The organism is Saprospiraceae bacterium (assembly GCA_016709995.1).
Classification (GTDB): domain Bacteria; phylum Bacteroidota; class Bacteroidia; order Chitinophagales; family Saprospiraceae; genus JADJLQ01.
In genome coordinates this window covers 1142744-1200414 of sequence record JADJLQ010000001.1, presented here as the reverse complement: position 1 = coordinate 1200414, position 57671 = coordinate 1142744, and the positions used below count along the sequence as shown (strand labels likewise).

The following is a 57671-nucleotide window of genomic DNA, read 5'->3' as shown; positions in this document are numbered from 1 at the left end:
TTAAATACAGAAGTCAAAGAGGTTCTAAAGCTATTTACTTTCCTGGCAGCACCAAATTAGAATTGATTTGGTCTATTGTGCCCTCTATTGTTTTGGTCATATTAGTAGCCAGAGGCTTGATTGCCTGGAATGATATCATGGCGGATACCAAAGCTGAAGATAATGCCATCGAGATTGAAGCTACTGCATTTCAGTTTGCTTGGAATATTCGGTATGCGGGAAATGATGGGGTTATAGGTACTAAAAATTATAAAAAAATAACTCCTCTAAATGCTTTAGGTCAGGATTTTAACGATATTAAAAATCTCGATGATTTCAATGCAGATGAAATAGTGTTGCCTGTAGGCAGGAAAGTCAGAGTGCGCATCATAGCGAAGGATGTATTGCATAATTTCTATTTGCCTCAATTTAGAGTAAAAATGGATGCGGTACCTGGATTGCCAACTTTTTTCGTTTTTACGCCTACAACTACGACGGAAGAATATCGTGAGCGTCTTAGAAAATATAAAGAGTATCTAGCTCCATCTGATCCATTGGATCCAACGAGTGAGCCACTTTGGAAGGCCTTTAATTATGAGTTGGCTTGTGCCGAATTGTGTGGTAAAGGACATTATTCGATGAGGCGTTTGGTAAAGATTGTTTCTGAACAAGAATATGAATCCTGGAAAGCCAATCAAAAATCAACTTACCTCACTAATATCAGAAACACTGATGAGGATCCATTCAAAGGGCAAGTATTGGACATTGAAGTTAAATCGCGCCGAGATGCTTTTTTTGGCCAGGTTGATAAAATATTGAAAACAGATAGTCTTGTTGGAAAGCAAACTATCAAGTTGGAGCATATCCAATTTGAGACTGGCAGTGATAAGTTAACACCAGATTCAAAATACGAATTGGATAATCTTATTGAGCTTATGGTCAATAACAGCGGTGTGACCTTAGAAGTAGCAGGACATACGGACAATACCGGTGACGCCGGATCTAACTTGGATCTATCCAACAAAAGAGCATTGGCTGTCAAAGATTATATGATAAACAGAGGAGTAGATGGTGCCAGATTAAAGGCAACCGGATACGGTCAATCTAAACCTATCGATTCGAATGACACCCCAGAAGGTAGACAAAATAATAGAAGGACAGAGTTTAAAATTTTAACGAAATAACTTAAAATAATCTTCAACCAACATGGCAGAAGTATTAGAACAAACCCCAAGCTTACCGGATGTAGATAAGCTGATCAAAGAAAATGGTTTTGATGATCATTTTCATGAGCATCATGAGGGAGATAAATACCAATCTGGATTTATCAGTAAGTACATATTCAGCATGGATCACAAGATCATCGCCAGGCAATTTTTGATCACTGGTATGGTGTGGGCTGTGATTGGAGGACTTATGTCATTGATATTCCGATTACAATTGGGATTTCCCGAAGAGAATTATGCATGGTTAAAACCTATTATTGGTAAATGGATTACCATCAACGATGCAGGATTTGGCAGTATCTCTCCACAGTTTTATTATGCCATGGTGACTATGCACGGAACTATTATCGTGTTCTTTGTATTGACAGCAGGTCTCAGTGGAACTTTTAGTAATCTGTTGATTCCATTACAGGTTGGGGCCAGAGATATGGCTTCGCCATTTTTAAATATGCTGTCTTATTGGTTTTTCTTTATGTCCAGTATCGTGATGTTATTATCACTTTTTTTAAGTACTGGGCCATTTTCAGGCGGTTGGACTGCTTATCCCCCTTTGAGTGCACTCCCGCAAGCATCGGACGGCTCAGGGACTGGTATGACGATGTGGCTGGTCAGTTTGACCTTGTTTGTGGTCTCGGTTTTGCTGGGAGGTATCAATTATATCACTACAGTATTAAACCTCAGGACTAAAGGAATGACTATGTGGAAGATGCCTATGACTATTTGGGCGTTTTTTACTACTGCCATACTAGGACTATTGTCATTTCCAGTACTAGTATCAGGATTTTTGTTGTTGTTTTTCGACAGAGGATTAGGTACAAGTTTTTATTTGAGTGAGATTTTTGTAGGAGGACAAGCTTTGGACTTTGCTGGGGGAAGCCCAATTTTATATCAGCATTTATTTTGGTTTTTAGGGCATCCTGAAGTGTACATCATCATACTTCCTGCAATGGGTATTGTATCAGAAGTGCTTTCTGTACACAGTCGCAGACCCATTTTTGGATATCGGTTTATGGTATATTCTATCCTGGCGATTGGATTTTTATCTTTTATAGTCTGGGCCCATCATATGTTTATGTCGGGAGTCAATCCTTTTATCTCTAATTTCTTTGTTGTATTTACTTTGATTATTGCTGTGCCATCTGCTGTGAAGGTTTTTAATTGGATGACCACTTTGTATGGGGGTAATATTCGACTTAATACACCGGCTTTATTTGGGATAGGATTTGTGAGTATGTTTATCTCTGGTGGATTGACAGGTATATTTCTTGGAAATTCGGCTATTGATGTTCAACAGCACGATACTTATTTTGTGGTGGCGCATTTTCACATCGTGATGGGTGTAGCAGCTATGTTTGGTATGTTTGCTGGTGTATATCATTGGTTCCCTAAGATGTACGGCAGATTTATGAATGAAACACTTGGCAAATTACATTTCTGGGGTACCATGATCGGAGCATATGCTATTTTTTGGCCAATGCACTATATTGGTATTGCTGGGGTGCCGAGACGGTATTATAGATTTGACACCTTTCAGGCATTCAATCAGTTTTCGGAGTTAAATAAATTTATGACCGTTGCAGCCATTGTAGTATTTGCTTGTCAATTAGTATTCATCGTAAACTTTTTTTATTCTATCTGGAAAGGTAAAAAGGCTACCTCGAGAAATCCATATCAGGCCAACACTTTAGAATGGACTACCGAGACTATCGTACCGGTGCATGGCAACTGGACTGGAAATATTCCAACTGTCCATAGATGGCCTTATGATTATAATAAAGACGAAAGAGAATATATACCGCAGTATGTACCAATGTCTCCTGATGAGAAAGATGAATCACATTAATAAACTTCGGAATTTTTGCTAAAGATGATCTCAGGCACTAATCAATATTCTTTTCAACAACACTTGAATGCCTTTTTGGCCAAGGTGGATGACTTGAAACAGTTGGTCAAGTTCAACCTGACATTATTTGTAGTGCTCAGCTCCGTAGTCGGATACTTACTTGCCTTAAAGGGGCCTTTCATTTGGTATCAGTTGGTCTTTCTTGTACTAGGAGGTTTTTTTATTACAGGGGCTGCAAATACATTGAATCAGATACTTGAGAGGGAATATGATGCCTTGATGGTTAGAACAGCACGCCGTCCTCTGCCAGCAGGAAGGATGGAGGTCACTGAGGCTATTTTATGGGCTGGAGTAATGGGAGTAAGTGGTATACTTCTGCTGGCCATGTTTAATCTATTTACTGCTTTATTAGGAGCAGCTTCCCTGATTATCTATGCCTTTATTTATACTCCATTAAAACGCATTACCCCATTGTCGGTTGCAGTAGGAGCTATCCCAGGCGCTTTGCCAGCGGTGATAGGTTGTATTGCTCTGGAAGGTAAGTTGACTCTTTTATCAATTACTTTGTTTGGCATTCAGTTTTTCTGGCAGTTTCCGCATTTTTGGTCTATTGGCTGGTTGGGTTTTGATGAGTACAAAAAGGCAGGTTTCAATATCATGCCGTTACCTTCTAAAGAACGTGATCCAAGTATAGGCATGTACAGCATGTTATATGCATTATTTTTGATCCCAATAAGCTTAATGTTTGTTTTGTCTCCTGATGTTAGTGTTTGGGCTATAGCTGGACTTTGTTTTGGAGCTTTAGGTTTTTCATATGCAGGATGGGGTTTGTTTAAATTTAATGACCAGGTACATGCCCGAAGACTGCTTTTTGCTTCATTGATATACTTGCCTTTTATTCAAATTATTTTATTGATTGACAAATGGCTATAGCACAGGTGAGTAATAATAATCGATTCGGAATTCATCCACAGAAATTTGCGTTGTGGGCTGCATTCGCCAGCATTGCGATGATGTTTGCGGCTTTGACCAGCGCTTATGTAGTGAGAAGGGGTGCGGGGAATTGGCTCGAATATCAAATTCCAAAAATATTTTTTGTCAGTACAATAGTCCTCTTAGGTTCAAGCCTTTCCTTACATAGATCGTATACTTCGTTTTTGGCTGGTAAAGAAAAGGAATATAAGCTACTTCTTGTGGCCACCTTTATATTGGGCTTGGTTTTTTGTAGTCTTCAATATGTGGGTTGGAGTACCCTACATGCACACGGCATCGAGGTGAGCGGTAACCCTTCCGGATCTTTTTTTTATGTAATCTCCGGTTTGCATGTTGCTCATGTACTGGGTGGCATAGTAGCATTGATCATGGCATTGATTCATGCATTTATGCTGCCATTTAAAGTGACTGAACTTCGCCGCCATCGATTTGAATTAGTATGTCACTATTGGCATTTTGTAGATATACTCTGGATATATTTATTATCATTTATGATCATTCAACAATAATTAAATAATATTTCATGTCAACCAATACAATGACCGAAAATATTCATACAGATCATGCGCAAGATGATCAGAATCTATGGGGTGGAGGCAAAGAGCCTTTTAAGGCGAGTTATGGAAAGCTGATGATGTGGTATTTTTTGATTTCAGATGCTTTTACTTTTTCTGGTTTTTTGATAGCCTATGGAGCTTTAAGATTTAGTATGCCTACCTGGCCGTTGCCAGATCATGTATTTGAATCGATACCCTTCTATGAGGGCAAAGCTCCCTTGATATTCGTGACTTTTATGACTTTTGTATTGATCATAAGCTCTGTTACCATGGTGCGTGCAGTGCAGGAAGGCCATCGGGAGAATCGTAATGGAGTGGTATTTTGGATGATTCTTACTATCATTGGGGGAGCAACTTTCCTTGGATGCCAGGCCTGGGAGTGGACGACACTGATCGTGAAAGAGAATGTCAAGCTCACTAAAAACCCATTCAGCCGACACATGGAAGATGGGGTCTATCTCAATGAAGATGGCACCGTAGCTATGCTGGACGGCAAAGAGGAGACGATTAAAAAGGGGGATTCCTATTTAATTCACAAACATGGAGAAGAATTTAGTTTACGTAAATATCGGGTTACAGATGGTCCGGACAAAGGAAAAGTAAAGCAGTTATCTTTTGGGCCTAAGGCATTTGGCGCCCTATTCTTTTTCATAACCGGTTTTCACGGTTTTCACGTTTTTTCTGGAGTATTATTTTTGGCTATTATCGCCATCAATGCTGCCAGTGGAGTATACGCAGCACGTAAAAATGGTTATGAAATGGTGGAAAAAATAGGATTGTACTGGCACTTTGTGGATTTAGTATGGGTATTTGTATTCCTTGTTTTCTATCTATTATAACCAACTTTTTAGATATTCATCTTCAATAAAAAAAACTTCAAAATATATCGATATGTCAGGTCATTTAACATATGAAGAAAGTAAACTCGTGGTATTTAAAGGATTGCGATTATTGGCCGTCATCACTTTGCTGGAGGTATTCATTGCCTTGATAGGCAACGGTCATATTATCAATGGGTTTCACCTTGCCAAATGGATTATGTATCCGCTGATGATTAGTCTGAGTTTGTATAAAGCATATTTTATCATTTATGAATTTATGCATATGAAGTATGAAGTGAAAACGCTGGCTATGGCTGTATTGCTCCCCATGACACTTTTAATCTGGGCCATGATCGCCTTCTTTAGTGAAGGAAATCACTGGTTCAATGATCGTAATTATGTGAGGACTGCTGATAAAATCGAAGTCAAAGAATCTATCACACCTCAAGGGGAACATAAAGAACCTGTCCTTGAGATTCAGGATGTACATTAATCAATTTAACCCTTAGAGTGAATAGGAAAGCAACGCCATCCATCATTATTACACTATTCATTCTGTTGGCGCTGCCGACGATTTCGTTGTATTATTCTTTCAAAGGAGCTTCGCTCAGAAAAATAGCGATGCAGGAGCTGGCTGTTAAAGGTGAGCTCCCAACTCAGTTGGCATCTTTTATTCATTCGGAAGCTTCTCTAAGATTGATTGGAAGTGTTTGCCCGGATACCTTCGCTGTTAAATCGCTTATAGAGCAGTTTTTACCTGAAAAAATGCTTTTTGTATTTGTCAACGATTCTGCTTTTTATTCAAGGTATGATCCTGCAACATCTGAAAAGTGGGTTGCTACCGGAAAGGTCAAACTTGTCAATTCAATTTCCAATTCTGACAGCTTCCTCTCAACGCCATGCAGTTTTATTTTGACGGATGACAAAAATCAGATCTTACATACTTATGATTTTCGTGAATCTTTGCAGCAGACCAGGCTGGTAGAACATGTTGCCTTGTTAGTCACTAAGAAGTAAGCTTAGGGCCTGCCGTATTTTTTTAAACTATGCAGATCAATTGGTCATTTAAGCAAAGCATTACCTCCATCATCCTAAAAATTGGATTGCTATATCTGTTTTATTCTGTGTGCAGATTGGTGTTCTATTTTATCAACCAGGGTATATTTGGTTCGATTTCGGCGGGAGAGTGGTTCAATATACTAAGAGGAGGTGTATATTTTGACACTTCAGCCATCGCCTACCTTAATGCGATTTTCATTCTTGGGTGGTTGCTACCATTTCGAAGCGTATTGCTAAATCCGATATACAAAGGTATTATGGATACCGGGTTTTTATTGGTCAACATTGTAGGCTTGTTACTCAACGTAGTTGATTTTTATTATTTCGAATTTAACCTCAAAAGGTTGACAGCCGACTTCGGTCATTGGGTGGGAGAGAGCAATGTATCCCTGATTTTGGGGAGTTTTGCATCAAGCCATTGGTATGTAGTATTTCTCTTGATTGCGCTGATAGGGGCTTTTATTTATCTGTACAGAAAAATTCCATACTTCGTCTGGGGCAATCCCTCCGTGACCAGGTTTGTTGCTGTGCAGTTGGTGACTTTGGCAGTGATGATAGGTTTGGTCATTGCAGGGATGCGCGGAGGTTTTAAACATTCTACCAGGCCTATCACTTTGAGCAATGCCGGAGCCTATGTCAAAAAACCGGAGTATATGCCGATCGTACTCAATACGCCATTTAGTATCATTCGGACCATAGACAAAAAAGCATACTCTGCAGAAACTTTTATGAATGAATCAGAAGCAAGAACGATTTTTGACCCTGTCAAAAATTATCACCATCCAGCTGATTCGTTTAGAGCATTGAATGTGGTGATTCTGATTTTAGAGAGTTATTCTAAAGAACATTCCGGGCTGCTCAACCCTGATCTTGATGGAGGCCAATACAAGGGCTATACGCCATTTTTGGATAGTTTGATGAAACAAAGTCTTGTATGCACCAATGCATTCGCCAATGGTCGTAAATCGATCGATGCGATGCCATCTGTCCTGGCCGGTCTTCCTTCGCTCATAGTGCCCTACGTGTTATCACACAACAGCCTGGATAAAATAAACTCTTTGGCTTCATTGCTGCAACCTAAAGGGTATCAATCCGTATTTGCCCATGGTGCACCTAACGGTTCTATGGGTTTTGAAGCTTTTTCAAAAATTGCTCATTTTGACCAATATTGGGGCAAAACAGAATACAACAATGATGACGATTATGATGGTATATGGGGTATCTGGGATGAGGAGTTTTTACAGTTTTTTGACAAATCTTTATCGACACTGAAATCTCCTTTTCTGGGAGTTTGCTTTACTTTGTCTTCTCACCATCCTTTTGAGGTACCTACCAGATACACCGGTAAATTTGATAAAGGAAAGTTGCCGGTACATCAGAATGTTGGATACACAGATTATGCTTTAAAACGATTTTTTGAATCCGCTTCACAAAAAGAATGGTACAAGAATACATTATTTGTCATCACAGCGGATCACAGCACGGTTGCCTGGTCACAGAAGTATAATTCTTCTGTAGGAGCTTTTTCGATACCTATACTATATTACCTCCCGGGAGGAAATTTAAAAGGAGAGTATGAGAAGGTGACTCAACAAACTGATATCATGCCAACGATCCTGGATATATTGAATTTTGATCAATCCTTCGTAGCTTTTGGCAATAGTATCCTGGACACTTCAGCAAATCACTTTGCGCTAAACTATATCAATGACCAGTACCAGTGTATTGTCGATGGAGAGGTTTTGACTAGCATAGATGGTAAAAAACTGACGGGTTTGAATCCAATAACTTCTTCCATGGAAATAGGTGAAAGCTTATTGGGTAAGAATTCTAATCTTGAAAAGACGAAGTTGACTTTCCTCCAAGCCATCATTCAACAATATAATCAACGGATATTGAAAGATAAATTGACAGAGACTCAATGAAAAATACTATGGATAATATAATACCTAAATATCAACCGCAACTGGCTAAAAGGCTCAACCGCATAGCCTTGATCGTATCTATCATCGTCATATTGGTAGTAGCATCTTTAAGGCGACTGCACGTGGATACTTCGATAGATTTTAGCTGGTTGGCAGCCTTCCATTCCACACTCAATGCGATCACAGCGATCGGTTTGCTGCTGGCATATTATTTTATAAAAAACAATAATATAATATGGCATAAGCGATTGATGATCGCCAATATGATTTTCTCCGGCCTGTTTTTGTTATCTTATATCGTTTATCACCTGACGACGCCAGAGACCAAATATTGTCATGAAGGAGGCATTCGGTATTTTTATTTAATCATGCTTGCCACGCATATTATTTTGGCAGCTGTCATTCTACCGGTGATATTATATACTTTTATCAGGGCCTATACCGGACAAATAGAATTACATAAGAAAATGGCCAAGTGGGCTTTCCCATTGTGGTTATATATTGCCATTACGGGGCCAGTGATCTATTTAATGTTAAGATCATGCATGTGATGCCAGATAATCCCTAAATTTGCAGCTATGAAAAACTGGCGTCGCTTATTTTTGCTGATTGGACTCTTATTGACGGTGGGTCTGATTTCTGCACAATGCCCAATGTGCAGGATGTCTGTCGAATCCAATTTGGAAAATGGAGGTACCATAGGTAGGACCATCAATGCAGGTATCATGTACATGTTGCTGATGCCATATATTCTTGTGGGTACATTGGCTTATGTATGGCATAAAAATAAAAAGAAACAGCAAGATTGGGATAATGCTTCCGATGCCTCCGGTGACCCTGGTGCAAGCTTAAATTGAAGCTGGAGCAACGGAGAATATCTGCTCTGATAATTCTTCACTGGTGATATCAAGGTGAGAGCTATCATAAAAACATTCCCCATTGCGTATCAATAATACTTGGGGGGATTCGTGATGTACCGAATAATGATGTGCTATATAATTACTGATATTTCGGTGGGCAAGTAGGTCTAAATAATATATCTCTAGACCTACCTGATTCAGATCTTCTTTTTCCGAAAAAATTAATAATCTTTTTCTGGCTATATGACTGATAGAACAACTGGTACTGTGCTTAAATATTAATGCAATCTTATTGCTTGGTAATCGATCAATGCCCTGAATCTGATCCAGGGAGGTAAGAGAAGTCCAATCCATATAAATACTTACGATGTTAGAAATCGCTGGGGCAACCAATACCTCGATTGCAAGCCTCAACGAATATCATCATAAGAACAATGAATGCCCAAAATAGTTTCTTAGAAAATACCTTTTTCATCTAATAATAATTTTTAAAGATATACATATAACACCTCAAACGATCAAATGATGGTGCAAAAGTATAGATTTTTTGTTAAGTATTAACAAATTAGTCATTATACCAATGTATAAACTATTGATTAGGTCATAAAAAAAATAATGTCAACTTGATTTAAAATACAAATAGTGCACTCTATAGTAAGTATTTATCAAATTGTTAATATTTTAGCACTTTCCCCCCTACAAACAGTATATTGGCTATGCGCATATGGGTATGGAACGCAGTGGTATTATTATTGCTTATGAGCATAATCTCCAGGGATTATGTGACTAAACAACGGGATCAAAGAGCCATCAAACTTAAACAGTCCTCCCTTCAAAATACCAATATTGCCCTTCCTGATGGATTGGTGTGTCAGAGTGGTGCAAGCACAGTTAATTATGATGGTCCTGATGAGATATGTTTGGGTCAGACAATCGGTGATTTTACCGCCAGCTTTGTTGATAGGGATCCTAACCTGGTCAAGCCACATTATGATAAGTTTTTTATAAATGAGATTGACCCGGATACCCAAGGTAATGATACTGCAGAATTTGTCGAGATTCTTGGACCCCCTAATACTTCGTTAAATGGATTTGTGCTTGTGTTTTTTAATGGAGATGCATCAAATGATGCATCCTACAGATCTTTAGATTTGGACCGATTTTCCACAGATAGTTGTGGCTTTTTTTTAGCACATGGACCGAAAGTGCCTGATCCTCACCCAGCAAATAGTTTGTATGATACATTGATAACTGTTGGGAATGGATTTATTCAAAACGGGCCTGATGCGATTGGATTGTATCAAGTAGCCTCATTTCCAAATACCGGTGGAGCTGCCACTGCGATTGGATTAGTTGATGCAGTAGTTTATAATAATGCCGCGCCAGTTGATGCGGTTTTACGGGATACACTTTTACAAACTACACAATTTCGTGATAATACTGCTGCTTCATTGGCCAGAATGCCTGATGGTAACGGCCTTTTTGTATTAGACTCAACGCCGACACCCGGTACTTTTAATGCAGGAATAACTGGATACAATTACGTGTGGCTACTCACTAAAAATGACACAATATTAGAATCGAAAGAAGGTTTAAATGCATCCGGGTTTCCTGTAAACTTTACACTCAATGACGAAGGTGATTATTGTGTATATGGACTTTCCTATTATGGTGAATTGGCTGATTTTCAAGCATGTGGATTTGTTTCAACAGCACAAATCAAAGATTCTATAGCAGCAGGATATTGCGGTACCTTGAGTGATAATTGTCAATCATTTAATGTAAGTGGTGGTTTTTCATTTTTATCAGCTTCGACTACAGCATGCTCTACATTTGATGCCAATGGTACATACCAGGTGATTTTAAAATGGCTTGGTACTGCGCAAGGACCTTTTCAAGGACCGGATTATATGGCGATGATTGCCGGGTCTGCTATGATTTCTGGTGATACCACCTGCTTTACCAGCGATCCGATACCCGGCGGAGATACTCTATATTATCGATTGTTAAATGATCTTTGTGAAGACACCGTGACTAACTCGATTACTCAGTTTTGTGATTATTGCAGTTTCATGATCCCTCCTGATCATTTGGAAGATATAGGGGTTTGTGATATTGGACCGGTGACTATCACGCCTGCTGGAGGAGGTATTCCACAGATCAAACCTGCTGCAGATTTGTTTTTTTCGGAATATGTGGAGGGCTCCTTGAACAATAAATGTTTGGAGATTTATAATGGTACTCCAGACACAGTTGACCTTGATGCGGAGCATTACCGAGTGTCTATCTATTTTAATGGGGATACGAATCTATTAACACAGGGCATCATCGATCTAACAGGAAAGATACCCCCGGACGGGACTTTTGTTTTGTGCCACAATCTGGTTAGCCTGCCCGCCTTTATTAATGCATCAAATCAATTATCACCCAATCTTGATTTTAATGGTGACGATTTTATCAAGCTCACCCATGATGGAATTTTGATAGATGCTATAGGGCAGATAGGATTTGACCCTGGTGCTCAATGGGGAAGTGGACTACAATCCACGCAGGACAATACCTTGCGAAGATATAGCCAGATCTGCCAAGGTGATACGGATTCCACGGATGTTTATTTGCCCGCTGCATCGTGGGCAGGATTTCCAATAAATGATTCTGCAGGCATTGGCACCCATACTTACACTGCCATGGAAAACATCGTTGATTATTACAAGTTTTATAGTGGCGATCCTTTGATTGGAGGGCAACTTTTAGATAGTGGGCTTGCCTACCAAACTACAGTCGCTGCAGGGAGCACAACTACGATATATTACACAGCCTACCATGCTGGATATCAATGTGAGTCAACGAGTGACTCTGTCAAACTCCTTTCTACCAAAAGCAATTTGATCTGCAATGACTTCGTCCATGTGAGCTTACCGGTCTCCAATTGTGAGAAAACGGTCTTTGCAGAGGATGTACTTCAAAATCCAGGCAATTGTTCATTTCCTGTACTGCTCAGTTATCCTCAGGGTACTACGATCTATAAAGAAGGTAATATTCTTGATCGCAGCCATATCGGTTACAAGATGGTCTTCAGTGTCAGAGATCTTTATGGTAATTCATGTTGGGGCTATCTGATGGCAGAAGACAAGTCAGCGGCTGAATACCAATGCAAGAAGGATACGGTCTCCTGCTTTGAACTTGGTGCCATATTATCCACCCTCGATTCGGTGGTGGATGGCTGTGCAGGTACTGTCAGGTATGTGCAGCAGATTTTATACTCTGACTCGGCATGTGATCATACCTTCCTGGGTAGGATGATTAGAATAGTGATCGCAACTGACCAATGGCAAAATTCGAATGTTTGCCAGGACACATTTTTAATTAAAAAGTCGACTTTTTCGGAAGTGAACGGGCCTGATAAACTGAATCTCAATTGTGATCTTTTTGCAGGATCTCCTGCTGAGTTTTTCATACCTGATTCATTGCTGAGTTATCAGAGGGACGGATTGATCTCTGAAGATTTTCAGGTAGTGCCTTTTTTAGATACTTTTGATATGTATCCTTCTCCGAAGGCACTTTGTAACCTTAAAACCACTTACCATGATGTTGTATTTCCACTTTGTGGTAATGGCATGGTCATCAGAAGAGAGTGGGATATACTGGATTGGTGTACACTCAGGGATACTTTTTTGATCCAATATATTCACATTGAGGACCTGGCAGCTCCGCGTGCCTCTGCCTTGTCCCCTGTATTGGAAGCCAATGCGAATGCTCATGATTGTTATGGCACTATCACCAGGTATCGAAGACAGAGTTTTAGTGATTGTTCAGATCATACAGATGCCATGCACTATGATTATCCTGATCCTGCTCAAAATGGAAAGATCGTGCGAGTGGAGGGCGAGATTCTGGACCCAATCCGGCTACCGGTGGGTGTGCATCAAGTCATATTTACTTCGGTAGATGCCTGCGGACATTTTACCGAAAAAGCTGTGCCTGCTATTATTACAGATATCACTCCGCCCACTCCGGTGTGTGACTCGCATCTCGTGACTACAGTAGATCCACAAACATGCTGGTCCAGGATATATGCTACCGATCTGGATCAGGGCAGCAGGGACAATTGTCAGTCGACGCTTCATTTTGCAGCAGCTTCCATGGATAGTATAGTGTATTGGCAAAATTACTGGTATGGCTATCTTGAGCAAAAATGTGGCAAAACAGCATACTGGGCACATATCAACACTTACCAAAATTTAATAGATCATTGGATCAATTGTTATGTTTTTGGCGATTATGTAGAGCTGGCCAGTTGTGTAGACAAGCAGGTGGTACTTAGGGCATATGAGGCAGATTACATTCCTTTGTATGATCCGCATGGCACTATCTTGACTAATCATGAATGGTACTGTTTGCATGCTACATCTTTTGGCAGAACTGAACTTAATTACAGTTATTTTAAAAGCGGATTTAAATCTGTCACCAGGCCTAAACTAGATTGTATAGATACGCTGAGGCTCCGGTATTATGATGCTCCTGTGTTTGACCCGGAGGAATCTTATCTCCCTACTCAGCGTAAAAAAGCGTATTGTACCCTTAGTTTATTAGACTCCAGCAGATTATTGACTAATGGCTGTAATGGAATACGGTACAATGATTGTATGACCACAGTCACTGTAGTAGACAAGACTCCACCAGTGGCTAGCACTCCTGATGACATTGAAGTATTCTGTGATGGTGCTCAATATGGTAGGGCAGAGGACATCTGCAGCAGTTCGCCGGATAAAGAAAAAAATCTCAGCGACTTTGATTGCCTGGATCTCAAGGGCCAACCTTATTTCGAAGTCGAATGCAAAAAGGAAAACGATCTGGACCTGCAAGATGCAGTGGATGCCAATGGATTGGCATTTGGGTACTACAGCTGCTATAATGGAAGTCTCCAGGCTCATGATCAAGATAATCACAGTAGCTGCGATCCAGGCTCCTGGAGTCCTGTCTACTGCCATAGGTGGTTATGTCAAGACCAATATGATCAATCGCTTTCTAAAGTCACCGATTTGTTTTCAAAGCCTTACTATGGAGTTGCTTACGACGAATCTCATGGGGATTTGATCGTTTCGGACAACTGTGGTCTGGATACTGCCCATACCATTGTATCCGATGAACAGGCTATCCAACCTTGCGGTACCGGTTGGTATCGTCGTACCTGGAAGTTTAAAGACTTTTGTGGCAATAGTACGAGCGTGAGTCAAAAAATCATCGTGCTCCATCGATCTGATTTTGAGGTTATTTTCCCTGAAGATGTTGCCCTGGCCTGCACTGATCTACCATCGCTCGGGCTAGCCCTTACAGCCAAACCCATCATCTCCGACGATGAATGTGAGCTGGTTAGTATCACCCATACAGATCTCAGATATGATATTGTATCAGAATCCTGTTTTAAAATACTCAGGACCTGGACTGTATTGGATGAATGTATATGGTCAGCTTTACCGCACGATCTGCATGCTCCTGAAGTAATAGTCAATGATACCCTGGTGGCAGATCAGCTCAATAGATCATGCGTCTACCGAAACCTTAAAGATGGCGGCGATGGGTATATGCAGTATGTACAGATCATTAAAGTCATCGATACGGTGGCTCCTGTTATTGAATTGGATGACAAAGTCGTATGTGTGGGTGATGCAGCTTGTTTAGCTCAATTGATAAGACTGGACATCAAACTATCCGACGACTGCGATCCGCAGGGAAATGGAGTCAAGATTCAATCATATATCGACTTCGACGCACACGCTTACGATCAGAAAATCACCTCTGAAGCGGATGCTGATCAGTCCTTGGCTGTAGTCAATAAGATACTTACACTCACTAAAGTACCTCCTGGGAAACATCTGATTTTGCTAAAGGCCCAAGACCTGTGTGGGAATACTACTGAACTAGTAACGCGATTGGAGGTCAAAGACTGCAAATTGCCGACACCATATTGTTTTGATCAATTAAGTACAGTGATCATGCCTTCCAGTGGTAACCTTCGTATATGGGCCAAAGATTTTGATGCAGGCAGCTATGACAACTGTACTGCCAAATCACATTTAAAATTTTCTTTCGGAGCGGATCCTTCTGATAGCAGCAAACTCATAACCTGCCAGGATTTTAAAAACGGATTATCACAGACTTTTACATTGAACATTTGGGTCATAGATGAAACTGGGAATAAAGACTATTGTAGTACTTCAATATATATTACCAGAACACTTGGTCAAAATTGTGATTCGACCATGGGGATCACCAGACCGGTCATCAAGCCCAATCAAAATGTGGTGGTACTTCCTGCGAATACAACACCTCAACCTGCAATATTGGAAAGTCTCGGGGTGTCCAAAAAGTCCAGCATAAGCCTTAGTTTCTATCCTAATCCATTCTCGCAATCTACTACGATCAATATTGAAAGTGTTTCATCAGAGATTATTCAGTATGCAATCGTCAATATTCAGGGAAGGGTAGTGCATCAAAGAAAAACATTGGGTCAGGGAGTACATCAAATTAAGATTGGTAAAGAAGACTTGCCCGGACCAGGTATTTATTTCTGCCAGATGACGATTGGCCCAAACCTGACCGTGGTAAAATTGGTGCTTTTGGATTAACAGGTAACTTGAAAATTAACCTAATGTTTTGACCTTAATCAGAGGAGTTAATTAATTTACAAATCCTTATACGTTAAAGATTGATCATCCTTTGATTCTTATCTACATTCTTTAAAAAATGAATCTTCCAATTTAAAACCTTGCTCCCAAGATTCGGAAATGAAGTGTTACGCCATCACGGGGTAATATACTCGCATTTTCCTTTCTTGGCTATTTCGGGAGTATTAGACAATTGCCATTACCTAATGGAAAGTATACCTGATTTGAAATTTAACTTCAGACCGTTTGTGCCCATTGATTAAATCTAATCCACTACCTAACGAAATTGCATCCGGTTGGTATGTAACTGCATAACGGCCTTCGAGAGTCAGACTTCTAATGCCATCATACCTAAGATTAAAATAATTTCTCCACCCTCTGCCACTATACACCGGCACATAAAAATTGTACAACAAATCGTTTTCATATGCATAGATGCCTGCATCAAAATTTTCTACATCATAATAAGCCAGGCGGGTGGATAAAGTCACCGGGTGATCAATAGGGTGATATAATAAATCCTGGTAAATCATCCAGCCATGGTATTTAGTGTTACTGCTGGTTTTGAAATGAGATGCCTCAATCCTATTTCGAGTCTCCAGTGACTTTGACCATTGGTAGTTAAAATTGAATCGATACGATTTTTTTGAATTATGATTTAAAGATCGCAATGGATCGTTGCTGGATACATTTTCTTCTTTTGATTTATTTCTATATTGGATATAAGCTTCCATTTTTCGTTTGATGGTATAGGTAAGCCGCATCATTTGTTCATTGCCATCAGAAGGGCCCTGTACACCAAATTTTAACCAGGGATGGTTCCAGTTGTCCCAATAAGCCGCGATTTTCCACCGGGTTGCGGGCCTGATTTCAGCGCCTACGTACAGTCCGTTTTCATTAGTAGCGAGTGTACTTTCGGTGAAAGCATTGGAATATAATGCAGGAAATTTTGGATCCAGGTTTCGATACAATACAGCCAGGTCAAAATTTTTGTCCAGGGCAAGCTGGAGACCCTCGATGAAAGCAGATGAGCCTGGACTGGCAACGGCATATTCTCCAAAAAAATTAAAATTTCTCCACTGAAAGCTATGGTCTACACTGGATTGAAACAGCGAGGTACCTGTAAACGAAAATTGATTGTAAAGATTAGATTGTTTTTGAAAGGACTTGTCATAGTCTACGTATACCGTATTCAACCCAAGGTGTCCGTGCTTGCCTTTATAACGAAAAGCTCCACCGACCAAACTTTCTTTTATTTTGTCTTCATCCGCTATCTCACTCAAGGTCCGATGATAGCCACTTTCCTGGAAACTACTGAATGCCGACTCCCGGTCAATCGAATCCAATAATACATTGCCATCCTTTCTGCGCCTGGATACAAAGAGGGTAGCATCAATCGAAGGGTTTAGTTTTATGTTCGAAGCCAGGCCTCTGAAAAAATTTGTTTCATTAACTGAACTGTACGCACTCAATGTTCTTTCTCCTTTGCGGATATTAGTGGACCATGGACTTTTACCAATACCAAATCCGGATTGCATGATCAATCCCTGGCCCAATCTGATATTATAATCACCGAGAATGATTTCTTCAATGTGTTTGTTTGGTTTTCGGAGAGAGGCATGAAATGAATAATAGTCGAAGCCTTGTCTGTTACTCCCTCTAAAAAATTCTTCTCCAGGATCCTTTTCTGCAGTCAGTCCTACACTCAGCCGATTTTCATAAGACATACGATAGCGCATATACAACCTGGAGGGACCTCCTGTATAATGAGCTTTGTTGCCTACTGGTGGGGCATATCCTGCCTGATCTTCCAGGACGCGTCCAAATCTCAAAAAGACCTGGTGTGTACTGCCAGCCAACATGGAGCTAAAAGGTAAACTATAAGTGTCAAATCCTGCGTCCAATGCAATAAACGGAAGTATGGCACGAATGGTATTCAGATCAAATCCGGGAACTGACTGTAATTCATATAAGCTGATCAATGCTCCCTGGGTTTGAATGTATGATTTGAGAAAGGCAATTTGAGAAGGCCTTAACAATATAAAATCATCCAACTGGTCAGGGTTGTTGATATTGACGCGATGTTTTTTAATGGACTCCAAGCGATCCATGAAAGTGTTGTAATCAAAGTCCCCATCCTCTGACCTGGATTCAATATAAGATTGTATCAGATCTTCCACAAACCTATCCGTATTTAATCCAGTAGAATCGAGTGGCAAGCTGATCTGTCCAAATCCTGCAGTAGAATAAAGTGCAACAAAAAAAAGAATGAGTCGGGAATCAAAAAATCTCATTAAAAGTAATCTCTAATAAATTCCAATTATAATGGGTGGATGTCTACCCAGCGCCTGGAGTGCCAACTTTCGATACCTTTTTCTGCCAGCTGGATCCCTTTGGCGCCTTCTTTTAAACTCCATGGAAAAGGTTCGTCGAGCACGATGTGTTTTAAAAATAATTCCCATTGTATTTTAAAAGCATTGTCATATACTTCCTGATCAGGTACTTTGCTCCAGCCTGAATAAAAATTAATAGGTTGTTCAATATCCGGATTCCACACGGGTTTGGGCGTATTGCCATAGTGTTGTGTATAGCATTCCCTCAATCCGGCTACGGCAGAACCCTTTGTGCCATCTACCTGTAAAGTGAGTAAATCATCTCTGCGGACTCTGGTAGTCCATGATGAATTAAAATGTGCGACGATACCATGCTCAAGCTGAAAAGTAGCATACGCGGCATCATCAGCGGTGCAGGCATAGGGATTGCCGTGCTCATCAATACGCTCAGGGATATGAGTAGCTCCCAGGCAGGACACTGATTGTACAGCACCAAACAGGTTGTCAAGCACATAACGCCAATGGCATAGCATATCGATGATGATTCCTCCACCATCTTCGTTTCTATAATTCCAGGACGGTCTTTGAGCTGGAATAGAATGCCCTTCGAAAACCCAATAACCAAATTCACCTTTAACTGAGAGTATTTTACCGAAAAAATCATTTTCAATCAGGCGCTTCAATTTGACCAAACCTGGTAGCCATAATTTATCTTGAACGACGCCGTTTTTGAGTCCTGATTGCTGGCAAAGGGTGTATAATTCTAAGGCTTCCTGCGTATTAGTCGCACTTGGTTTTTCACAATATATATGTTTGCCGGCTTTGATGGCTTTTCTTACACTGTCTACTCTTTGGTTGGTGATTTGAGCATCGAAATAAACTGAATACTGATCATCAGCCAGGACGGTGTCAAGTTGGGTTGTATACTTGCTGATGCCAGCGCGTGTGCACAACTGCGCCAGTTTGCCTTCATTCCTGCCGACCAGGATCGGATCAGGCATGATATAGTCTCCCTGGGAGGTTTTAACGCCACCTTGTTTGATGATCTCTGCAATGGATCTCATCAGGTGCTGATTGGTGCCCATACGACCAGTCACGCCATTCATGATGATCCCTACTTTATGCTGCTTCATATATCGGATTTGTTTTGTTGAAATGAATTTTGGTATGCTATTTTTATTTTTTGAAGATACTCTGATTGGTCCATACTCCAATAATGATTAGAGAATATTTCAACCTCTTCTAAACCTGTAAAACCGGTTTGATTGACCCAGGTTCTGATTTGATGTACAGGGATACAACCTTCCCCCATCAATCCACGATCATTGAGCAGATCGGTGGTGTTTACTTTCCAATCGCAGATGTGAAAAGCTAATAATTTTCCGGAGGCTCCACATCGGGCAATTTCAGATTCAAGATGAGGATCCCACCAGACATGGTACACATCCAAAGCGACGCCGACCCACTCAGATTGTAAGCTAATCGACATATCTGTAGCCTGAGCCAGGGTGTTGATCGCTGACCGATCACCTGCATACATCGGGTGAAGAGGCTCTATGGCTAGTTTTACCCCGGCAGCTTGAGCATGGGGTAGAACCTGATGGAGTCCATCCTGGATCTGTAGCCTTGAAGTGGCTAATGATTGGGTAGGATCAGCCCCACATACCAGTACAATTATTGGTGCACCAAGTGCATATGCCTCGTCAATTGCTCTTAAATTATCTTCGATAGCCAGCAGTCGTTTGGCAGGATCAGTGGATGGAAAAAATCCTCCTCTGGCCAGCGAGGTGACCTCAAGTCCATGAGATCTGATTTGGTCACCAATAGCTTTGATATTTCTGCCTTCTAAGGTATTCCGCCAAACAGATATGCCTGCTATGGAGGCGGCTGCATAGTTAGTGATGGCTTCTTCGATCGACCATGGTTTGGTAGTAATGGTGTGAATGCAAAGTTTTGAAAAAATACCATTTCTCATCATCTATCCCTTGATGCCATTAAAAAAAGTGTAATAAGGTGCCTGGTCAGCAAGTCGGTTGACATATAAAGCAGCTTCCCGGATGTGGTAGTCACCCCACATGCTCGATTCTCCGTAGGGTATTTTGGCACCCGGTGCTACATAATCCCAACTATTAGGTCGGTGATAGATCGAGTGCAATAACAGACCCTGGTGAGCCTGATCTGTACTGAGATAGGGAGCTTGAAGCAAAGCATTCAATACGGTAAGTCCTGCCTGAAAATATTTCTGACCTGAAGCTGCATCACCATTAGCTTTCAAATAATGTCCCAGCCTCATTAGTCCCTGGCAAGCAATAGCTGCAGCTGAACTATCTACGGGTTCATATTCATTGTATGGGTTGGCATTTTGATCGAGATAATCACCAAGGAGATGAAGATTGGGAGCACCGGTGTCCCAATAAGGTATACCGTCCTTGGGGCTGTACTCGATGTAAAAGTCACAGGTAGCACGTGCAGCATTCAGCATCATGGACTCAAGGTCCGATCTGCCACCAAAGGCATCTAATTCTGAATCACTAATATGCGTTAGCAATTCTAATTCCTCTGCAAAACCACAAATCGCCCAGGCCAATCCTCTGGTCCAGGTAGAAAATCCTGTATATCCTTGCTGGGAGTTAGGACACCGAAACTGGCCATCTTTGACATTAAAGACAGATTCATGCGCTGTACGACCACGTAAATCATAATGATCTCTTCCTTCACCATAATATACAGCGTATTTCGCAGTGGTTGCAATATGTTGGAGGGCACGATCTAATAAATTGATATGGATATCATTTTCAGCTTGAAGTTCATGACCTAATACATGGCTCAGCATCAAAGCTCTGCAAGATCTGATCGTATCTACAAATAATGAATGGGCTCCATTAAACGAATGGATATATCCGCCCTGTTTGATGGATGTCCATCGGGAGGCCTGGACTGCACCGGACACTTTGATAGCCAGCTGGTAAAACTCTTTTTCCCAGGAGTCCAATTCGATCCGACCTTCCTGCATCAGGCGTAGTAAATTGCCATAAGTACTTACGTTGTTAAACCCATGATCATGGACCCCGATATGGCTGATATGCGTAGCCATGGATTTGACTGTGTGTTTGCGACCAATCTCTAAAAACTGGGGATCATTGGTGGCATCAAATTGTAAGATAGCGGCACCATATTGAAATCCCTGAGTCCATTCGGTCCAGCCTCTGGTAGTGTATTTTCCCGCCTCAGTAAATACCGGAGATCCTTTCGAATGGTCATAATGTTGCTCAATAGTTAGGACTTTTTGACCGGATAGATTCCAAAAATTCGGGAGTTTAGTACTTAACTTTTTTACATCAATTTCATTATCAATCAGTAGCATAATTCGGCTTCAGTAGTATTATTTAATAAAGAAGTTAAAACTAATACAATTGTGGGAATTGGATAAACGGGAACACAGCATATTGGGACGGACTGTTGATCTTAGGTTCAGGTTTTGGGACTTTAGCATTAATCCTTTACTTTTTAATTTACTCTAGCTGAACTGAATAGTAAAATTGTATGGCCTTTCCACGAAGAAAATAATGACAAAATTTTTGATACATAGGATAATGCAATTGACCGAAATAGCTTCTGAACCCTATTTATTAAATCATTGTAAAATAAACATTGATAAAAACATTGTAAAAATGATACTGCCCGCCTTAATTAAGATTTATTTTTATATCAAGTTTTAATAATTATTCGATTTGCTAAATAAAACAATAGGTAAAATCGGACCTTCAACAGGCCCCAAAAATCATGAGAAATTTATTCGTTGTTCTGCTGTCTTTGCTTTTTACAGGGCTGTTTGGCCAACAAGAATTAAGAAACCAGCGACTCAGCCAAGTCAGATCGATCAAAAACTTAGTAGCTCTTTGGGATTTTAAAGAACCACAGGGTCAAGCAAGAAAAGCAATTGGTCGCGGCGAGTTTGCATTAAAAGAGCAAAATGGAACACTGCCACGCATATCCGAAGGCCCTCTCTCAGGTTACTCCACACAATTTGCCGGTCAAGCCTACCTTTCATTGCAAAATGCTGAAGTGGGCGAGCTCAATATTTATGGAAAAAAGCAAGGCGTGTCGGTGGTGGCTTGGATCAAATGGACTGGGGAACAAACAGGTTTTGTGGGAGGAATGTGGAATGAATACCAGGATGGTGGTAAACGGCAGTATGGTTTGTTTGTCTCTTTGCCTCATTATAATGGTAAAAATCAAGTCTGTGGTCACATTTCACAAAGTGGCAAACCAACGCCTCCTTTTCCTTATTCCATTGATTATGCTGCCAGCAGACAAGAGGTGCCTGTTAATCAATGGGTGTCTATTTCATTTACTTACGATGGGAATTATATTAGATCTTACTTAAATGGTGTCCTTGAAAAGCGAGCACCGGAATTGATAAACCATACCAAAGGTTTTGAAGGATTTCCGGATGGGCTGGTTCAATCCAAAAATCCTTATTATTTTCCTTATGGCATCGGAAACAATAGATCTGATTTTACAGTGGGTGCAGTTTTACTAAAAAGCGGTATGGGCAATTATTTCAAAGGACAAATTGGGGGGTTAGCAATTTATGACCGCGCTTTGAAAGAAAAAGAATTGAAACGACTATCTCTTTAGCAATGTAACTATTACTTCTACAGGACATATAAAATGGGCCTTTAATCCTGAACCTCAACGATCATCTCTATCTCGACAGCTATATTGCTTGGCAAGGCGCCCATACCTACTGCACTTCGTGCATGTTTGCCTCTGTCGCCAAATACTTTTACCAGAAGATCAGAACAACCATTGATCACTGCAGGTTGATTGGCAAAATCAGGAGCGCTGTTGACCATACCGAGTACTTTGACTACTCTTTTAACTTTACTTAAATCACCTAGCTCATCTTTAAGCGAAGCTATTAGTTGTATACCGCACAACCTGGCAGCTTCATAGCCTTCCTCTACAGTGAGGTCAGCTCCTAATTTCCCGGTGACGAGCGTGCCGTCAGGCCTATTAGGACCTTTACCCGAGGTATACACAAGGTTGCCGGTGCGTACAGTATTGACATAATTGGCTACAGGTGGTCCCGCTTTGACTAATTCGATGCCGAGCTCTGTGAGTTTGGTCTCAGGAGAAACTGTATATAACATTTCTGTTGGTTTTGTTGTGTTACAAGCAAAAAGAACTATCGCCAGCAAAGCTAGACAGTAATATTGAATTTGATGTTTTTTCATGGCCTTAAGATAATAAAAAAGGGTCAGCTAAAGCCGACCCTTTTTGTCCATCTTCCTCAAAACTTATTTTTATCGTGGACCAATGCCGTAATACTGTTTTTGGCTATATCCTGGATAATACCCTTCTAATAAAACCCCTTCAGCATTGTCTCGCAACAGTGCTATCACTTCTGATGGTTTAGTGACTGGTTTGCGATTGATTTTTGTAATAATAAATCCTTCTTCTATTTCGCTTTCTGCCAGTATTCCTGGTTTGAGGTCTTTTACTTGAACTCCTCCTGAAAGGCCCATGCGATTTGCAGTAGCATTGTCTAATGGAATCAAAGTTGCCCCGAGTGATTTTTCAACTTCCTCTGACGGGGTAGGAGGTGCGGATAAAGCATTGGTACCTTGTTGATTTTTGAGCTTCACGGTGAATACCTTTATTTCTCCCATCCTATTCACTTTGACTTTTAGTTCGTCACCGATGCGATGACTGCCTACGAGCTCCATGAGATCGGAGCTGCTACCTACTTTTCTATCGTTAATCGAAACCACCACATCTTTTTCTTTGATACCTGCACTTTGAGCAGCACTGTTGGGAACAACTGAACTGACATAGGCTCCTTCATTGACCGGCAAATCATATTGTTTCGCAAAATTGCCGTCTATATTGGCTATAGTTACTCCCAGGTAACCTCTCTGCGTGCTGCCATATTGTATAAGATCGGATACGACCCTGCTCGCCAGGTTGGCTGGGACAGCAAAGCCATAACCGGCGTAGGTGCCTGATTGACTAGCTATAGCTGTATTGATGCCCATGAGATTGCCATTGAGGTCTATGAGCGCACCACCACTATTGCCGGGATTGATAGCTGCGTCCGTTTGGATAAAGGACTCTATGCCACCAACACTGCGATCGAATAAAGCAATATCTCTGCCTTTAGCGCTGACTATACCCGCTGTAACAGTTGATGTCAGGTTAAAAGGATTGCCAATAGCCAACACCCATTGCCCAATCTTAACATCATCCGAATTGGAAAATTTTAGACTTGGCAACTCTTTTTCGTCTATTTTGATGACAGCGATATCTGTTTGAGGGTCAGTACCTACCAACTTTGCTTTATATTTTCTTTTATCATTGAGAGTAACTTCCAGATCTTCAGCTCCTTGTACCACATGATTGTTGGTGACGATGTAACCATCAGCGTTGACGATGACACCACTGCCACTGCCTACTCTGGGGCCTTGTTGATCTCCAAAGATATCCCCCCAACCTCCATTGGATTGGCCTCTGCTTCTGGTACCAGATACGCCACTCGCTGATAAAATGTGCACTACGGAACCCAACGATCTTTCGGCTACGCCGGTAAAGTCGAGAGCAACGGGAGCTCCATTTTCATCAAGGGTATATAAGGCGCTTTTGACAGGTGATTTGTCGACATGCTCGATAATGACATTTTGCTTTGAGCTGCCTAGAAACTGATAAGCACCAAAGACCAAAGCCGCAGCAACCAGCGCGACTATAAATTGACTTACAATTGATGATTTCATATGTTGAATTCTGTTTTTTTAAATTGGAACAGTTACAAATTTAACTTCAAAAGGCACAACTTGTTTTTGAATAGCGGCGCTTTAAAAAGAGTTTAACTTGAATTAAAAAATATTAACATATCTGTATTGGCCAATTAAAGTGCTTCATATGGCTTAGGCTGGAAGAAGCTTCTTATTGAGATTTTGCTGTGGATGGCATCATGAAAGAATTTTGTTTAATCGCCGGGAGTATTCCTTTTGGAGCTTGCGGGAAATGCTTATCATTGCCTATGCGCCAAAAAAAAAGAAAAACTGGTATGCCTCCGGGGACACCCATGTTCACTGGCGATCGGATTTCGTTATTGACTGATACTACTTGTCTTAAATACAATGATGATGAAATCATAGAATTACATAATGATGATTTGCTGGACTGGAAGAACGCCACCAACCACCAGTATTGGTTGGATATCCGAGGCCTCCATGATGCTGCTTATATGGAGCGCATAGGCAATAAATTTGAAATCCACCCCTTGGCCCTGGAAGATGTAGTCGATGTGGATCAGCGGCCTAAGATGGATGAATACGACAATGCTATTTTCGTCACCATCCTGGCACTTAAAATAAATAATCTAAATGGAGAATTGATTAAAGAACAGGTAACACTCTATTTTGGACAAAAATTCTTAATCTCTTTTCAGGAGGATGCAGATGATTTTTTGGCACCTATTCGCGAACGAATGTATCACAAAAGGGGGCGGATCAGGCCTCGGGGCACTGACTTTTTAGCTTATAGTATCATTGATTTTATCGTAGATCATTATTATGAGGCACTGGATTATATAGAAAAAAAATTATCAGAGATCGATGAAAGTTTACATTCTGCCAATAATGCCATACCCAAAGAAGTGCTCCATGATATGAAAATCCAAATCATCCGTATAAGAAAATCCATTTACCCCATGAGGGAGGTCATCAATCGTTTTATTCGGACTGAAAATCCATTGATTCATCCTGAGACGGATATTTACCTGCGGGACCTTGCCGATCACAGCATTCAAATCTCTGATATGTCTGAAACTTACCAGGATATGATCAATTCCCTTCATGATTTATATCAGACCGAGATCAGTAACAGGATGAATAATGTGATGAAGATCCTGACCATTATTTCAACTATTTTTATCCCCCTTAATTTTATCGCAGGTATCTATGGGATGAATTTTGAACACATGCCGGAATTAAAATATAAGTATGGATATTATACAGTGTTAGGGTTCATGTTTTTAGTATCCTTGGCATTCTTGTATTACTTTAGGCGAAAAAAATGGTTGTGAATAATCGATTTGTCCATTGATCAAAGCGAACTTTAAAAAAAGTTAATTTATATATGTCAAAAACCATCATTATCAGTAATAGGCTGCCGGTTAAGATGGATATTCTGGCCAATGGTTCATTCCTATTCAAACCGAGTGAAGGGGGGCTTGCCACCGGTCTTGGCTCGGTGTACAAGCAAGGTGATAATATCTGGATAGGCTGGCCGGGCCAGGATGTTACATCAGTAGAAGATCAATCAAAGGTGACTTCCGAACTGACCAGGCACAATATGCGACCTGTTTTTCTTACTGCTGAAGAAATCCGTCTATTCTATGAAGGCTTTTCCAACGAGGTACTATGGCCAAACTTTCATTATTTTCCTCAGCTGGTTATATATGACGACAAATATTGGGAAGCCTATTTAAAGGTAAATCAAAAATTTTGCGATACCATCTTAAAATATACCGAAGAAGGGGATACGTTATGGGTGCATGATTACCAGCTCTTGTTACTGCCCCAAATGTTGCGAAAAAAGCTTCCTCGGATAGCCATCGGCTACTTCAATCATATTCCATTCCCCTCCTTTGAGATGTTCAGAATGTTGCCATGGAGGAAAGAACTTTTACATGGACTTTTAGGCGCCGACCTTATAGGGTTCCATACCTATGATGATATGCGTCACTTTCTGAGTTCAACAAACCGACTGACCCAGTTTAATGTCAGCAACCAATATATTCAAAATCAGGCAAGGAGGGTCAAAGTGGATGCCTTTCCAATGGGTATTGATTATGCAAAATATGCAGCTTCGGCTGCTTCGCCCGAGACCATCAGCCAGGAAGTAGAATACCGTACAGCTTTGGGTGGCAAAAGGTTGATACTGAGTATCGACAGACTTGACTATACCAAAGGAATACCTCAAAGGTTGCGGGTTTTCGACGAGTTTTTAATCAAGTACCCGGAGTTTAAAGAAAAAGTATCGCTGGTCATGGTCGTAGTACCTTCCCGCGACAATGTGGGTATGTACAAAGATTTGAAAGAGACTGTGGATGAATTGGTAGGCCGCATCAATGGGACCCATGGCAATATGAAGTGGACTCCAATACACTATTTTTATCGATCGATCCCTATGCAAAAACTTTCAGCCTATTACCGCATAGCAGATGTAGGGTTAGTGACACCACTGCGTGATGGCATGAACCTGGTGGCTAAAGAATTTATTGCCTCCAAACTCGATCAAAAAGGTGTACTTATTTTGTCCGAAATGGCAGGAGCTGCAAAAGAGCTTTCGGACGCTATCCTGATCAACCCATTTGACAAAAACCGGTTTGTCGAGGCTATCTACCAGGCTTTGACTATGCCGGCCGAAGAACAAAAAACCAGGATGGATAAAATGCAACTCACGTTGCAGAAATATAATATTCATCATTGGGTAAGGATCTTCATGGATAGTCTTCAGGAGATCAAAAAAGAACAATTAGAATTTCTCACCAAACAAATCGATGAGCTGGACTTGCCAGACATGCTTTCAAGATTTACCAAAGCGACTAAAAGGCATATATTCCTGGATTATGATGGTACTCTGGTCGGCTTCAATGTAGATCCGGCAGCTTGTCAGCCTGACGAAGAATTGCTTGAGATATTTGAAGGTCTTGGTAAAAACCCGAAAAACAATGTGGTGATCATCTCTGGAAGACCTCATGAGACCCTGGATGAATGGATTGGACAGTTCCCATTTACTTTGATTGCAGAGCATGGGGTGTGGACCAAAAAGAACGGAAGTGACTGGATGATTAAAGAAAATCTACGCAAACATTGGAAGTCGGAAATCAAGAAAGTCATGGATCAATATGTGGATCGGACCCCAGGATCATTTATCGAAGAAAAAAATTATGGGTTGGTCTGGCATTACCGTGGGGTAGAGGTGGGACTAGGTGAACTCAGATCAAGAGAACTTATGTCACATCTACGATATCTGGCTTCTTCTAAAGGATTGCAGGTATTGGAAGGAGACAAAGTAGTCGAGGTGAAAAATATGGAAGTCAACAAAGGTGTCACCGCATTTAGATTTGTGAGCAGGCATCCGGACGATCTGCATTTGGCTATTGGAGATGATTGGACAGACGAAGATACTTTTGCTGTCATGCCCGAGGACTCTATAACCATTAAAGTAGGTCATGCCGCTTCCAAAGCAAAATATCATCTGGATACTGTCCTGGAGGTGAGAGGTTTTTTAAAAAGATTGATTGAAGCCTGAGGCCACTCACCAGCCTTCAGCATGATCATCTCCTCTCGGGTCAGCGCCACCTTCCAGGCGGCCATTTTGGTCTACTAAAATAGCGTCCACCAGGCCTATGGATTTGATATCCCGGATTTTATGGCCCTTAGCAGTGAGTGTTGCATTTAGCTCCTGATCGAATGATTTAGTCTCCACCATGATCTCGTCTGGAAGCCACTGTGAGTGAAATCTAGTGGCAGCTACAGCCTTGGCCATACTCATATCCCATTCGACCACATCCAGGATCACCTGAAAAACTGAGGTGATGATGGTGCTGCCTCCAGGACTCCCTACTACCATACATAATTTACCTTGTTTTTCCACGATAGTTGGAGTCATGCTGCTGAGCATTCTTTTGCCTGGTTCGATGGCATTGGCTTCAGCACCGATGAGTCCAAACATATTGGGTACACCGGGTTTTACACTAAAATCATCCATCTCATTATTGAGGAAAAAACCTGCACCATTGACCACTACTTTATTGCCAAAGTTACCATTAAGTGTCGTGGTCACGGCGACTGCGTTTCCTTCCGGGTCTACGACAGACAGGTGAGTAGTTTCGAAATGTTCAAGTGCTAGTTTAAAATTTCCTGCATATATACTATTACTCACGCTGGCTCTAGTACTGTCGAAGTCCTTCATCCTGTACTTCAGATATCTGGAGTCCATCAGCGAGTCCTTTGGGACATCGTAAAAGTCTGCATCCCCCAGATACTGGGATCGATCAGCGTATACCCTGCGCTCTGCCTCTACCATGAGATGTACAGTGCGAGGATCACGAAATCCCCATTGCCTCAAAGGATAGGGTTCTACTATTTTGAGCAATTGACCCAGTGCTATTCCACCACTCGATGGGGGTGGCATGGAGATGATTTTGTAATCTTTATAGTCAGCAGTGACAGGTGTTCGCCATTTGGACTTATAATCCTTAAGGTCTTGTAGGGTGATGATGCCATTGCCGGCTTTCATTTCGGCAACGATTTTATCAGCCACCGGTCCACCATAAAATCCTTCTCTTCCATGTTCTTGAATAAGTTTTAAAGTCCATGCCAGTTCTGGCTGCACCAGCAGATCACCTTGTTTCCATAAAGTAGACTTGATAAAAGCTGAATGATCATTGTATTTAGAAAAAACTGCTTTGCCAGCATTCAACCGATCTGCTTCATTTTGAGTGATGAGGAATCCTTTCTCCGCTAAAATAATGGCAGGTTCGATCAATTTTTCAAACGGAAGTTTGCCATACTTTTTATTAGCTTCGATCAATCCGTCCACAGTGCCCGGCACCCCGGAAGCCAAATGTCCTTCTAAACTCAATTTTGTAGGGTTCCCATTTTCATCGAGGTACATGTCGCGGCTAGCTTTGGCAGGCGCTTTTTCTCTATAATCTAAAGCGTCTATAATGCCTGCAGTCGACCTATATACCATAAAACCACCACCAGCTATATTTCCGGCCCTTGGATAGACTACCGCCAGTGCAAGCTGCACCGCTATGGAAGCATCGACGGCATTGCCACCTTTTTTCATGATATCTATGCCCGCTTTGGAAGCAATAGGATGGCCGCTGACTACCATCGCTTTCGAGGAACTTGATTTTTTTTGAATAGTGCTCCAATAATCAGTGACCCTGGTAGGTGTTGAACATTGAATGAGCAGGAGTGTAAGGAAGACAATGAATAATTTGCGCATGTTTTTCTGTTTGAAAGTGCGTAGGAAATTTAGTGACTTTTAATCAACTGCCCGGTACTTATTTATAATCAAGCTACCATGTGGTGCACCTCGATGGTTTGTAGCATATGCTCGTGGGCTGATCACAAGACACATTTTGAATCTGCCCGATTACCGTAGACCATCCTGGTTCGAAATTGCCTGGTTTGCCTTATAAACACCAGACCATCCACTATTCCCCTATAACCCCTATTTTTGCCGTATGAGATGGCTCGCCTTCCTGTTTTTATGTTTTGTCACCTGCATATCCTACGGACAAGTTACCTACGGCAATGATTTCCTCAACATCGGAGTGGGGGCACGTGCCCATGGTATGTCTGGTGCGGTAATAGCTTCTGTCAGTGATGTCAATGCTGCTTACTGGAATCCTGCAGGTTTGTCACATATTAAGGATCCTTTGCAACTGGGCGTCATGCATTCTGAATGGTTTGGTGGGGTAGGAAAATACGATCATATCGCACTGGCTAAAAGATTTAATGAAGAAAAACAAGCCGTAGGAAGTCTCACTATGATTCGGTTGGCTATAGATCAGATCCCCAATACGCTCAACCTGGTAGCGCCGGACGGCAGCATCCGGTTTGACAATGTGAGCGAGTTTTCTGCTGCAGATTACGGTTTTTTGTTATCCTATGCCTCGGCGGTGGGCACCGCCAGTGAGGCCCGATCGATCAGGCTTGGCGGTAATGTCAAGGTACTCCATCGTCTCATTGGACCTTTTGCCAGGGCCTGGGGGTTTGGGATCGATATGGGGGTGCAAATCATTCGGCCTGCCTGGTCAATAGGAGTGGCTGCACACGACTTGAGTACTACTTTTACGGGATGGACTTTTTCATTCACCGACGGACAAAAAACAGTGCTTGAAAAGACTGGCAATGTCATACCAGTGAGTAGTTTAGAAAAGACCTTGCCCTGGATAGGGGCAGGATTTTTGATCAATAACTGTAAGATAAAGAAAGTCAGTATAGCCCCGGAGCTTGGATTCAATGCTTATTTTGACGGTAAAAGAAATACCCTTATAGCTTCTGATGCAGTGAGCATAGAGCCCAAACTAGGATTGGAGCTAGGATATGAACGGTTGGTTTTCCTGCGGCTTGGGTATGGCAATATTCAGAAGATCAAAGATGAACTGAACCTTACTCAATACAATACCAGAGGTCAGGCCAATGCTGGGGTGGGAGTCAAATTGGGCAAAGTCCATATCGACTACGCCTTATCCAATATCGGCAATCAGGCCAAAGAGGTCAATTATTCTCATATCTTTTCCGCAACACTTAGCTTTTCAAAAGACTAATTAAAACCTGGTCGCCAGGTAATGCGGCAACATGGCCCTCCAGGTAGGCCAGTCGTGCGGCATGTCATATCCCCAGATGTCCAATTCGTGAGGGATGCCTTTAATATTCAATAAATTTGAGAATCTTCGGGAAGCATCTGGTGTCTCATAACTGCCTGAACCGGTGAGAATATGGATATGCCGACTAGATCTGAGCTGATTTAAATTGTGTTCGTCGTGAAGATTGGCGATATAGGCCATCGGTGAATTAAAATAAACTTGTTCATCAAAATAACCATCAGTATAAGTCTGTAAATCGTAGTCGCCGCTCATAGCGATAACCCCCTGCAGCAGATCAGGTCTTTTAAAAAATAAGTTGGCAGAATGCAGGGCACCCAACGATGCACCTGAGATCACGATCGGTGTATCTGGAGAAGTATGCGTCTTGATATAAGGGATCACTTCCTGGTAGATATACTGATTAAATTGATTGTGGCGGATCGCTTTGTGTGGAGGATGCATTTGTCTATTCATCCAACTTTCGGAGTTGATACTGTTGACTGAAAAAACCTTGCATTTTCCGCTTTCAATGTAAGGTGCGATAGCATCGATCAATTGAAATCTTTCGTATTCAAGGTAATCTGCAGCCGCTGTCGGCAATAAAAGTAAGCCAAAACCATAGTGACCGTATTGTACGATCTCCATATGTTTATTAAGGGAGGGGCTGTGCCAGCCATCTAATTTTTTCTGCATCGATCTGAATTGTCAGTTAGAATAAGCTCTAAAATTACAAAGCTCTTCACTTGATAAGGCAGAATTAAGTAAAAATCTGCAGGGACGATGTTCATTTTCAATTTCTTTTGACCTTTGAGGTAAAGGTGGTTACTTTGACCTCTGATGTGGTATAGGCTTCAACATTTAAATTTATCCTACGAAGATCAGGTCATTCTGGACGATATATCTCTGGAAGTCAAAGAAGACGAATTCATCGGGGTGCTGGGAGATAGTGGATCCGGCAAAACCCAACTTTCGCTTGCGATTGGTGGACTAAATCGTTTTTATGGCGCCAAAATCTCCAGCCAATACAATACTTTTAGTTATGAAGGCAAGGAATCAAACCTCAGTGACACCATTGCTGCTGTAGAATTTCGCAGACTTAGCATTGGTTATATTCTGCAGGAGGCATTTTCATATTTCAATCCGGTCTTGAAGATCAAACAGCAGTTGGCAGATAAAAATTTTAATAGCGACGACATCAAAACGTTGTTGCCTGCGATCGGTCTCGCGGATATCGATCGTATCCTCAACAGTTACCCCCATCAATTGTCTGGTGGACAGCTACAGCGCCTGGCGATAGTAACTTGTATGGCGGGTAGTCCGCAGATCATTGTTGCCGACGAAATCGAGTCCGCCCTGGATGCCGAAAATGCCAGCCTGGTTTTTGATCTTTTGCTCAAACTTAAAAAGGAAAAAAAATTTTCATTGATCTGGGTCACCCATGATCAACACAAAGCCAAAAAATTATGCGATCGAATATGGTACGTACGAGCAGGCAAGCTTGAATATGATGGCCCTGCCGCGTCGTTTATACCATTCAGGGTTGAATATCCAACAGCTCCCACCGACCATGTCGGTGGGGAGGTCATTAGGCTAGCCCATATAAATAAATCCTACGTGACTACATTGGGATCATTTGGAAACAAAAAACCGGTAGAAAATATAATCCTTAATGATGTCTCCTGGTCTGTCAAAAAAGGTGAGGTGATAGGACTCATAGGCTCCTCAGGCTCCGGCAAATCCACACTGGCCAGAATCGTCGCCGGCATAGAACCAGCCGACCAGGGACAGATATATATTGAAGGCAATTTGGTGGCAGTGCATAAGCTTAATAAAAATATCATTTATTTATTTCAGGATGCTTATAGTTCTCTAAATCCTTCCCTCTCTTGCAGAACAATTCTCGGAGAGGCAATAGCTGCAGGCGCCGGGAGATTGTCCATATCCAAACTGTTGTCTATGGGCAATCTACCTGTAGACATCCTGGATAAAAGACCTTCTGCACTTTCTGGCGGTATGAGGCAAAGACTAGCTTTGCTCAGAGCTATCGCATGTGGGCCAGAGCTTTTGATTTTAGATGAGTCTTTGAATGCCCTCAATACCGGCCTTCAGGTGAGTATCCTTGAGATGTTATTTCGATTTCAAAAAGATACTGGTTTAGCCATTTTAATTATTTCTCATCAGTCGATTTTGCTGACCAGAGTTTGCCACCGGGTGTATAAATTAATGGATGGATCTCTATCGCAGGTCGGGTAGGTCTCGACAGATGACCCCAATTTTTTCATATAACAATAAGGTCTCAAGTTTAAATTATTGATTGTTATATGCTTATTTATAAGCTTTTAAATCCATATAAGAATATCGTAAAATAAATATATCTAAGTGGCTGATTTTCTTTGCCCTTATGTATATTAGCATCTAGTTTTACATCATACTCTTTCAAATCATAATTTACACATGAAAAAGTTTTTACTTTTTTTTGCTTTATTTACTTTAAGCATTTTTTCAAAACTCACAGCACAATGTATCTTAGTATGTAATGATCATGTTCATGCCAGCATGAATGCAGATGATTGTTACCGGGATTTTATAGCAGATGACTTTTTAGAAAATCCTGGAGATTGTGGATATGAAGTGGTCTTGTCTTATCCATTTCAGGTGGCACCATGCATACCACCAACCAGGGCAAATCGAGATCTGTTAGGTTATACTGTAGTCTATCAAGTAAAGGATCCAGCCACTAATAATAGCTGTTGGGGATATGTAACGATCGAAGACAAAACCGGTCCTCTCGTCCCCTGCAAAAGCACCACCATCAGTTGCTTCCAACTTGCTGCTATCAATCAGGTGACTGCAGAAGCAAAGACAATTGCTCCGATGTAAGCAATGTCATCTCCAACATCACCTGGAAAGATTATGGATGCGATAGTGTAGGTATTTTAGGTCTGGCGATTCGCAATATTCAAACTAGTGATGCCTGGGGTAACGGAAATACTTGTACAGATACCCTGACCATAAGAAAAAATGTGCTGGATAGTGTATGTTGCGCCAGCATGATTAATTTGCCATGCAGGATGTATTGCCTCAATGGAACAAAACTATTTGCAACCGGTGGTAACCTGAACCCATCTTCAATATTAAATGTCAAATATTGGGATTTAGTAACTTTTTCTAAAGATCCCAAAAGCCCAAATTATCCATCACCAGAATTTTTATTAAAATTGCAGGGCAAGGGAGATCCAATGGTTGAACTTGGAGCTTTTCCAGCGCGTTGGGGAGGCACCAAAGTTTTGTTTGATAATTTAATTCTTCCTAACCAGGTTTTTGGAAGTAATGAAAATTTCTGCATAAATCCGGATAGTCTGGTAGTGCCCTATTTGTCAGACTCCGTGCTGGATCTGCAAAAGACCCTGGTTCAAATTGAATTAAATGATGAGGGTTTTGAAATAGTTAAAAAGCCAAATGAAGCATTTTGTACCATTATAAAGGACAAAACGCCAATGTATCCTCAACTCGGTGGTGTTTGCAAGATCATAGTAAGTTATGTGGATAAGCCGCTGGACATCTGCGGAGCAGGATTTAAGATTCGACGGGGAATGGCGTATCTATGACTGGTGTACCGGCGAAGAAAAATCTGTGTTCAGTATATCACCATCGAAGACAAAGTTGATCCGAGTATAGTGGTTGCTGGTTCCCAGAATGTACCAGGCCCGATCACTCAAATTGTCACTGGTCTGAAAGACACTGTTGGTTATTTAAGATCAGTAGGACCTCACGACTGTTATGCCAATTTTAACATTAATCGAATGAACGTGTGGGATTGTAGTGATGTAAAACAATCATATACTTTCGTCTACGCAGATCCAGGTCATCCTGGCAAAACAGTAGTGCTGACTAAAGATCTTGGCCCTACCGGAGCTCCGATCTCTTTGCCGGTAGGTATACATATTGGTAAAATGAGTCTTACGGATGCTTGTTATAATACCTGCAATTTCCCCTTAGTGGTTTTCGTAGAAGATATGACCCCACCTACCCCTAATTGTATAGAGACCACTCAGGTGACGGTTGACCCTGCAACCTGTTGGGCCAGGGTTTATGCCAAAGATCTTAACACAAGTAGTAGAGACAATTGTTGTGACAACCTTCATTATGCTGTAGCGGATATGGACTCTGTAGATTATTATAGAAAAGCGTATACTGATCATCTTAAACTCATCTGTGGCTGGGCCAATTATGAAAAGATGAAGACTTCTTTTGAATTTATTGTAGAGGAATACCTCAGCACCTATGTATTTAAGGATTATGTAGACCTGACCGAGTGTGGTGAAAGACAAGTGGTATTGAGGGTATTTGATAATTGTAAGACCGCTTTGTATGACCCCCATATCACCAAGCTAACAGAACATAAATGGTATATGGCCCAGATCTATGGCTATTACTTTACCTTTTACCATGTTTTTGATCCGAATAGTTTGTTATTGAAACAGTTGGAGAAAGTACTGGCCCCGGAAGCTTATGCACAACTTGACTCCTTCAAGGTCCACAATAAAACTGAAGCTGACTGCCAGCGGTTGGTTACCCTCAAAGTATTGTCTGTTTTCAGGCAGTTTGTTAGACAATTTGTACCTGGATTTTTACCATTGAATCCTTCCAATCCTAATTTAACGGTCATCATCGATTTGATAGAAGGTATCCAGGAAGAAGGTATCGGAAGTTTCTGTATACCAGAGTTTAAGATTTCGATTCCATTTGAGGGGGATGCTATCCAGACCTATCTTGAACAACATGTGGGTGAAGATATAACGGCAGCAGTGGCAGCCACAGGATTTGTGCCTTTTGCACTGGCGCTCTGCAAATCGATCTATAATGATTGTATGATCAATATTTTAGTGGATGACAAAACTCCACCTGTTTGCGAGACTCCGGAGGATATCTTCTGGTACTGTGATGGGGTAAGCAGCAAAAAAGATAGAGATTATGAGTATGCTCGGGCCGCTTGTGATGATACTGGATATACATACGATGATGATAAAGACAATGCATTAGACTTTACCTGCCGTGATTTTTACGGCAAACCTTACAACAATATCGAATGTAAAAAAGAAAATGATAGTGACTTGTCAGACACCTTAGATGGAACCGGAGTAAAATCCTTTGGATGGTACGGTTGCAGCATTTATGGCCCCGTTCATCAGGACGAACATGGTGGAGAGATAGACCCTTGTGTGAGTCGAGATTATGGCAGTGGCCGTGTTCCCAACTCAACTGAATCCAACCGCAAGGATCTTAATTCATGGTCGCCAATCTATTGCCATACTTGGCTTTGCCTTGACAAAACAGATCAGGCTGGCAAACTCAATCCCAAAGATTATTTCTCCAAACCCATTTTGTTGAGTGGTGGTCCTAATGGCACTCCACTTGCAGGTTATGAGAAAGGAGACTTTAAGATCTGGGACAATTGCTGGATTGGTGGTGCACCGACAGTTGTAGATCAAGAGTATATTGACAATTGTGGTAATGGCTGGATCAGCCGCACCTGGACAGTTGGAGACAAATGTATGACCTCGAGTGTTTCCTGCACGCAAAAGATTATCATGAAGCATCGATCTGACTTTGAGGGTAATGTTCCCTGAAGATGTAGTCGCTGTATGTGGAGGTGGAACGGCTCTGGATCCTGATGCTACCGGCAGACCCATGATCATGGATGATGATTGTGAGTTAGTAGGGGTACAATACGATGATGAACGATTTGACATCGTACCGGATGCTTGTTATAAAATCATTCGTACCTGGAAGTTAATCGACTGGTGTAAATACGATCCAAACGCACACGACCATGATCCGGATGTGATCGTAGACGACCGGTTTGTAGCCAGTGCAGATAGATATTGTGTGTACAGAAAATTAAAGGATGATGGTGATGGTTTTGTGACCTACACCCAGATCATCAAAGTGATCGATACCATCGCTCCTGAAGTAACTTGCCGTGATACAACCTTCTGTTTTTATGACGGTTACACCGGAGCCGGTGCAGAGCCAGATCCAATGTGCAGTGTACCTGTATACATAGGCCCTGACTTTGTGGCAACGGATAATTGCACAGAAACATCCTTGATCAGCTTCAGGTATGAAGTCAATTTAAATGCATCTACCAGTGATTACGACGGCAAGAAGTACAACGTAACTTCTATTGACTTCAAAAGCGGACCTAATCAAAAACGATTCACTTCAGCAGCTTTCCCATCAACCTTGAAGCTTACTGCCGGCAAGCACTTGCTGACGATTATAGCGGAAGACAATTGTGGTAAAGAAGACACTACTACCTGCAAAATAGAAGTGAAAGATTGTAAGAAACCAACTCCTTACTGTTATAATGGTATTGCTACAGTCATCATGCCTTCCACCGGATCCATCATCGTATGGGCTAAAGATCTGGATGCAGGTAGTTATGACAACTGCACCAAAAAAGCTGATTTGAAGTTTAGCTTTGACGCCGATGGAAAAATGTTAAGTGATACATTTACCTGTAAGGATATTCCCAATGGTATCGCTGCAATCAATGAAGTAGATATCTATGTGACAGATGCCACAGGCAATGTAGATTTTTGTCATACCATATTAAATATCCAGGATGGCAGCGGGAATATATGTGGTGGCGCCAGCGATTTGTTGGCAGATGTTAGTGGCAAAATAATGACGGAGACCAGTGAACCGGTGGAGCAGGTAACCCTTGAAACCAGGGGTGGTCAGACTGTGCCCATTTTTAAAACAAGTTCAAGCGGTACCTATGCTTTTGACAATCTCCCCATGTATGGTGCTTATTCAATAATTCCGGTGCGCACAGACCATCCTACGAATGGAGTCAGCACGATCGATTTGATTTTAATTCAAAAACATATCATTGGCGAGCAGGTAATCACATCCCCTTACCATCTTATCGCCGCAGATGCAGACAAAAGCGGTGACATTAGTGCTGTAGATCTTATAGAGCTGAGAAAATTAATTTTAACGGTATACGACAAATTACCTAACACGGATTCGTGGAGGTTTGTACCCAAAGATTATATATTCACCAATCCTGCGAATCCATGGAACTTCCCGGAGAAGATAGATTTGTCAACTTTGAGTAAAGATGAAATCAATCGTGACTTTATCGGTATCAAAGTGGGTGATCTCAACAGCTCTGTTGTACCTCATAGTTTATTAGGTGCTGAAAGCCGTGGAGCAGCGGATGTATTGCGATTCAAAATCATCGATCAATCACTTAAAGCAGGTGAGGAGACAGTAGTAGAATTCACTGCTGAAAACTTCCGCCAGATCGAGGGTTATCAATTTACCCTTGCGATGAAAGGTTTGGAATTAAAATCAATCGAGCCCGGAAAATTGAAAATTAGCAATAATAATTTTGGTTTGACCAAACTCGGTCAGGGTTATATCACGACCTCCTGGAATGACAATACTGGGATCTATGCTTCCTTTACCGATGTACTCTTCAGCATCAAAGTGAAAGCTACCAGAGACATTACCTTGAGTGAAAGTATGTTTATCAATTCTAAGTATACGCACGCTGAAGCATACAAATCAACAGCGGTGACAGGATCTAGTTTAGGGGTGGCCCTCGAAGTAGGCAGCCGGTCTACTTTAGGATATGCTTTGCATCAAAATACGCCTAATCCATTTACTTCCTCTACTATGATCGCATACGAGCTGGCCAAAGCTGACAAAGTGACTTTAAAAATCACTGACATCACCGGTAGGGTAGTTAGAGTGTATCATCAGGACGGAGTCAAAGGATTTAATCAACTCAAAGTATCTAAAATTGATCTGACTGGTTCCGGGGTGATGTACTATACGCTAGAAACAAAAGATTTTAGTGCCGCCAAAAAAATGATCCTCATCGATTAGCATTGTGAAGCCAATAAGGATCATGCTGATATACTTGCTGAGCATGGGCCAAAACAGTAGGATTGCAAAATCGCCAAGGATCATGCGGACATTCATCCTACTGCGGATCACCTAGACTTGCATTGATGTTCATTTCACTCCTAAAAACCTACTCAGAATTTGGGTCATTTTTTTAAAAAACAATCTCAGCATCCCATTCATAAAAACTTAACTTGTTATTTTTTAAGGGTTTTTGTATATTTGCGACCATGAAGCGCCGATCTCCCAATATTGCGTTCATTACTTTGCTTGTTTTGAGTGCTGTCATTTTTTGTTATCTTAATTTTTGTCCATTTGTGGCAGATCAAACTATTGAAGCCACAGAATATTTGATTGCCATGCCCCAGGAGTTGATGAAATATCCTGAGTTTGAGGGTTTGATCAAATTGGTAAAAGCTGTTGTTTCCTTTATCAAGCCTTAGTCAGATATTTTTCTAACATGGTGTACACGATATTCATAGGTAATCCCATGATATTGCTGTAAGACCCCCTGATCTCCTTTACTTTACAGAGACCTATCCAATCCTGGATGCCGTAAGCACCTGCTTTGTCATAAGGCTTGAATACATCAATATAATATTCAATTTCAGGTTTTGACATTGGCTCAAAAACTACTTCAGTCAACACTGACCTTATATCAAGATAGTCTGCTGACAGTAAACAGACTCCAGTAATAACCTCGTGTTTTTGGCCTTGCAATGAGTCTAAAATATAGATGGCATCAGATCGGTCGATCGGTTTGGTATATATCCTTTGATCCTTAAAGACCAGGCTGTCTGCGGCCAGAATCAACCGATCTTGTGTATGGTGCAGATCAAAAATTTTTTGGGCTTTTTTTTGAGCGAGATAAGCAGGCAAGTCTGTAATGGCGAGGTCTGCCGGAAAATTTTCTTCATCGATATCCGCCACCATTACATCAAATTCAAACCCAGCCTGAGCCAGGAGCTCTTTGCGCCTGGGAGATTGCGAAGCAAGAATAATCCTTTGAGTTTTCATCCAATTCATCTGCGAAAAATACTTAAACACATTGGTAATAAGATCATACCCACAGCCATTAAAATTTTTACCAAAGTAGAATATCTACCCATGTAGGAATGACTGCACTCTCCCAACAACTTATACAGCATAATGAGTAAAGGCCCGAGGAGGCTTACAGTAATCAATAAGATACCGATCCAATTAAAGTCAAAGTAGAAGATGCCTGTCAATAGACTGATGATTGTAATTATGATAAGGGTGATGACCAATCGAAAAGTCTTTTTTGTACTCCAGATGATCGGAACCGTACGAGCACCGCCCGCTTTATCACCATCTATATCCTGGATGTCTTTGATCAACTCCCTGGTCAGGGTAAGAAAAAAAGCTACTACGCTGCAATAAAAAAATTGAGCACTGACTGTATTCTTTTGAATGACATTCAAACCAGAAGATTCTCCAAGAAAAGGTATCCATAGTACAAAACCGCAGAGAATGGCAATGCAAAGATTTCCTAAAAATGCTGTTTTTTTAAGTCTTGAAGAATAAAAGTATAACAGGATTACACTCAAAGGAAGTAAAAAAACATATTTCAATAGCTCTAATTGATAGGCAATCACGTAAGTAGCCAGCATGGCCAATGTATTGAGGATCCAATAAAGTTTCCAGGCCCACTTTAATGAAATCGAATTGCCCAAGATTTGGCGATCACCCTTATTGATCCTATCTATCTTTTCATCAAAAATGTCATTGATCACAAATCCCCCGCCCATCACTAAAGCAAAACTCAGTCCAACACCAAGTATGATCCAAAAATTCATCAGTGTGGGTTGATGAATCATAGACAAAGGCCTGGCGATCAGAAAATGCCAATGCACCCAGATAGCCAGAGCAGACATTAAAAGATTGGGATACCTGATCAAACGAAAAAAACTGGCAGCTGTAAAAGCCATAGTGTGAATTTACCACCTGTTTTGTGCTTTGAGCACCATTTCAATCAGTTCTCTTACACAACCATGTCCGCCAGGCTTAGTAGCAAAATAATTTGCTATAGCTTTTACTTCTGCAACAGCATCAGCAGGGCAGGCACGCAATATAGCCTGATTCATGGCTACCATATCAAGGATGTCGTCGCCCATATAGGCGAGTTGGTTCTGAGTGATCGAGTTTGAATTCATCCACCTGGTGAGGACAGGGGCTTTATCGTTGATGCCTAAAAAAATGTCTCTTACTCCAAGATCTCTAAGTCTTTTTTCAACACCCTGTGATCGACCGCCGGAGATCACAGCTAATAAATAGCCTTCGTCTACAGCTTTGCGGATGGCATATCCATCACGAATATTGAATGTCCTAAGAAAATGGCCCTCATCAGTTAATAATAAATTGCCATCAGTCATTACACCATCTACATCAAATACAAAAGCTTTGATATGAATAAGACTATCCAGTACTGACATAATAATGGTTAAAAATTATTATTGATTATCCCTCCATTCATACACCCATTTGGCTTGGATCTGTTCGAGGTGAGCCTCTGTACAGGCTTCTTTGGTACTCGCAAACTGGGGAATCTCCAATACCCACTTCATTAGTTCTGTGAAGCGTATACGATAGATTTTACTTTCATTAAAATCGTCACCAAATCTTTCGTATAGTTTCATGGCGATGTCTTCATGATCTTTCCAATGAATAGGGAGGTCTTCCAGGTTTTTAAATGACATGTCCTTGAATGGTTGAAAAATAAATAAATATTAATGTTCGTGACCGATGATGGCCGATTGATCTGGTATGGTGACTTCTACTACCGCATCTTCGTTTAAAAATATGCACTGGCAAGCCAGGCGTGATTCCAATTTGGGGTTTCTGGCCCGGTCGATAAAATCTTCCTCCTTATCAGAGATTTCTTCAATGAATTCGGCTCCTTTATCTACATATATATGACAGGTGCTGCATGCGCAAACCCCTCCACAATTATGATTGAGATGGATGTCGTGATCTTCTGTCAGTTCAAGGATGCTGTATCCTTTGGCTTGAGTCTCTACTTTGATAGGTTCTAGCTTAGGATTTTCAAAACGAAATAGTATGGTAGACATTGAGTGTGCAAAATTAAGTATCAAAAGCTAATAACCGTTAATTACACCATATAGTTTTGATCCTTGCCTAATATTTTTTGGATTATTAGTCAAAAACTTAGAAATTGACTGATCAATCACCATTATGGAAGAGACTTTAGCCCCTTCAACCGAACCCAACTTCAAATTCAAGGATTTAAAGATCTATAGCTCAACTGAATGGCTTGCAGATCAAAAATACAAATACAGACAAGTATTCGATCGGTATGAAACTACTTTCATTTATGTAGAACTTTCGTTTTACAATAAATATTTTGATACCCAGGCCTGGGAAGCCGCTATCAGGCTCAAATGTTTTGCACTGCACCATCCGAACCAGGAATTATGCAGCCTGGAATTTAAGCGGCAGGTCAGTAAATATGAATCTATAGTCCAGGTTCAGGAAGGTTGGGGCAATAAAAAGGATGGTGCATTTTGGAAAAAAGGTACTTATTATTGGGAAGCATGGATAGCCGAAGAACGCGTCGGCAGTAAATATTTTTACATTGAAGATGCGGGTGAGCCTATTACCTCTATACAGAACCCATATTTTGATATCACCTCATTAAAATTTTATGAAGGCAATGAAGAAGATACCAGTGAAGATGATCGCATTTACTTAAAAAGTTTTTCAATTGCCGAAACCCGGATGATCCATCTGGAGCTGTACTTAATCAATAAAAATCGATCACATAACTGGCAATGCGAGTTGTTTTTCAGGTTTTTTAATGAAACAAGAGAGCTCAAAGCACAGGTAGTTAAACTGAAAAATGTCAAAAAAGAAGATGATGCGGTAGAATTTGCTGCTTCCTGTGGCATGCCCTCAAAAGGTACCTGGAAGCGTGGCAAGGTCTTTGTCGAAATCGTGTACCTGGATCACCTGATCGCTTCTGCTGCCATCGAATTTAAAGAAAATGCAGAGCCTGGTCTGGTCCCGGTATTTCTGCCAAATCAACCGGTCCCGGGATTTTTGGTCGAATTGCCCCCACCAGAGCAAAGTCTCGATCAACTCCTGTCCAGGTTGGATGATTTGATTGGACTGGCAAAATTAAAAAACAGGTCCATGATCACGCTCAATATCTTCAATTTGTTCAACTAAGGAAACAACATGGGTTTAAGGAAGAAGATGATATCAATATTCACTCCGTATTTATTGGCAATCCGGGCACAGGCAAAACGACCGTAGCCAATATGATGGGTAATCTTTATTACAAGATGGGGTTGCTGTCCAAAGGACATGTGCATGTGGTAGATAGGGTAGACCTGGTCGGAGAATATATCGGTCAGACTGCGCCTAAAGTAAGGGAGGCCATCGAAAAAGCCCGTGGTGGAGTATTGTTTATAGACGAAGCTTACGCCCTGGCACGATCCAATGATGACAGTAAGGATTTTGGCCGCGAAGTCCTCGAAATCCTCGTCAAAGAAATGTCCAACGGTGCCGGAGACCTGGCAGTAATTGTAGCAGGCTATCCCAAAGAGATGAAGTATTTTTTAGATTCAAATCCCGGACTCAAATCAAGATTCAAACTCTATTATGACTTCAAAGATTATGCACCTGAGGAGCTTGCCCAGATAGCTCTTTCAGCTTGCACCAAAAAGGAAGTAAAGTTAACTACTGAGGCGAATGTAAAAATCAATGATCTTATTCTGGAAGCATATAGGAACAGGGATCGCACGTTTGGCAATGCCCGATTTGTGTATGACCTGATCGAAAAATCAAAAGTCAATTTAGGACTTAGGGTCATGCATGGAAAATTAAAGTCCTACGAAACCCTGGATGATCAAGTACTTTCAGAAATACTCCTGTCTGATGTTGAACATTTGTCTATTACAGAAAAAAACAAATCGACCATCATCCCTATCGATAAAAAATTGTTAGCAATCTCACTCCAGGAACTGGATGCACTTATTGGTATGGTCTCTATCAAAAAACAAATTCTCGAATTGGTTGATGTAGTTCAATATTATCATAAGATGGGAAAAGATGTGTTACAGCATTTTTATTTACACACCCTCCTGGTAGGTAATCCCGGTACCGGAAAAACCACCATCGCAAGGATTTTGTGCAAAATATATAAAGCACTCGGCATTCTCGAAAGAGGTCATATGGTAGAAACAGATCGCCAGGGATTGGTAGCTGGCTATGTAGGGCAATCAGCCCTCAAAACTACTGAAAAGTTAGATGAAGCTATGGGAGGTGTATTGTTTATCGATGAGGCTTATTCTTTGCTTTCTATGCGTTCTGCTGGTGCAGACTTTGGCCACGAGGTCATCCAAACCTTGCTCAAAAGGATGGAGGATCAACGGGGCAATTTCTTTGTCTTTGCAGCAGGATATCCAGACAATATGGATGATTTTATTAAGGCCAACCCAGGGCTTAGTTCCAGGTTTGACAAAACACTCAGGTTTGATGATTATGATCCAAAGGATTTGATGAAGATTGCCTTGAAAATGGTCGCTGACCACAATATGAAGCTCGCTCCCAAAGCAGCCAAACATTTGGCGGCTTATTTTGATTTTATTTATCAGTACAGGGACCGTTTTTTTGGCAATGCCCGAATGGTGAGAACTACCATCTCCGAAGCCATTCAGCATCAGACCCTTCGTGTGGCTAAATTAAAAAATGTAAAGGTTATTGACATGAGTTTGATTCAGCTTGATGATGTCATTGGCTTTTCCCTGGATACGGCCTCGCTGCAATCCGGAAGAAAGTCGATCGGTTATGTCAAAAATTAACGAAACAATCCGGGAGTCAAAGGTTTAAATTTTTTAGCGATCACTCCGTGATGAAATTCGGTTTTATTGTCCGTACGGATCAATAATCCCATCCTGTACAAATCAAGACTGATATTCCATCTTCCGGAACGAGACAATATCAACCATGTCTCTTTCATTGAATCACTCCATCTGATATCGTCGAGGATGATCGTATGTCGGCTGGGATCCAGATAGGGCTGAACTCGGTGGATATATTCCTCTACGGCATGGCCATCATGATGTCCATCGATATAGATCATATCCAACGGACACATTGGTCTTAATATAGCCTCACTGAGCAACGACCCGAAAGTGCCCTGCAAAGATCGGATATTGGACAAACCTAATTGGTCAAAACTGTTTTTAGATAGTTGATAGACAAATGGATCTCCTTCCATCGTAGTGAGGTTTCCGTCGATCAAGCCTGAGGCGAGATAAGCGCCTGAAATGCCGGCCGCCGTGCCCAATTCAAGTATATGGTGCGGTTGAAGATAGGATACCAGGCGAAAAAGTAAACGGCCGTAATAGGGATGTTGGCTACTGCTTTTGACCCAAGGGCCTACCTTCACCCGATCTTCATTTAGATTTTGTAATTGAGAGCCACTGCCAAAATCTGTCCTTTTAAAAAAATCTGTTCTTTGAATCAGCCTATTTCTGAGTAGTTCTATACTTTCAAAAACAAGCTCTTTTCGATCCGAATCCAGTATGGTTTTTACCAAAGAAAAGACATAAGGAGAGTCTATATGATGGATCGTTTTAGAATTTAAGTAATATTTAATGGCCTCTTTGGCAATATTGATTGATTTACCTGGCTGCATTTGAATTTTATTAATACTAAAGGGTTGATTTATTTGGTTAAAGTGTATCCACTCAAAAAATAGATCTAAGCATAAAATTAAACTAACTACTTTATGTACAAAAAACTCTTTCTTTTTCTATTGGCAGGATGCTCCATGGTGAGCGTTGCCGGCCAAACTTATTTTACCACCGGAGGCATCAGATTAGGCACTGATTTTGGCCTCACTTTCAAACAAAGGATTCAAAAAAAGACTACGATCGAGGCTATTTTATTTACAGATGATTATGCCAGCAATAATATGGGGCTTGTATTATTGGCTGATAAACACCGAAGCATCGTCACCCGAAATTTTAATATGTTTTATGGTGCAGGTTTGGCCTGGAAATGGGAGTTGATCGAATTGGAAGCACCAATGGTGCAGAGTAGATTTGGGATCCCCATTCAGGCAGGTATCGAATTTACGGTGGGGCGTATAAATTTAAGTTGGGATTATACACCTATTTTATATATTAGCAGAAAATCTAATGCGTCAAGTACGCCCGGATTTACCAGTTTGAGAGGGCTATCAGCACGATATGTGTTTTTAAACAAAAAAGAAGGTAAGCGGGTGACAAAAAAATTAAAGACGCCTTTTGGTAAACGAAAAAAATAATTTATGTCAAAATGGGTAGGTATTGTAAGTGTATTTTTTCACCTCAGCGTTTTCGGTCAGATTTCTTTTCAATCCTCTCCAAATTTACTTCCTCTCACTCCCCACTTTAGCGGATCTGTTATTGGTATAGCAGATATGAATGCTGATGGACTGGATGACATCGTCAGGCTGGGTCAGTCAAGATTGTTGTCCATATTGTACCAAAATGCGCCTGGAAAACCATTTACAGAGCGGTCATTTGGTCCCATAGCCACCTACGAATTTTGGAACATAACCATCGCTGACATCAACCAGGATGGTTATAATGATATGGTTTTTGCCGCCAATGAAAACCCCGGATATACGTATTACTCGCGACTGATCAAAGATAGCATAACCTATCAGATCCAGGTGCTTGCCGGATCCAACCAGGCGTATGCCCAGGCAGGTAACCTGGTCGATATCAACAACGATGGCTGGCTGGATTATTTTTTGTGTAACGACCTCGGTGAAAATATGATTTGGCTTAATGATCGTCACGGCAGTATCAATAACAATCCTGTCTCCCTGATTGATTTTTCTACCATTCCTACCTCTGATAAATCTGGCAATTATGGCAGTGTATGGTCTGATCTGGATAATGATGGCGATCTGGATCTCTACATAGCTAAATGCAAGGGTGGAGCTACAGAACCAACGGATCCAAGGCGAATCAATACGCTCTATCAGCAAATGGCAAATGACACCTTCGTAGAGTCAGCTGCTGCAGCCGGCCTGGCTATCTCTGATCAATCCTGGGTAGCTGTGACTGGTGACAGTGACAATGATGGAGATCAGGATATTTTTGTCATAAATCATTTAGCCCCATGTCGGCTTCTGCTCAATGTGGGGGTACCCGGTCAAATGAAGTTTGTTGACTGGACAGATTCCAGTGGTATTACCTATAATGGTATCGGTGTGCAAGCTGCCTGGGTTGATCTGGACCAGGATGGTTTATTGGATCTGATCATCTCCGGCAGTACTCATCAAATCTATAGGAATAAGGGACGCAACAAATTTGAATTGGTCAATAGTAATGTATTGGGAATCAATCCCATAGAATCTTTCTCATTTGGAGATCTCAATGGAGATGGCAAGATTGATATCTATGCATCCTATTCTGAAGTATTCAATCAGGCTAGCAGTAGACCTGATCAAATATGGTTAAATAATTCAATCAGTACAAATCATTTTGTAAAAGTCAGACTTGAGGGTAAAGGCTCAAACAGGTCGGCTGTAGGTGCCAAAATCAAGGTAATAGCTGGAGGGCACACCCAGACAAAGGAGATCCAATCAGGCACTAGCTATGGTATAAGTACTACGCTGACTCAGACTCTGGGAATAGGTGATGCTACCAAAATAGATTCTATCATCATCCAATGGCCTGATAAGTCCACGGAAGTCATAGTCTCTCCGTTTGTGGACAAGACCTTATTCGTCAAACAAAATGATTGTTTTGCCACTGATCCGGTTTTGCTCAAAGTGCCATCCAAATCAATCCTATGTGGTGATAAAGATAGTGTCACACTCACTATACCTTTGACGGGGGAATATTCCTGGAATACAGGATCTACCGCCAGAGCTATCGTCGCAAAATCAGAAGGTCAATGGCAAGCTAAAATAGTGAATGCAGCAGGATGTACCTTGTACTCCAATAAAGTAGCCATAGATAAGGATTCAAAACCAATCTCCAAAGTCTTCGTGGCAGATTCGGTTATATGCGCCAAGAGTACTACCTCGATAAGTATCACGACCAGCGATAAAATTTTATGGAATACAGGTGCGACTACTCCGGAGATCATAGTCAGTGAAGCAGGGAGTTATTATGCTACTGTAACACAAACCTGCGGAACGACCCAGTCAGATACAGCTTATATCCGGGTATTGACTCCTGCCGCGCTTATCGTAAAGAATGATACAGTAGGCTTATCGGCCAAAGCAAATCTTTCTGTCATAGGAACTGCCATCTCCTGGTATGCCACTCCGGAGGATACTAAACCTTTTCATACCGGCAATACTTACCTGACACCTCCTTTAGATAAAACGCTTACCTATTTTGTTCAATCTACATCCACTCAGGCAGGCAAAGTGTATCAAGGTGGGATCAAAGATTTTTCAGGAGATACCAAATATCATGCTGCTAATTTTAGTGGCAAGCTCTTCTTTGATGTCAATCGTCCGGCTTTTCTGCAATCGGTTAAGGTTTATGCTGATACTGCCGGGACACGGGAGATTATACTGATCAATGGGGCAGGGGAGACGATCTCAAGCAAACTGATCAGAATAGAAAAAGGCGAATCAAGGGTCGTTCTCAATTTTGCCTTGGCTATTGGTACAGGGTATGCCTTGGCCACCAAAGAAGAGACTTCTGTAAAAATCTTTGGAACAAAATCACCGCTTTTATATCGAACTGACGGACCAATCGCTTATCCGTTGACCGCAGGTCCTATCACCCTCACTGGCACTAACGCAGGCCAGGCTAATTATTATTATTTCTATGCCTGGCAGGTAGCAGATGCTGACCTGGTGTGTGCAGGAGATAGGGTGCCTATCATGGCAGTTTTAAAAAGTACCGTCAGCACTCAAAATGAACTCAATTCTAAAATCAAAATCTATCCTAACCCCATAACAAATGATATTCATATCGAATTGAGCCCGGAGCTTCAAAACGAACGGATACAGATAGCAGTTTTTAATAATGTCGGTCAATGTGTATTGCTTAAAGAAGAAAAATATACTGCTAAAGAATTGAATATCAGCAATATACAATTACGTAACGGGGTGTATTTTTTGAAGATTACCGCCGGCACTAAACAAGGTCTCAGCAAAATAATAGTCCTGAATTAAGCATAAAAAAAGCTTTAATCCGGAGATCAAAGCTTTAAATGGGTGAAAGACGGGATTCGAACCCGCGACCCTCAGAATCACAATCTGATGCTCTAACCAGCTGAGCTACATCCACCATATGGCCCTCTTTTGGGGTAAAGAAATGCAAATATAGAAGTTTCTGATCTCAAAACAATAAGCTTTCTCGCATTTTGTTTCAAAGTATGGATAACTCAGTATGTCCTGGTTTTTTTTGCCTTCCAGTTTTTCGAACATCCAGGACTGACTGCATAGGCTACATGGAGTCATGCAAAATGGGATCCGGGAGAATCAACTTTGTCCAACACACTATATGCTTCTCAAAAACAGCTCATGTTAACAACTAAGTGATGTGTACCCCAAGATCATTTGCGAGCTGATATCCAGGACAATTGGGTGATTATGATATTGTTGCCTGGTTACAAATTACTTTATCGGCTTTGACAAGCTTAAAAAATGCTGCAATCATAACTTTTTCAAGGTGCCATTTGTTTTAACTAAGATGAGTGAACAAAACGATTTGGTAAAGTTGAAAGTAGAGGGAATGACCTGTACCGGATGTGCGGCGACGATAGAAAAATATCTAAAAAAAAATAACCTCAAAGAAGTTAGGGTTGATTTTGTTGAAGGTTTGGTTCACTATATTCCTGAATTAAATACTTCGGTAGAAACGATTTCGGAGGGTATCAATAAGCTCGGATACAGGGTAATCTCCCATACAGGTGATAAGAAGAAGCTTTCATTGAGCTTGGTCAATCAATTGATTATTAGCGGGATATTTACTCTGCCTCTCATTCTACATCATGTGTTTCCCGGGGCATTGAAGTTTTTGCACCCACCATACATCCAGTTTCTTTTATCATTGCCTGCTGTAGTGATTGGCTTAAACCGATTTTTGCCTGGTGCATGGAAATCTGTATGGTCAGGATCTCCCAATATGGATGTAACGATATGTCTTGGAGCTATAGCAGCATTCATTTATAGCATTATCGGTTGGGTGAGTGTAAGACCGGAGATGATATTTTTTGAAACAGCCGCCAGCATACTTACACTAGTCTTGTTGGGCAATTATATTGAGCACAAAGGGGTAAAAAAAACCAGTAGTTCGATTGATGATTTGCAAAAAATAGCCGTAGAGTATGGTAAAATGCAAATGCCGTCCGGTGCTGTAGTCAAAATTCCTTTAATGGAGATCGGTAAGGGAGATTTATTGATTGTAGCTGAAGGTGATGCCATACCCCTCGATGGAGTAATTGTAGCCGGCTCCGGCTTGGTGGATGAGTCCTGGATCAGTGGAGAAAGTGTCCCAATCAAAAAATCCATCAAAGACAAGGTCATCGGAGCCAGCCAGCTAATCTCTGGCAATTTTACTATGAAGGTAGAATCGGTATCCAACGAAACAGTCCTAAGTAAGATCATCGATATGGTCAAAAAAGCTTCTTTTCAAAAAGCGCCTATCCAGCGTTTGGCAGATAAGATCAGTGCCATATTTGTTCCTACCGTATTGATCATCAGTGTGCTGACATTTTTGGTAAATTATTTTTTTATTTCGATCGACCTAAGCAATTCCCTATTGCGAGCCATAGCCGTGCTGGTGATCTCTTGTCCCTGTGCCATGGGCTTGGCAACACCTACTGCGATCATGGCGGGCTTAGGGAAGGCAATGCGAGAGGGCATATTGATCAAAGGGGCCGGCACACTGGAGACGCTGGGCAAGACAAAAAATATCATCTTAGACAAGACGGGTACACTCACGCATCCTGAGATAGAGATATCGTACCTGGCTGCGGAGGATGAGATTGAGATCGCCGGGATGGTCTATGCGATGGAAAGTAAATCATCGCATCCAATAGCTCAGGCAGTCATTAAAAAACTAAGTGGTTTTAAAAATCCTTTATTGTTAACGAGTCATGTCAGCGAAGCAAAAGGCAAAGGATTGACAGCGGTAGATCCCAACGGAAATCGTTGGAGCATAGGATGGTCCGAAGATACTCCAGGCATCCAGGTATCGAAAAATGATGAATTGGTAGCAATAATGAAACTCACAGATTCGATCAAACCAGATGCACAAAGCTTCGTGACTCAAATGAACCATTATGGCATCACTCCATTTCTTCTTTCAGGAGATGCTCAGGATAAGGTGAAGTCTGTGGCCGATCGATTAGGTATCCAACACTGGCAGGGTCGATTGATGCCGGATCAGAAAGTTGCAGAGATAAAACCCATACAATCTTCCGGTCCGACTGTAATGGTTGGAGATGGCATCAATGATGGTCCGGCTCTCAGCACAGCAGATGTGGGAGTGTCCTTCTCTCAAGCCAGCCAGGTGGCCATACAATCCAGCCAGGTGATTCTATTGAATGACAAATTAAGCACCCTCTCAAAGTCCATCTCCGTAGGTCGCCAAACATTGAGCACTATCAAACAAAATCTATTTTGGGCATTCTCCTACAATATTGTCGCCATTCCCCTGGCTGCAGCCGGATATCTCAATCCGATGTGGGGAGCCTTATTTATGGCTTTTTCAGATCTCGTTGTGATAGGAAATTCACTTAGATTGATGTGGAGTAGAATCAAATAAAATAACTGTCTTATCTTTTCGGCTTTATGATGATCTGGGTAATATTTGGAGCGATTTTGATTGGCATGCTGGCCATAGATCTGGGTATAATGAATAAAGGGACCCAGACGCTTACGACTAAAGAAGCTTTGCGAAACTCCATCGTATGGGTGTCGATAGGACTTCTTTTTGGGGTATTTGTTTATTTTGCTTATGAACGAAACTGGTTCGGGATAGGCTTACACATAGGACATCCACATAGTGGCGCCACTGCTTTGACTCAGTATATATCAGGATACCTGGTAGAATTGTCTCTGAGTGTTGATAATCTCTTCGTATTTGCTTTGATCTTTAATTATTTTAAGGTGCCGGCACAGTCCCAGCATCGGGTATTGTTCTGGGGTATCATCATCGCATTATTATTGAGAGGACTGATGATCTTTGGTGGGGTAGCCCTCGTCAATAGGTTTCATTGGATAGAGTATGGTTTTGCAATGATCATCATCTACTCTGCTTATCGCATGTGGAAAAGTGGTGATGATGGCTTGGATATAGAGCAGATGCCTATGGTCATTTGGTTGAGAAAGTGGATACGTATGGTTCCATTTTTCAAAGAAGATCATTTTTTTACTAAAGAAGGTGGCAAGTGGCACGCTACTCCTTTATTTTTGACTTTTCTGGTAGTCAATGTGGTGGATGTCGTCTTTGCTTTTGATTCTATCCCGGCGATTTTCGCTATCACACATGATGAATTTTTGATATTTACAAGCAATATATTTGCTATCCTGGGCCTGAGGAGTCTTTATTTTTTATTGATAGGTATGATGGAAAAATTTACCCACCTCAAGACTGCTTTGATCGTGATATTGTTGTTTATCGGTATCAAAATGCTGATCAATAAGTTTTTGCCTATACCGAGTGGATTGGCACTGATCATCATACTGACCATACTTGTAGCTGGTGTCATCAGCTCCTTGTCACATAAGGAAAGCTGACAGGGTGATCGTTTGATTTGATGGATTTAACTATCTGATGGAAGAGAACGGAAGGGGTTTCATAAACACAGACTCTACTTTTTCAACAATCTTGCCATTGGATTCAGATTTATCCCTGGCAGCCACCCATTTAGGATCTACCCTGAAATCATCGAAAGATTTTTTAGCCGCAGCTTCACTTTTGTGGGCGAGGATGTACACTAGTTTGGGCGTATTGGCAGCATCCTTTTCGATGGTCTTCCAATAAGCTACATTGGTCATGCCGTGTTGTTTAAAAAGTTTAACCGTATGATCTCTAAACCTTGTTTCGAGCGCGGTGATACGACCTGGGTAGCAAGTGTAGGTACGCAATTCAAAGATCCTTTCTGGATTTTTGATAGATTTTTTAATAGCCGGACTAAAGTCAGTAGCGTTGAGATAGATCGATTCTACTTTGTTGACGATTTTGCCATTCATCTCGGATTCGGTACGCACTTTTTGCCATTCTTCATCAGAGCCAAATGCTTTCCAGGAAGCTTCTCTGTTGGCCAGGTCGGGATAAGCCAGGATATAATACAAGCTGTTGTTATCTGTAGCAGTAGGCAGCCAATATCCAATATTCTGCATGCCATGCCGCTCAAATATTTTGGTGGTATGATTTTGAAAACGAGCTATGAGGTCATTGAGCTTGCCTTCGTTACAATGATAAATACGTAATTCAAAAACTCTTGTATCTGCCTTTTTGAAGCTCATAGAAGGAAAATGAAACAACAAGGAATAAATCAATATGGTAATAAAATTCATAATCAGTTATCTTAAATACCTAAATGTAAGTCATTCTTTTCTTTTCTTCTAATTCAGGTCATTTGGATATACAGGTAATACCGGTCAGAAGCTTAATATCCTGATTTATAATAAAAAATATATATATTATAGAGTTGATATAATAATCGATTAGGTTTGATACTGAACTTCCAAAACCGCACCATACGTGTCAAAAAGATAAAAGCGCTTCGGACAACAGACTAGTCGAAAACAGTGATTAATTTATGAATGGTGCCATTATGGGTATTTAGTTTTTGCCAGCTCCACTTAATTATTATTTTTACTTAAATTCTACTTTATATGAAAGATATACATTGGTTATTAGATAAATACGGCGAAAGTCATCTTAACGCGACCAACAAAATAATCCATTGGATCTGCGTGCCCTCGATCATTTTTAGCCTGATCGGTTTGCTTAAAAGCATTCCATTTTTTGTGGAAAGGGATTTTTTTCTGAATTGGGGTGGCCTGGCATTGGTGCTAGCCCTTATTTATTATTTGAGATTATCTATACCCATGTTCCTGGCGTTTTGCCTGGTAGCTATCCTCACTCTATGGGGTAATCAAAAAATTTTTCTGGCCATGGATGGGTCGTATGCCGGCTTGGCTCTTTTCTCATTGATCTTGTTTGTTGCGGCTTGGATAGGCCAGTTTATCGGCCATAAAATTGAAGGTAAAAAACCCTCATTTCTTGAAGATCTCCAGTTTTTATTGATTGGCCCTGCCTGGTTGGTTCATTTTATATACATTAAGCTAGGCATCAAGTATTAGTGCTTTGAGCATAAAGCTCAGAAGGATGACAACCTGTATAATCTTCTACAAATGAATGACTTCGCCGTATGCAGCTGCAGCAGCTTCCATCAGCGCTTCGCTCATAGTCGGGTGGGGATGGATCGTCTTGACGATGTCCATGCCCGTTGTTTCTAGTTTTCTGGCGACCACTACCTCGGCAATCATCTCTGTGACATTCGCTCCAATCATGTGGGCCCCCAGGAACTCACCATATTTGGCATCAAATATTACTTTCACAAAACCAGCTGGTGTGCCGGAAGCCTTAGCTTTGCCGGAGGCAGAAAAGGGAAACTTGCCAACTTTGATTTCGTAGCCGGCTTCTTTGGCTCCTTTTTCAGTGTAACCGACCGAGGCAATCTCCGGTTGGCAATAGGTACAGCCGGGGATATTATTGTAGTCAATGGGTGTGCCACGGTGGCCGGCTATGCCTTCGACACAATGGATACCTTCAGCACTGGCTACATGGGCTAGCGCCTGACCTGGAGTAATGTCACCAATGGCGTAAATGCCAGGAATATTGGTTTTTCCATTGACATCTACTTTAACCAAGCCTTTTTCTACCTGGATGCCCAATTCTTCCAGTCCAAGATTTTCAAGATTGGGGGTAATGCCTGCTGCGGACAGCACGATATCGCAAGCAATGGTTTCCTCTTTGCCGGATTTTCGGTCTTTGGTATGGACTATACAACCTACACCGGTGGTTTCTACTTTGGTGACCTCGGTATTGGCATAGACTTTAATCCCGGATTTATTAAAAGCTCTTGCTAATTCTTTGGAGATATCTTCGTCTTCACGCGGCACCAGCCCTTGCTCCATAAATTCTACCACAGTGACTTCTGTGCCAATAGTGTTATAGAAATAAGCAAATTCTACTCCGATAGCGCCTGCACCTACGACCACCATTGATTTTGGTTGAAAAGGCAATGACATGGCTTTGCGGTATTCAATGATTTTTACCCCATCGATCGGAAGATTGGGCAATTGTTTAGCCCGACCGCCGGTAGCCAGAATGATATGATCAGCCTGATGTTCTTCTATTTTACCTTCGGCATCGGTGACTTCTACTGATTTGTTTTTGAGTAGCTTGCCATGACCGGTCAGGATGGTGATTTTATTTTTTTTCATCAAAAACTGTACACCTTTGCTCATACCATCAGCAACATTCCGGCTTCGTTGGATAATCGCGTTAAAATCTGCTCTTCCTCCGGTATCCACTTTAATTCCATAATCTTCAGCGTGTTGTAGGTAGTCAAATACCTGGGCACTTTTAAGCAATGCTTTGGTGGGGATACATCCCCAGTTGAGGCAGATTCCTCCCAGGTTTTCTTTTTCTACTATGGCCACCTGCATGCCCAATTGAGCTGCCCGAATGGCTGCTACATAGCCCCCTGGTCCACTGCCAATCACGATAATATCAAATTTCATTATGCGAATTTTATTTTTTGAAGTGCAAAGATAACTCTATACTTAATTATTGAGACCTAGTCAAGATTCAATCCAGGCAATATTCTTCAGATGAGGCTGCGTAAGCCTTAGTTTCTACTCACCGTTTGTACTTTAGCCAGGCCTTGAGCATAATCTCTCACATCAGGATACAGGCCATCATGAGCTGCTTTGCCTTCTTTGTTGATAAAACCCATGCCTTGCCCGAGCGTATATCGGGCGACTCCATTTTTAAAGTCCCAGGCCAATAAAAATATATTATGAATGTGTTCTTCACCTGTTGAGTCGAAGTACCCATACAAACCATCTTTGCCAAATACCGCTAAACCATCGTTGTATCTATTGATTTGACTGTATATAAATGGAGTGATTTGTCGGCCGCCAGCACCAAAAAGAGCAAAGGTGTCTTGCCTGACTACCCCCCATTTGTCTAATCCTAAAGGCATCACTTCATCACAAAATATACTGGCCACCAGGGTGCCGGCGGTATCTATCCAGGACCATTGATTGCCGGATTTACCTGCAGCATAGAAGCCCTGGAAAGGAGTCACTTGTTCATATTTGGCCGTAATGATCATTTTTGATGCTGAATCCATAAAGCCCCAAAGTCCTTTGACAGAGACTGGCAGCCTATGATCGTAGTACAGACCTAATGCATCATATCTTGGTTTGATCAATAAATTTCCGTGAGCGTCGATCAATCCCCACCATCCCCCTTGAGAGATTCTGGCCACACCGGATTGGAATGCAAAAGCCTGGTCCCAGGTGTCTTCCCCAATGGTTTTACCTTTTTGATCAATAAAGGTATATCTGTCATTCTTTTTCACTTTAGCCAGGCCTTCATAAAAATCTTCAGCGTCATCCCATTCAGGTAGGATGACAACAGCACCGGTTGAGTCAATAAAGCCAAATTTTCCATCGACTGCCCGGACTTTACCTCTGCCGTCCCTCATCGTCCAGGTACCACGATACACCGGTTTTACAATCCAGGCGCCATGTAGGTCGATATATCCCCAAAGCCCTTTTTTGGATGCAGCAGCGAGTCCGCCAGAAAAATCCCTGCAGTCGTCAAACTGCTCTTTGATGACCACTTCACCATCTGTATCTATATATCCCCACTTGATGCCCGGCTCTACATAATCCTCCATAATAAGCTCTAAATCAGACTTATTTGCAATGTCATCGGACTCCTTTTTGTCAGAGGTACAGCCAAGCCAACCACTTAAAATTGTGATAAAAATGAAGATACTGGTGATTTTTAATCCTTCGTTTGCGTTAAGAAATCGATGTATCATA

Annotated in this window: 45 protein-coding genes, 1 tRNA gene and 1 pseudogene (2 of these 47 running past the window's edge); 28 read left to right on the top strand and 19 right to left on the bottom strand. The window is 41.4% G+C overall.

What is annotated here, in order from left to right; genetic code table 11:
• From IPJ09_05055 to IPJ09_05010, 10 genes are all read left to right on the top strand, one after another.
• A protein-coding gene (locus IPJ09_05055) for an OmpA family protein (protein MBK7370800.1) crosses the window boundary here: on the top strand, positions 1–1163 show its 3' portion. It extends 337 nt beyond the left edge of the window; the window shows 1163 of its 1500 coding nt (coding positions 338–1500); the start codon falls outside the window, past its left edge; its stop codon occupies positions 1161–1163.
• 22 nt (positions 1164–1185) lie between these two features.
• Complete coding sequence (locus tag IPJ09_05050) at positions 1186–3048, top strand: cbb3-type cytochrome c oxidase subunit I (protein ID MBK7370799.1); 1863 nt, start codon at positions 1186–1188, stop codon at positions 3046–3048.
• A gap of 15 nt (positions 3049–3063) precedes the next feature.
• Complete coding sequence (cyoE, locus tag IPJ09_05045; GenBank protein MBK7370798.1) at positions 3064–3981, top strand: protoheme IX farnesyltransferase; 918 nt, start codon at positions 3064–3066, stop codon at positions 3979–3981.
• Positions 3972–4550 (top strand): cytochrome c oxidase subunit 3, encoded by a 579-nt coding sequence (locus IPJ09_05040; GenBank protein ID MBK7370797.1) that lies wholly within the window; start codon positions 3972–3974, stop codon positions 4548–4550. The genes cyoE and IPJ09_05040 overlap by 10 nt, the downstream gene beginning before the upstream one ends.
• Positions 4551–4672: 122 nt before the next feature.
• Positions 4673–5437: a cytochrome c oxidase subunit 3 gene (locus IPJ09_05035; protein ID MBK7370796.1), complete on the top strand. Its 765-nt coding sequence runs from the start codon at positions 4673–4675 to the stop codon at positions 5435–5437.
• 52 nt (positions 5438–5489) lie between these two features.
• Positions 5490–5912 carry a cytochrome C oxidase subunit IV family protein gene (locus tag IPJ09_05030; GenBank protein ID MBK7370795.1) on the top strand — a complete coding sequence of 141 codons (423 nt, stop codon included), beginning with the start codon at positions 5490–5492 and terminating at the stop codon, positions 5910–5912.
• Positions 5913–5929: 17 nt separating this feature from the next.
• Entirely contained in the window at positions 5930–6436 is a 507-nt protein-coding gene (locus tag IPJ09_05025) for a hypothetical protein (GenBank protein ID MBK7370794.1), read from the top strand.
• Positions 6437–6465: 29 nt separating this feature from the next.
• Entirely contained in the window at positions 6466–8403 is a 1938-nt protein-coding gene (locus IPJ09_05020) for a sulfatase-like hydrolase/transferase (protein ID MBK7370793.1), read from the top strand.
• Positions 8404–8411: 8 nt separating this feature from the next.
• Complete coding sequence (locus IPJ09_05015) at positions 8412–8954, top strand: DUF420 domain-containing protein (protein ID MBK7370792.1); 543 nt, start codon at positions 8412–8414, stop codon at positions 8952–8954.
• Between the two features lie 27 nt (positions 8955–8981).
• Entirely contained in the window at positions 8982–9260 is a 279-nt protein-coding gene (locus IPJ09_05010; protein ID MBK7370791.1) for a hypothetical protein, read from the top strand.
• Here IPJ09_05010 and ytxJ read toward each other — a convergent pair.
• A complete protein-coding gene (ytxJ, locus tag IPJ09_05005; protein MBK7370790.1) occupies positions 9252–9617 on the bottom strand; it encodes a bacillithiol system redox-active protein YtxJ in 366 nt (121 codons plus the stop codon). The two genes, IPJ09_05010 and ytxJ, sit on opposite strands and share 9 nt — an antisense overlap.
• Before the next feature lie 404 nt (positions 9618–10021).
• Between ytxJ and IPJ09_05000 the strand changes: the two genes are divergently transcribed.
• Positions 10022–15892 (top strand): T9SS type A sorting domain-containing protein, encoded by a 5871-nt coding sequence (locus IPJ09_05000; GenBank protein ID MBK7370789.1) that lies wholly within the window; start codon positions 10022–10024, stop codon positions 15890–15892.
• 242 nt (positions 15893–16134) lie between these two features.
• Here IPJ09_05000 and IPJ09_04995 read toward each other — a convergent pair whose 3' ends face one another.
• From IPJ09_04995 to IPJ09_04980, 4 genes are read right to left on the bottom strand one after another with little or no spacing between them, the layout of a single operon-like run.
• On the bottom strand, positions 16135–18225 hold the full coding sequence (locus IPJ09_04995) for a helix-hairpin-helix domain-containing protein (GenBank protein MBK7370788.1): 2091 nt from the start codon (positions 18223–18225) through the stop codon (positions 16135–16137).
• Between the two features lie 26 nt (positions 18226–18251).
• Positions 18252–19397, bottom strand: coding sequence for a Gfo/Idh/MocA family oxidoreductase (locus IPJ09_04990; protein MBK7370787.1), 1146 nt, complete (start codon positions 19395–19397; stop codon positions 18252–18254).
• Positions 19394–20239, bottom strand: a complete 846-nt coding sequence (locus tag IPJ09_04985; GenBank protein MBK7370786.1) for a sugar phosphate isomerase/epimerase — start codon at positions 20237–20239, stop codon at positions 19394–19396. The genes IPJ09_04990 and IPJ09_04985 overlap by 4 nt, the downstream gene beginning before the upstream one ends.
• A gap of 3 nt (positions 20240–20242) precedes the next feature.
• Positions 20243–21628 carry a glycoside hydrolase family 88 protein gene (locus tag IPJ09_04980; protein ID MBK7370785.1) on the bottom strand — a complete coding sequence of 462 codons (1386 nt, stop codon included), beginning with the start codon at positions 21626–21628 and terminating at the stop codon, positions 20243–20245.
• Positions 21629–22047: 419 nt separating this feature from the next.
• On the opposite strand from IPJ09_04980, the gene IPJ09_04975 reads away from it, so the two are divergent.
• Positions 22048–22905: a LamG domain-containing protein gene (locus tag IPJ09_04975; protein MBK7370784.1), complete on the top strand. Its 858-nt coding sequence runs from the start codon at positions 22048–22050 to the stop codon at positions 22903–22905.
• A 41-nt stretch (positions 22906–22946) separates the two neighbouring features.
• Here IPJ09_04975 and IPJ09_04970 read toward each other — a convergent pair whose 3' ends face one another.
• A complete protein-coding gene (locus tag IPJ09_04970) occupies positions 22947–23504 on the bottom strand; it encodes a RidA family protein (protein MBK7370783.1) in 558 nt (185 codons plus the stop codon).
• A 69-nt stretch (positions 23505–23573) separates the two neighbouring features.
• Entirely contained in the window at positions 23574–25037 is a 1464-nt protein-coding gene (locus IPJ09_04965; GenBank protein MBK7370782.1) for a Do family serine endopeptidase, read from the bottom strand.
• Positions 25038–25306: 269 nt separating this feature from the next.
• Here IPJ09_04965 and corA point away from each other — a divergent pair, with 269 nt between their 5' ends.
• Both corA and IPJ09_04955 read left to right on the top strand, forming a co-directional pair.
• Positions 25307–26353, top strand: a complete 1047-nt coding sequence (corA, locus tag IPJ09_04960) for a magnesium/cobalt transporter CorA (GenBank protein ID MBK7370781.1) — start codon at positions 25307–25309, stop codon at positions 26351–26353.
• A gap of 53 nt (positions 26354–26406) precedes the next feature.
• Complete coding sequence (locus IPJ09_04955; GenBank protein ID MBK7370780.1) at positions 26407–28587, top strand: bifunctional alpha,alpha-trehalose-phosphate synthase (UDP-forming)/trehalose-phosphatase; 2181 nt, start codon at positions 26407–26409, stop codon at positions 28585–28587.
• A 6-nt stretch (positions 28588–28593) separates the two neighbouring features.
• Here IPJ09_04955 and ggt read toward each other — a convergent pair whose 3' ends face one another.
• On the bottom strand, positions 28594–30294 hold the full coding sequence (ggt, locus tag IPJ09_04950; protein ID MBK7370779.1) for a gamma-glutamyltransferase: 1701 nt from the start codon (positions 30292–30294) through the stop codon (positions 28594–28596).
• Between the two features lie 241 nt (positions 30295–30535).
• On the opposite strand from ggt, the gene IPJ09_04945 reads away from it, so the two are divergent.
• Positions 30536–31624, top strand: a complete 1089-nt coding sequence (locus IPJ09_04945) for a hypothetical protein (protein ID MBK7370778.1) — start codon at positions 30536–30538, stop codon at positions 31622–31624.
• On the opposite strand, the gene IPJ09_04940 is transcribed toward IPJ09_04945, so the two are convergent.
• The gene (locus tag IPJ09_04940) at positions 31625–32356 is read right to left on the bottom strand and encodes an esterase (protein ID MBK7370777.1); all 732 of its coding nucleotides are present in this window, start codon (positions 32354–32356) and stop codon (positions 31625–31627) included.
• Between the two features lie 144 nt (positions 32357–32500).
• On the opposite strand from IPJ09_04940, the gene IPJ09_04935 reads away from it, so the two are divergent.
• The 6 genes from IPJ09_04935 (at position 32501) to IPJ09_04910 (ending at position 40026) form a co-directional block, all read left to right on the top strand.
• Positions 32501–33916, top strand: a complete 1416-nt coding sequence (locus IPJ09_04935; GenBank protein ID MBK7370776.1) for an ABC transporter ATP-binding protein — start codon at positions 32501–32503, stop codon at positions 33914–33916.
• Positions 33917–34117: 201 nt separating this feature from the next.
• The gene (locus tag IPJ09_04930; GenBank protein MBK7370775.1) at positions 34118–34543 is read left to right on the top strand and encodes a hypothetical protein; all 426 of its coding nucleotides are present in this window, start codon (positions 34118–34120) and stop codon (positions 34541–34543) included.
• Entirely contained in the window at positions 34480–35271 is a 792-nt protein-coding gene (locus tag IPJ09_04925) for a hypothetical protein (protein ID MBK7370774.1), read from the top strand. The genes IPJ09_04930 and IPJ09_04925 overlap by 64 nt, the downstream gene beginning before the upstream one ends.
• Positions 35272–35274: 3 nt before the next feature.
• Complete coding sequence (locus IPJ09_04920) at positions 35275–37293, top strand: hypothetical protein (GenBank protein MBK7370773.1); 2019 nt, start codon at positions 35275–35277, stop codon at positions 37291–37293.
• Positions 37283–39565 carry a T9SS type A sorting domain-containing protein gene (locus IPJ09_04915; GenBank protein MBK7370772.1) on the top strand — a complete coding sequence of 761 codons (2283 nt, stop codon included), beginning with the start codon at positions 37283–37285 and terminating at the stop codon, positions 39563–39565. Before IPJ09_04920 ends, IPJ09_04915 begins: the two co-directional genes overlap by 11 nt.
• Positions 39566–39813: 248 nt before the next feature.
• The gene (locus tag IPJ09_04910) at positions 39814–40026 is read left to right on the top strand and encodes a hypothetical protein (protein ID MBK7370771.1); all 213 of its coding nucleotides are present in this window, start codon (positions 39814–39816) and stop codon (positions 40024–40026) included.
• Here IPJ09_04910 and maf read toward each other — a convergent pair.
• From maf to IPJ09_04885, 5 genes are read right to left on the bottom strand one after another with little or no spacing between them, the layout of a single operon-like run.
• The gene (gene maf, locus IPJ09_04905; GenBank protein ID MBK7370770.1) at positions 40016–40609 is read right to left on the bottom strand and encodes a septum formation protein Maf; all 594 of its coding nucleotides are present in this window, start codon (positions 40607–40609) and stop codon (positions 40016–40018) included. The genes IPJ09_04910 and maf overlap by 11 nt on opposite strands.
• Complete coding sequence (locus IPJ09_04900) at positions 40606–41532, bottom strand: geranylgeranylglycerol-phosphate geranylgeranyltransferase (protein ID MBK7370769.1); 927 nt, start codon at positions 41530–41532, stop codon at positions 40606–40608. The genes maf and IPJ09_04900 overlap by 4 nt, the downstream gene beginning before the upstream one ends.
• 9 nt (positions 41533–41541) lie before the next feature.
• The gene (locus tag IPJ09_04895) at positions 41542–42036 is read right to left on the bottom strand and encodes a 3-deoxy-D-manno-octulosonate 8-phosphate phosphatase (GenBank protein MBK7370768.1); all 495 of its coding nucleotides are present in this window, start codon (positions 42034–42036) and stop codon (positions 41542–41544) included.
• An 18-nt stretch (positions 42037–42054) separates the two neighbouring features.
• Positions 42055–42300, bottom strand: a complete 246-nt coding sequence (iscX, locus tag IPJ09_04890; protein ID MBK7370767.1) for a Fe-S cluster assembly protein IscX — start codon at positions 42298–42300, stop codon at positions 42055–42057.
• A gap of 30 nt (positions 42301–42330) precedes the next feature.
• Positions 42331–42672, bottom strand: a complete 342-nt coding sequence (locus IPJ09_04885) for a 2Fe-2S iron-sulfur cluster binding domain-containing protein (GenBank protein MBK7370766.1) — start codon at positions 42670–42672, stop codon at positions 42331–42333.
• Between the two features lie 124 nt (positions 42673–42796).
• Between IPJ09_04885 and IPJ09_04880 the strand changes: the two are divergent.
• A pseudogene (locus IPJ09_04880) lies at positions 42797–45426 on the top strand (AAA family ATPase).
• Here the strand turns inward: IPJ09_04880 and IPJ09_04875 are convergent.
• Entirely contained in the window at positions 45423–46265 is an 843-nt protein-coding gene (locus IPJ09_04875) for a class I SAM-dependent methyltransferase (GenBank protein ID MBK7370765.1), read from the bottom strand. The pseudogene IPJ09_04880 and the gene IPJ09_04875 sit on opposite strands and share 4 nt — an antisense overlap.
• Positions 46266–46358: 93 nt before the next feature.
• Between IPJ09_04875 and IPJ09_04870 the strand changes: the two genes are divergently transcribed.
• Both IPJ09_04870 and IPJ09_04865 read left to right on the top strand, forming a co-directional pair.
• The gene (locus IPJ09_04870) at positions 46359–46898 is read left to right on the top strand and encodes a hypothetical protein (GenBank protein MBK7370764.1); all 540 of its coding nucleotides are present in this window, start codon (positions 46359–46361) and stop codon (positions 46896–46898) included.
• A 3-nt stretch (positions 46899–46901) separates the two neighbouring features.
• Positions 46902–49763, top strand: a complete 2862-nt coding sequence (locus IPJ09_04865) for a VCBS repeat-containing protein (GenBank protein ID MBK7370763.1) — start codon at positions 46902–46904, stop codon at positions 49761–49763.
• A gap of 40 nt (positions 49764–49803) precedes the next feature.
• Here IPJ09_04865 and IPJ09_04860 read toward each other — a convergent pair.
• Positions 49804–49879, bottom strand: a tRNA-His gene (locus IPJ09_04860).
• Between the two features lie 404 nt (positions 49880–50283).
• On the opposite strand from IPJ09_04860, the gene cadA reads away from it, so the two are divergent.
• Positions 50284–52362: a cadmium-translocating P-type ATPase gene (gene cadA, locus IPJ09_04855; protein MBK7370762.1), complete on the top strand. Its 2079-nt coding sequence runs from the start codon at positions 50284–50286 to the stop codon at positions 52360–52362.
• 26 nt (positions 52363–52388) lie between these two features.
• Positions 52389–53336 carry a TerC/Alx family metal homeostasis membrane protein gene (locus tag IPJ09_04850; protein ID MBK7370761.1) on the top strand — a complete coding sequence of 316 codons (948 nt, stop codon included), beginning with the start codon at positions 52389–52391 and terminating at the stop codon, positions 53334–53336.
• A gap of 30 nt (positions 53337–53366) precedes the next feature.
• Here the strand turns inward: IPJ09_04850 and IPJ09_04845 are convergent, their stop codons facing one another.
• Positions 53367–54119 carry an NIPSNAP family protein gene (locus tag IPJ09_04845; GenBank protein ID MBK7370760.1) on the bottom strand — a complete coding sequence of 251 codons (753 nt, stop codon included), beginning with the start codon at positions 54117–54119 and terminating at the stop codon, positions 53367–53369.
• A gap of 321 nt (positions 54120–54440) precedes the next feature.
• Between IPJ09_04845 and IPJ09_04840 the strand changes: the two genes are divergently transcribed.
• Positions 54441–54911 carry a DUF962 domain-containing protein gene (locus IPJ09_04840; protein MBK7370759.1) on the top strand — a complete coding sequence of 157 codons (471 nt, stop codon included), beginning with the start codon at positions 54441–54443 and terminating at the stop codon, positions 54909–54911.
• Between the two features lie 45 nt (positions 54912–54956).
• Here IPJ09_04840 and lpdA read toward each other — a convergent pair whose 3' ends face one another.
• Both lpdA and IPJ09_04830 read right to left on the bottom strand, forming a co-directional pair.
• The gene (lpdA, locus tag IPJ09_04835) at positions 54957–56357 is read right to left on the bottom strand and encodes a dihydrolipoyl dehydrogenase (GenBank protein ID MBK7370758.1); all 1401 of its coding nucleotides are present in this window, start codon (positions 56355–56357) and stop codon (positions 54957–54959) included.
• A gap of 107 nt (positions 56358–56464) precedes the next feature.
• Positions 56465–57670: a WG repeat-containing protein gene (locus tag IPJ09_04830; protein ID MBK7370757.1), complete on the bottom strand. Its 1206-nt coding sequence runs from the start codon at positions 57668–57670 to the stop codon at positions 56465–56467.
• Here IPJ09_04830 and IPJ09_04825 point away from each other — a divergent pair.
• Positions 57662–57671, top strand: the beginning of a protein-coding gene (locus IPJ09_04825) for a hypothetical protein (GenBank protein MBK7370756.1). 545 nt of this gene lie beyond the right edge of the window; the window shows 10 of its 555 coding nt (coding positions 1–10); its start codon is at positions 57662–57664; its stop codon lies beyond the right edge, outside the window. The genes IPJ09_04830 and IPJ09_04825 overlap by 9 nt on opposite strands.

Excerpts from the sequence above, each read along its gene's own strand:
- IPJ09_05050 (MBK7370799.1), top strand. The coding sequence starts at position 1,186 with ATGGCAGAAGTATTAGAACAAACCCCAAGCTTACCGGATGTAGATAAG.
- IPJ09_05040 (MBK7370797.1), top strand. The coding sequence starts at position 3,972 with ATGGCTATAGCACAGGTGAGTAATAATAATCGATTCGGAATTCATCCA.
- IPJ09_05035 (MBK7370796.1), top strand. The coding sequence starts at position 4,673 with ATGATGTGGTATTTTTTGATTTCAGATGCTTTTACTTTTTCTGGTTTT.
- IPJ09_05030 (MBK7370795.1), top strand. The coding sequence starts at position 5,490 with ATGTCAGGTCATTTAACATATGAAGAAAGTAAACTCGTGGTATTTAAA.
- IPJ09_05020 (MBK7370793.1), top strand. The coding sequence starts at position 6,466 with ATGCAGATCAATTGGTCATTTAAGCAAAGCATTACCTCCATCATCCTA.
- IPJ09_05015 (MBK7370792.1), top strand. The coding sequence starts at position 8,412 with ATGGATAATATAATACCTAAATATCAACCGCAACTGGCTAAAAGGCTC.
- IPJ09_05010 (MBK7370791.1), top strand. The coding sequence starts at position 8,982 with ATGAAAAACTGGCGTCGCTTATTTTTGCTGATTGGACTCTTATTGACG.
- ytxJ (MBK7370790.1), bottom strand. The coding sequence starts at position 9,617 with ATGGATTGGACTTCTCTTACCTCCCTGGATCAGATTCAGGGCATTGAT.
- IPJ09_05000 (MBK7370789.1), top strand. The coding sequence starts at position 10,022 with ATGAGCATAATCTCCAGGGATTATGTGACTAAACAACGGGATCAAAGA.
- IPJ09_04995 (MBK7370788.1), bottom strand. The coding sequence starts at position 18,225 with ATGAGATTTTTTGATTCCCGACTCATTCTTTTTTTTGTTGCACTTTAT.
- IPJ09_04990 (MBK7370787.1), bottom strand. The coding sequence starts at position 19,397 with ATGAAGCAGCATAAAGTAGGGATCATCATGAATGGCGTGACTGGTCGT.
- IPJ09_04985 (MBK7370786.1), bottom strand. The coding sequence starts at position 20,239 with ATGAGAAATGGTATTTTTTCAAAACTTTGCATTCACACCATTACTACC.
- IPJ09_04980 (MBK7370785.1), bottom strand. The coding sequence starts at position 21,628 with ATGCTACTGATTGATAATGAAATTGATGTAAAAAAGTTAAGTACTAAA.
- IPJ09_04975 (MBK7370784.1), top strand. The coding sequence starts at position 22,048 with ATGAGAAATTTATTCGTTGTTCTGCTGTCTTTGCTTTTTACAGGGCTG.
- IPJ09_04970 (MBK7370783.1), bottom strand. The coding sequence starts at position 23,504 with ATGAAAAAACATCAAATTCAATATTACTGTCTAGCTTTGCTGGCGATA.
- IPJ09_04965 (MBK7370782.1), bottom strand. The coding sequence starts at position 25,037 with ATGAAATCATCAATTGTAAGTCAATTTATAGTCGCGCTGGTTGCTGCG.
- corA (MBK7370781.1), top strand. The coding sequence starts at position 25,307 with ATGCGCCAAAAAAAAAGAAAAACTGGTATGCCTCCGGGGACACCCATG.
- IPJ09_04955 (MBK7370780.1), top strand. The coding sequence starts at position 26,407 with ATGTCAAAAACCATCATTATCAGTAATAGGCTGCCGGTTAAGATGGAT.
- ggt (MBK7370779.1), bottom strand. The coding sequence starts at position 30,294 with ATGCGCAAATTATTCATTGTCTTCCTTACACTCCTGCTCATTCAATGT.
- IPJ09_04945 (MBK7370778.1), top strand. The coding sequence starts at position 30,536 with ATGAGATGGCTCGCCTTCCTGTTTTTATGTTTTGTCACCTGCATATCC.
- IPJ09_04940 (MBK7370777.1), bottom strand. The coding sequence starts at position 32,356 with ATGCAGAAAAAATTAGATGGCTGGCACAGCCCCTCCCTTAATAAACAT.
- IPJ09_04935 (MBK7370776.1), top strand. The coding sequence starts at position 32,501 with ATGTGGTATAGGCTTCAACATTTAAATTTATCCTACGAAGATCAGGTC.
- IPJ09_04930 (MBK7370775.1), top strand. The coding sequence starts at position 34,118 with ATGAAAAAGTTTTTACTTTTTTTTGCTTTATTTACTTTAAGCATTTTT.
- IPJ09_04915 (MBK7370772.1), top strand. The coding sequence starts at position 37,283 with ATGTTCCCTGAAGATGTAGTCGCTGTATGTGGAGGTGGAACGGCTCTG.
- IPJ09_04910 (MBK7370771.1), top strand. The coding sequence starts at position 39,814 with ATGAAGCGCCGATCTCCCAATATTGCGTTCATTACTTTGCTTGTTTTG.
- maf (MBK7370770.1), bottom strand. The coding sequence starts at position 40,609 with ATGAATTGGATGAAAACTCAAAGGATTATTCTTGCTTCGCAATCTCCC.
- IPJ09_04900 (MBK7370769.1), bottom strand. The coding sequence starts at position 41,532 with ATGGCTTTTACAGCTGCCAGTTTTTTTCGTTTGATCAGGTATCCCAAT.
- IPJ09_04895 (MBK7370768.1), bottom strand. The coding sequence starts at position 42,036 with ATGTCAGTACTGGATAGTCTTATTCATATCAAAGCTTTTGTATTTGAT.
- iscX (MBK7370767.1), bottom strand. The coding sequence starts at position 42,300 with ATGTCATTTAAAAACCTGGAAGACCTCCCTATTCATTGGAAAGATCAT.
- IPJ09_04885 (MBK7370766.1), bottom strand. The coding sequence starts at position 42,672 with ATGTCTACCATACTATTTCGTTTTGAAAATCCTAAGCTAGAACCTATC.
- IPJ09_04875 (MBK7370765.1), bottom strand. The coding sequence starts at position 46,265 with ATGCAGCCAGGTAAATCAATCAATATTGCCAAAGAGGCCATTAAATAT.
- IPJ09_04870 (MBK7370764.1), top strand. The coding sequence starts at position 46,359 with ATGTACAAAAAACTCTTTCTTTTTCTATTGGCAGGATGCTCCATGGTG.
- IPJ09_04865 (MBK7370763.1), top strand. The coding sequence starts at position 46,902 with ATGTCAAAATGGGTAGGTATTGTAAGTGTATTTTTTCACCTCAGCGTT.
- cadA (MBK7370762.1), top strand. The coding sequence starts at position 50,284 with ATGAGTGAACAAAACGATTTGGTAAAGTTGAAAGTAGAGGGAATGACC.
- IPJ09_04850 (MBK7370761.1), top strand. The coding sequence starts at position 52,389 with ATGATGATCTGGGTAATATTTGGAGCGATTTTGATTGGCATGCTGGCC.
- IPJ09_04845 (MBK7370760.1), bottom strand. The coding sequence starts at position 54,119 with ATGAATTTTATTACCATATTGATTTATTCCTTGTTGTTTCATTTTCCT.
- IPJ09_04840 (MBK7370759.1), top strand. The coding sequence starts at position 54,441 with ATGAAAGATATACATTGGTTATTAGATAAATACGGCGAAAGTCATCTT.
- lpdA (MBK7370758.1), bottom strand. The coding sequence starts at position 56,357 with ATGAAATTTGATATTATCGTGATTGGCAGTGGACCAGGGGGCTATGTA.
- IPJ09_04830 (MBK7370757.1), bottom strand. The coding sequence starts at position 57,670 with ATGATACATCGATTTCTTAACGCAAACGAAGGATTAAAAATCACCAGT.